Below are 53,681 nucleotides of genomic sequence, written 5' to 3'. Positions count from 1 at the left end.
GGCCTACAAGTTCTTCGGCCCGCATATGGGCACATTGTGGGGACGGCTAGATATCATCGATGGCCTGAAGGCCTACAAATGCCGTTGCTCGTCCAATGGCCTGCCGGAGCGGTTCGAACTCGGCACGCCGCAGATCGAGCTGATGGCTGGCCTCACAGCGGCGGTCGATTATTTTGCCGAACTGGGCGCGGCAGCTGGCCAGGGCGGTTCAAGAAGGCAGAAGATCGCGAAGGCGTTCGAAGTCTCCATTGCCTATGAAAACCCGCTGGCGCAGAGGCTGATCGATGGCCTGGCCGACATTTCAGGCCTGACCATCCACGGCATCACCGACCCGAAGCGGCTCGGAGATCGCGTACCGACGGTCTCCTTCACCGTTGACGGCATCGTTCCCGAAACCATCGTCCGGCAGATGAACGCCGAAAACATCTTCCTGTGGTCAGGCCACAACTATGCCTGGGAGATCGTCCATCAGCTGGGCATTCCGGCCGAGCAAGGCGTCGTTCGCATCGGCATCGCCCACTACAACACACGCAATGAGATCGACGAGACGCTGGAGAGCGTGCACCGGGTAATCGCGATGCTCAGGCAGCAGCGGTCCTGACGCCGGCCAGAATTGTCACCGCGCCTTGCCGCCGAAACCGGTGAGGAAGGCGGTGAGATTGTCGCCGAGTGCGTCGCAGAGATAGCCGCCTTCCTGGACGATGACGCTCGGCAGGCCGAGCCCGGCGATGGCCTCGCCAATGCGCGAGAAGCCGGGCGTGGTCACCGAGAGACCGCCGAACGGATCGCCCTCGAATGCGTCGAGACCGAGCGCCACGACAAGCGCATCCGGCGAAAAGGCTCGTATGCGCTGGGACGCGACCTCAAGCGCTTCGAGGAACGCCGCGTCGGCGGATTTGCGTGGCAGCGGCAAGTTGAAATTATAGCCGAGGCCCGGCCCTTCGCCTCGCTCGTCGGCATGACCCCAGAAGAACGGATAGAAACGCACCGGGTCGGCATGCAATGAGACGGTGAGCACATCGGGCCGTGCATAGAAGATGCCTTGCGTGCCGTTGCCGTGATGCAGGTCGACATCGAGGATCGCCACGCGGGCCGCGTTTCTGCGCAGAACCTGAGCCGCAACGGCCGAGTTGTTGATGAAGCAGAAACCGCCGGCGACATCGGCAAAGGCGTGATGGCCGGGCGGGCGGCACAGCGCATAGGCGGCCGGTGCGCCAGCCATCACCGTTTCGGCGGCTTCGACCGCGCTCCAGGCGCTCCACAGCGCGCTTTGCCAGGTCTCGCCGGAGATCGGGCAAGCCGTGTCGGCCATGTGATAGCCGGCCTGGCCGACCGCCGAGGCCGGATAGGAACCGTTGCGGGCGATCGGGTGGATGTTGGGGATCACCTCGGCGGATGCGCCATCGATGCGTTGCCAGCGCTCGAAGATGTGCTCGAGAAAGTCGAGATATTCGGGTGTGTGCACCGCCGAAACAGGGCCGAGCCCGTGATTGCGCGGCCGTTCGATCGTGCAGCCCGCAGATATCGCTCCGGCTAATAATCTCTCGACCCGTTCGGGTTTTTCCGGATTGGGCTGTGCGGCACCGCTGGAAAGAAAGGCCTTGGGGTCGTGGCGTTTCTGCTCCTGCGCATAAAAGGCTTTCATTCCTGCTCCCCATTTTCCGGCGCATCCGCGAAGGCGAAAAAGGCTTCGCCGATGATCTTCTGCGTCTGTTCGTAGCTCGACCAGGCAATGCCCAGCCTTTCATAGAAAGCCTTGGCGCCTTCATTGTCGGTGTCGACGGACAGTCTGAGATAGACCCCGCCTTCTTTTCGGCACTGCGCTGCGACGCGCCGCAACAGCCGCTCGCCGATCTTGCGGCCGCGGAACCGGTCCTCGACGTAGAGATCCTGCACGTAGACGCCAGGCCGCCCCATCCAGGTCGAAAAGATCGGGAAATACAGGCACAGCCCGGCGAACTCGCCGCCGACTTCGGCGATCAGGGTCGAGAAGGCGGGCTTTTCGCCGAAGCCCCAGGTTCTGAGATCGTCCGCCGTCGAGACGATTTCCTCGGGCGCGCCGATATGGGTGCCGAGTTTCAGGATTGCCGCGTGTATGGTTTCGACGTCTTCGATGCGGCCGGGGCGGAGGAGGACTTCGGAGCGGTTGCTCACGATAGGCAAGGCGCCCAGGCACCCCCCTCTGTCCTGCCGGACATCTCCCCCGCATGGGGGGAGATTGGCAGCTTTGGCCTTGCCGCCACTGTTTTGACGTTGGAGATTTGCGAAAACCGGAGTGACATCCGATCTCCCCCCTTGCGGGGGAGATGTCCGGCAGGACAGAGGGGGGTGTGACGGAACGCAAACATCTCAGTCAAGGGCATCTCAAAACGCCACCCTATCCCCACCCTTGAGCGCCAGCATGTGGCGTGCTTCGGCCGGTGTGGCAACTTCCAGCGACAGCCCGTCGAGAATACCACGGATGCGCCGCACCTGATCGGCATTGGATTTCGCCAGCTGGCGGCCATCATAGAGGCTGTCTTCCAGCCCGACACGGACATTGCCGCCCATCGCCGCGGCGATCGAGATCAGCGGCATCTGGTTGCGGCCGGCGGCCAGCACCGAAAACTGGTAGCTGTCGCCGAACAGTTTGTCGGCGATGCGCTTCATGTGGACGAGATTGTCCGGGTCGGCGCCGATGCCACCCAGGATGCCCAGCACGAACTGGATGAACAGCGGCCCCGACACCAGGCCGCGGTCGCGGAAATGCGCCAGCGAATAAAGGTGGCCGATGTCATAACACTCGAACTCGAAGCGCGTGCCGCAGCCTTTTCCGAGTCTTTCGAGCACGCCCTCCATGTCGGCGAAGGTGTTCTTGAAGATGGTGTCGCGGGTGGCTTCTAGCAGTTTCGGTTCCCATTCGTGCTGCCACTCCCGTGGTTTGTCCAACATCGGGAACAGCGCGAAGTTCATCGAGCCCATGTTGAGCGAGCACATTTCGGGCTCGGCGCGGAGCGGCGCAGCCAGCCGTTGGTCGAGCGTCATCAGCGACGAGCCGCCGGTGGTGATGTTGATCACCGCGTCGGTTGCCTGCTTGATGCGCGGCAGGAACTGCATGAAGACGTCCGGATCGGCGGTCGGGCGGCCATCCCTGGGGTCGCGGGCGTGAAGGTGCAGGACCGAGGCACCGGCTTCGGCCGCCGCAATGGCATCCGTCGCGATCTGGTCCGGCGTCACCGGCAAATAGGGCGACATCGACGGCGTATGCACCGAGCCGGTGACCGCGCAGGTGATGATGACTTTTCGCGGCGCCATTCCCTTACCCCCGGCCTTCGACCGGCAGGTCGAGCTCGGAAGCCAGAACCTCCAGCGCGTCACCGATGATGGAGACGATTTCGCCGACCTGTTCGCTGGTGATGATCATCGGCGGCGCGATCATGAAATTGTCGCCGTCGACGCCGCCCTTGACCCTGCGGCCATAGATGATCAGCCCGCGCGCATAGGCGAGGTCGAGCAGGCGCTGCGTCGCCTTCTTGCCCTGGTCGATCGGCCGCAGCGTCTCTGGATCGGCGACCATCTCGGCGCCGGTGAGCAGACCCTTGCCGCGCACGTCGGCAATGAACGGGAAGCGCTTGGCAAGTCCCTTCAATCCGTCCATCAGCACATCGCCCATCGCAGCCGCATTGGCGATCAGGTCGAGTCGGTCCATTTCACCCAGAACCGCAAGACCGGCGGCGCAAGCGAGCGGATTGCCGGCATAGGTGTGGCCGTGCTGGAAGCCGCCGGAGGCGAGCAACGGCTGCACCAGCCGCATCGGTGCGGCGAGCGCGCCGAGCGGCGCATAGCCAGAGCCCAGGCCCTTCGACAGCGCGACGATATCGGGCTTGCAGTTCCAGTGGTCGCCGCCGAGGAATTTGCCGGTGCGGCCGGCGCCGCTCATCACTTCGTCATGGATGAGCAGGATGCCGTAGCGGTCGCAGATCTCGCGGATGCGGGCATAGTAGCTGTCCGGCGCCACCAGGGCTGCTGTGGCGGCACCCCCGATCGGCTCCATGATGAAGGCGACCACGCTTTCCGGCCCCTCGGTGAGGATCTTCTCCTCCAGCATGTCGGCATAGCGAACGCCGCGCTGCTCCATCGAAAGATTGTCACGGTCGCGCCAGGCGGTCGGCGCCGGCACGGTCGGCATCGACCGCATCATCGGCGCAAAGGTTTCGGACAGCGCATCGTCGCCGGTGATCGAGAGCGAACCCAGCGTGCCGCCATGATAGGAGGGAAAGCGGGTGATCACCTTCCAGCGGCTGGCCTGTCCGGTGGCGACCGCCCATTGCCGCGCCAGCTTGATGCAGGATTCGGTCGCTTCCGAGCCGCCCGAGACGAAGAAGATGCGGTCCATGCCCTCCGGCAGTTTCCCCGCGAGTTCCCGCGCGAGTTCTTCCGCCGGCTCGTTCTCGAAATGCAGCCGGTAGGCGAAGGTGGCGCGGTCCATCTGCCGCTTCATGGCATCGAGCACGTTGCGGTTGGAATGGCCGATATTGGCGACCATCGGCCCGCTCGATCCATCGATGAAGCGGCGGCCGTCCTGCGTCCACATGTAGATGCCCTCGGCGCGGTCGATCAGCGGCCGGCGCAGGCTGGACAAATAGAACAGATGTGATTCTCGCCGGGCTTCGGTCTGTTGAGCGGCGATCTGGGTTTTCGACATGTCAGGGCTTTCCGAGATAACGATCGAGGACATTTTTTGTGACGCGTTCGACCATCGGGTCCTGTCTTAGCAGGCCGGCAACCCATTCGCAGCTTCCGGCGTGGAACACCTCGCCCTTGCCGCGCGGAAAATTGACGATCATGCCGTTGCCGCGTTTGACTTTCTCCAGATTGGCGTCGCTGCCCTCGCCGAACAGCGTTTCGGCGCTGAAGCGGCCATCCTCATCGGTGAGGAACTGGTCCTCGATCGGGATATCGGCGCTTTCCTCGACCTGGGAAGCCATGCCGACGGCGAGAACCTGCAATCCATCCGGCGCGCCGCTGTCTGACGTGGGGTAGGGCAGGCCGCCGCGGATCTCGAAGTCGAGCCCGTCCACCTCATAGCCATAGACGTGGCTGTCGGCGCCGAGCAGGTCGCCGTAGTAGATGCCGGTGCCGGCAAAGGCCCAATGCTCCGGTCGATAGACCGGGAAACCGCGCACGCCGCGCGGCGCGCAGCCGCCCCAGCCGGTATAGAGGCCACGGGTGGCGTTCAGCCCGAAGGTTGCCGAGCCCGGCCGGCCGATTTCGGGCGCTTCCCAGGAGTTGGTGGCGCGGGTCACGTCGCCGCCGCGATAGGCGGGATCCTCGGCGCGGGCACGGTATTTGTAGCAGACCTGGCGGCGTCCCTCATCCTCCAGCCGCGTCTGCCACATGAAGTTGCCGGCAAAGCGCGCCGCATGGCCACCGCGCTCCACATATTTGTCGACCGCGTCGCGCATTTCCCAGGTCCAGTACTCGTCATGGCCGACGAAGACGGCGCAGTCATAGCCGTCGAGGATGTCGGGCGAGAAATGCAGGTCGTGCTGGCTGGCGAGGTCGACACCGTAGCCGGCCCGCTCGGCGAAGCGGAAGAAATGGCTGTCGTAGCTGGCCCAGCCCGACGAGGCGTATTTCTTCGAATGGCCGGTGGCGAGCGCCCATTCCATATGCGGATAGCGCGGCACGGTCTTCGGCGGCACGGCGACTTCCAGCGGCACGCGCGGCGCATCCCCGGGCAGCACGACAAAGCCACGGCACCAGGGGCGCTGGGTCGATACGATGGGCGAATACTGGTTGCGGTCAGGCCCGGTGATGCCCTGATAGTGGTTGGAGCCGCCCCAGGTGTTGTAGGCGAGCCAGGTGCCCGTCGCCGCAACCTGCAGCACGCGGCCGGGCTTCTTGCCAGGTTGCGGGCTGACGATGAACAGATGGTGGCACTGGATCGGCTTGCCGTCGCGACCGCCGGCGGTCAGCGTCACGCGGTATGCACCGGACGGCCAGTCGCCGCCGAGGCGGAATTCGAACGAAGTCTCCCAGCCGCAGCCCTCGGCCGAGCATTGGTCCGGACTGTCCTGCCAGCGTGCCGCGATGCCCGATTTCTCGAACACTTTCGTTTCGGTGCCGCCGTCGCGGGTGATCGTCATGCTAAAGGACGGAGCCGTCGAACTGACATGCAGCGTCACCGTCTCGCCGGGACGATAGGAAAATCGGTCCGAGTAGCACCAGATCTCGCCGCGCTCGCCATCCATCCCAGGCCATTCGTAGTAGTGGCCGCGCACGGCGTGACGGCGCCGCTCTGGCGTCAGTCCGAAATCGGGGAATTCCGTGGGCAATCTGGTCATCATCGTACTCAGGCGGAAAGATATTTCTTGAGGAAGGTGCGGGTGCGTTGTTTCTGTGGGGCTCGAAACATGTCGCCCGGCGGTCCCTCTTCCACCACCACGCCACCGTCCATGAACAGCACACGGTCCGCCACTTCGCCGGCAAAGCGCATCTCGTGCGTTACGATGAGCATGGTCATGTGTTCCGCGGCAAGCTGTTTCATCACTGCGTTGACCTCGTCGACCAGTTCCGGGTCGAGCGCCGAAGTGGCTTCGTCGAACAGCATCACCTTGGGCTGCATGGCTAGCGCTCGGGCAATCGCCACGCGCTGCTTCTGGCCGCCCGAAAGACGCGACGGATAGGCGTCGATCTTGTCGGCGAGCCCGACCTTGGACAACAGCCCATGCGCCAAAGCCCGGGCATCCGCCTTCGGCATGCCTTTCAGGATCATCGGCCCCATGGTGATGTTCTCGATCACGGTCAGGTGCGGAAACAGATTGAAGTGCTGGAACACCATGCCCATCTGCTGGCGCACCTTGTTGATGTGCCGCTCGAAAGCCTGGCCGTGCAGTGGCTGGTTGACCTGCACGCCGTCCAGCCAGACGTCACCGCCGTTCAATGTCTCGAGATGGTTGATGGAGCGCAGCAACGTGCTCTTGCCGGAGCCGCTCGGCCCGATGATGGCGACGATCTGCCCACGCTCGACCGACAAATCTATGCCTTTCAGCACCTCGACGGCGCCGAAGGATTTGCGCGCACCGCGGACCTCGACCATTGGCCGCTGCGTACTCATCGGGAGACCTCCACATGTCTTTCAAACCGATGCAAGGCCGCTTCGAGCACGAGGTTCAAGATGTAATAGAGCGCCGCGGCCGTGATGTAGAACTCGAACGGGCGGAACGTTTCGCTGATCGCCAGTTGCGCCGAATGAACCAGTTCCGCGATGCCGATGACCGAGACGACGGAGGATTCCTTCAGCAGCGCGATCAGGTTGCTTCCGATTGGTGGCGCCGTGTTGCGGATGGCTTGCGGTATCACGACATAGCGCAGCGTCTGCCACTTGCCGAAGCCGATGCTGCGTGCGCCTTCGGTCTGGCCGATGTCGACAGCCACGACACCTGCCCGGATCACGTCTGCATTGTAGACGGCAAAGTGCAGGCCAAGCCCGACGATGCCGGCGGCAAGTGCCGGGATGTCGATACCGACCTGCACCAGTCCGAAATAGATCAGGAAGAGCTGCAGCAGCAGCGGCGTCCCCATGAACAGCCACATGAGCGCGCGCACGGGATAAGCGAGGATTGCCGGAGCATAGAGTACGGTGATGGCAAACAGGATGCCGAAGACGAAGCTTAAGGCTCCCGCCGAAATCGTCAGCACGGCGGTCCACCAGGCGCCTGTCACCAGAAGGTCCCAGTAAGGCGCGACGATGGTGAAATCCAGACCTTGCATCTCGTTCCCCGTCAGACGATTGCAAAGCGCTTGTCGAGCATGTCGACGATGCGGGCGAGGGCGTAGACCATGACCATGTAGAGCAGTGCCGCGACACCGAAGATCTCGAATGGCTTGTAGGTGGAGCCAATGAAGCGCTGGGCGGTGTAGGTCAGCTCCACCACCGAGATGGTGGACACCAATGCCGAGCCCTTCAAAAGAGCGACGGTGTTGACGCCGAGCGGGCGGATCATCAGCCTGGCGGCTTGCGGCAGCACCACTTTGCGCAAGGTCTGGAAGCGGCTGAAGCCGATGGTGCGGGCAGCTTCGGTTTGGCCCCGGTCGACCGCTATCACCGCGCCACGGATCGATTCCGCCATGTAGGCACCGATGTTGAGGCCAAGGCCGATGACGCCGGCCGCGAACGGATCCAGATTGATCCCGATCTGCGGGCCGCCGAAATAGAGCACGAACAGCTGGATCAGGCAGGGCGTGCCGCGAAACAGGCTGACATAAACAGCGCCGAGCGCATGCAGGATCGCGGATCTCGACATCTTGGCGGCCGCGGCCAGCGCTGCCGCCGCCAGCCCCAGAACCAGGGCCAGCGCTGTCAGTTCCAGCGTCACCAGCGCGGCCTCCACGAAGAAGGGGAAGACGCGGCTCATCAAGGAGAAATCCATGGGGCAGCCCAGCAGAAACGACAGGCGGCCTCAGGCGAACTTGCGTCGCCTGGGGCCTGGGAAATTAGCGGATGTCGCTGCCGACCCAGTGCTTGGAGATCTTCTCGTAGGTGCCGTCGGCCATCATCTCGTCCAGCGCTTTCTGCATGGCGGCCTTGAGTGCCGGGTTGTCCTTGCGGATGGCGATGCCGATGGCGACGCTGCCGCCTTCGATATCAGGCGTATCGAGTTTGCGGACCTTCTCGCCGGTTTCCTTGACGGCGACCATGACCGGAATGTTGTCGACGACGATGGCATCGACACGGCCGGCCTTCAGTTCCAGCAGCAGTTCCGGCAGTCCCTTGTAGGTGCGGATGTCCCAGCCACCCTGTTCGCGCGCCCATTTCTCGTGCGTCTCGCCGAGCGTTACGCCAAGGGTCTTTCCCTTGAGTTCGTCGAGGCTCTGCACCTTGGAATCCTGGTTCACGAAGACCGCGCGGCCGGCGTGGTAGTAGGGGCCGACGAAATCGACCACCTTCTCGCGCTCGGGGGTGATCGTCATCGAGCCGACGACGGTGTCGTATTTGTTGGCGAGCAGACCGGCAATGATGCCGTCCCAGGCGGTGGTGATGATCGTGCCCTTGACGCCGATGCGCTCTGCGATCGCCTTGCCGATATCGGCGTCAAAGCCGACGACCTCGTTCTGGTCGTTGACGAAGTTGAAGGGCGGGTACTGGCCGCTCATGGAGATTTTCAGTTCGCCCGCCGCCTTGATCTTTTCGAGGTCGTCGGCCTTGGCCGAAACGGCGGTGAAGGTCGACGCAAGCAGCAGCGCCGCGACCGCAATGCCGGAAAATACCCTGTTCATCTGGTTCCTGACCTCTGTATTGGAGCGCGAAGGCTTGTTGTTGGGAGGCGTTGGGGCGCGCTCCTGACGGCAATGATTGCTTTTTGCGGCAGCATTGCGCAAATAGATAATGCGAATAGGGAGCATAGATATCAGGAATGGCCTTGTCGCGCCCCGAACGTCTGGTCTGGGACTTGGACTGGAACCTTCTGCGGACCTTCGTCGTCATCGCGGAAGTGAAGAGCATCACCCGCGCCGCCGAGCGGCTCAACCTCAAGCAGCCCAGCGTCAGCAACGCGCTGCGGCGGCTTGAAGACCGGGTTGGCAGGCGGCTGGTCGAGCGTGACGCGACCCGCTTCGAACTGACTGAAGTCGGGCGGCTTCTCTACGAGCAGAGCGTCGAGGTGTTCGGCACGATATCGCAGCTGCCGCTGCTGATGCGCGGCATCAGCGACGATGTCACCGGCCACGTCGTGATTGCCACGGCAAGCCATGTCGTCTCGCCGCTCTTCGACCGGGCGCTGGCGGAGTTTCATCGCGATTATCCGCGTGCCAGCATCACCATCTCGGTCGCGGCAAGCACCGAAGTGGCCAAGCAGGTGCGGGAGCGGCGCGCCTCCTTCGGTATCTGCCTGGTCAGCCAGCGCGATCCGACGCTGGACTATGCGATGGTCTATCGCGAATTCTTTGGTTTCTTCTGTGGCCCCCAGCACAGGCTCTACGGGAAAACCGGACTGGCGCTGGCGGATCTGCGGGGCGAGCCTTCGGTATCCTTCCAGACCGACCATATTTCGGACGCGTTGCGACCGGTCGCGCTGTTGCGCAGCGAAGCCCGGCTGAGCGCCGATGTCGTTGGCGTGTCCTCAAGCCTGGAGGAGGTACGGCGCATGATCGTCGCCGGGCTCGGCATCGGCCCCTTGCCGTTGCATGTGGCGCGGCGCGACGTGGCCGACGGCACATTGTGGCGGCTGCCGCCCTACGATGCGCCGCCGGCCATCGACATCTTCCTGCTCACCAATCCCGACAAGGCGATGAACCGTGCCGAGAAGGCGTTGCTGTCGGGCCTGCAGGCGCTGATCACGGAGACGCCGCTCAACGAGCGCATCTACAATGGCTGAACGGCCAAGCCCGGTCTATTCGATCAGGAACGCTGCCGCACGATTGCGCATCGGCTCGTCCAGGGCCACCGAGGCCCTCGCGGCAAGGTCGAAGCGCACGCTGGTCGTCCGGCTCGATGCGTGGACGATGCCGTCGAGCGATCCCGACATCACCTGCTCGAAGGTGATGGAGGTGCGGCCGATCTTCACCACATGCGAGCGGATGGTGAGGAGCGAGCCGGCTTTCGTTTCATGGCGGTAGTCGATTTCGGTGCGCACGTCGGCCCACCCGGTTGGCGACGGCTGGTTGCCGTCCTGCCCAGCGATATGGCCGAGCAGCTGGAAACTGGCGTCGTCGAACATCGCCGCGTAGTGGCGCACATTCATGTGTCCCATCACGTCGCACATCCAGGGATGCGCGACGCCGACGAAGGTGACCAGGGGTTCGCTCATGGGAATTGCTTGCTCCGTGACCATCGACGACCGCGAAGACGCAATATCGAAACGTGCGATGACAGGCAAACGCTTCGCCGTATTCGTTGGCCGCGCCCTTGGCCCTCCGGGCCAAACCGACTATCTCAGCAGTGACGGCGGCGTTTTTCCGCTACGGGGGATCGGCATGCTCAGAGTGCAAAAGGTCAAGGTCGAGGACATCTACGTGCCGACGGCGCGCAAGAAGACATTGCACCCCGAGACCGTCCGCCATCTCGCCGAGGACATATTGGAGAACGGCATGAAGACACCGATCCAGGTTCGCCACGACGGCAAGCGTCATATATTGGTCGAAGGCCTGCATCGGCTCGAGGCCGCGAAGTGGCTCGGCGAAACCGAGATCGACGCCTATCTGGTGCAGGCCAAGCGCCACTGACGCGAGCTTCGTTCGCCGCCCAGCCTTCAGACCATACAAGCCGTCGCCAGATTTTCTCCAGTCGCCGGATTTTTTTACTGGCGGTGTCGGGTTGCGTTGCATCGGCTCGTCCTTGGGACGGAAGCCGGATCAACCCCAGATCAAACAGATCAAACCCGAGGAGACCACCGTGGCCACCAAGCTCGACATCGCCCCCGACAACGACCGCGAACTGGTTCTTGCCCGCATCATCGATGCGCCGCGCGAGAACGTCTATCGCTGCTGGACCGAGCCGAAGCTGGTCACGCAATGGTTCTCGCCAAAGCCGTGGACGACGCCGCGCGCCGAGATGGATGTGCGCACCGGCGGCTCGAGCCTTGTCGTCATGGCTAGCCCGGACGGCAATGAGTTTCCCAATCCCGGTGTCTTCCTGGAAGTCATTCCCGGCCGGAAGATCGTCCTCACCGATGCCTACACACAGGCGTGGAAGCCGTCGGAAAAGCCGTTCATGACCGTCGTGCTGACCTTCGAGGACGAAGGCGATGGCAAGACCCGCTACATCGCGCGCGTTCGGCACTGGAGCGTCGCCGGTCGCGAACAGCACGAGGCGATGGGTTTTCATCAGGGTTGGGGCCAGTGCGCCGACCAGCTTGAAGATCTCGCCAAGACGCTTTGACACCGACAAGACGCTTTGAACCGACAAGACGCTTTGACACCGGCAGGACTGGAGGAGACCGATATGTCCAGAACCCTGTTTTTCGCCATTCTTGCTTCGGCCGCGGCGCTTCTCGCCTGCCCGGGCACCACCAATGCAAAGGAACCTGCCATGACGACCGAAACGAGAACACCGCTGAAGCCGGAAAAGTCCGGCCTGCTGCCGATCAACGGCCTGAATTACTATTACGCCGTCTACGGCAAGGGCGAGCCGCTGCTTCTGTTGCATGGCGGTCTTGGCTCGACCGACATGTTCGCGCCGATCCTGCCCAAGTTTGCCGAAAATCGCACCGTCATCGGCGTCGACCTGCAAGGCCATGGCCGCACGGCGCTCGGCGACCGGCCATTCAGCGTGGAGGCGATTGGTGACGACATGGCCGATATCGTCAAGGCGCTCGGCTACGACAAGGTCGACGTCATGGGCTATTCGCTCGGCGGCGGTGTTGCTTTCCGCATGGCTGTCCGCCATCCCGAGATGGTGCGCCGCCTTGTGCTGGTCTCGACCGGCTATGCCACGGACGGTTTCTATGACGAGATGCGCCCGCAGCAGGCTCAGGTGAGCGCCGCCGCCGCGCCGTTCATGAAGGACACGCCGATGTACAAGTCCTACGTCGCCGTGGCGCCGCACCCTGAGGATTTTCCGAAACTGCTCGACGCGCTCGGCAATTTCATGCGCCAGAACAGGGACTACTCGGCCGATGTTCCCAAGCTGAAGATGCCGGTCATGCTGGCCTATGGCGACAGTGACATGTACAAACCCGAGCACGAGATCAAGTTCTACCAGATGCTCGGCGGCGGTCTGAAAGATGCGGGCTGGATGCGCGAGAACCTGTCGCGGAACCGCCTGGCGATCCTGCCCAACCGCACACATTACGACGTCTTCTTCGCCCCGGAACTGACGGCCGCCGCGCTGCCCTTCCTCAACGGCGAGACCAAGGTGAAGAGCTGGGACGAAGTGGTCGGCGAAACGGAGTAGCCTGTCATTTCCCCGCCGGCCGTCTCTGCGACGAGATGGCTGGCGTTGCCTATGAAGCCTTGGCGCGGCGCGGCTGCCTGAGATGCTTGATGCCGCTCATCTCGACGAAATTCGTCGCCGCTTCCCAGAGATAGTCGCCGTAGAGAAACGGCTCGAAGGGCTCGGCGCCTTTCAATGGCAGCGGCGCAATTTCCGCATCGACGCGGGGTTCGTAGAAGAACGGGATCGACAGCCGCACCGTCTTCGGCGCGATCACCCGGTGCCGCGTCGCACGGACGCGCCCGCCGGTCCAGCGCTCCAGCAACTGACCGAAATTGACCGCCAGCGTGCCGTTGGCCGGCGGCACGTCGATCCATTCGCCGGCGAGATTTTTGGCCTGCAGGCCTTCGACACCATCCTGCGCCAGCAAGGTGACGAAACCGGAATCGGCATGCTCGCGCCCGATGATGGTGCGTTTCTCGCCCTTGTGGATCACCGAAAACTCCGGGCCGCTGGTGTCGACGCCGGCGTTGGCATCGCGCAGGGGATAGCGGATCAGGCGCAGCGTCGAGATGCCGTCATCGAAATAGGCATCGAAGATCGTCTCCGGCAGGCCAAGCCCGCGCGCGATCGACCGCATCAGCGCGTTGCCGACGCTCTCCATCGACCGGTAGTAGTCCGCCGCCGCGGCGCGCCAGCCGGGCAGGGCACCTTCGGCCGGCAGCGGCGTTGGCTCGCACAGCGGATCGTCGGAGGCCGAAAAACCTCCGGCATCGGCGATATCCGGTCCGATGATATCCGGCCCGATGTCGATGCCTTCCTTGTAGGAAACGGCTGTCGGCTGCAGCGGGAACCAGCCGCGGTAGACGTTCTTCCTGGTCGGGTCGAAATTCCAGCGCAACAACTTCTGCTTCTCGGCTTCGGACAGCGCGAAGATGCGCAGCAATTGTGCTCGCCTGTCCGGCGTCAGCCAGTGATCGCCGGGAAAGTCGCGGACGGCCATGAAACCGATCCCCGAGGCGGCGGCCATGATCCTGGTGTCGGCACGGTCGCGAGCCGGCGAGGGCGGCTCGAACAGGTCGGCAATGCCGATGGTCTCGATTTCTTGCGCCACGACAAACTCCATCGCATTCCGATTATCGATGGCATCGTATCAAGGCTTTTCAATTGACCCTGTCGGCCGTGCGACTACCTTGCCGCTTATTTTCTCGATTTGCGGAACAAGACGATGGCTAAACATCAGGGCGGCTGCCTGTGCGGAGCGGTGCGCTACAGCACCGACGCGGCTCCTATCAACGAACGCATCTGCCACTGCAGGCTGTGCCAGAAGGCGATCGGCGCTGCCTTCAACGCGCGCGTGCTGTTTCGCATCGACGATGTGACGATCGAGGGACCGCTGGCGACGGTGAACAGCTCGCCGGATCTCGAGCGCGGTTTTTGCCCGGGCTGTGGCACGACAATGTTTTCCAGGCGCGCAACCGCCGGCATCATCGGCGTCACCACCGGTTCGCTCGACGACCCGTCGGCCTTCAGGCCGCAGATGCACATTTTCACCGCCTCGAAACAGCCTTGGGTGGTGCTCGATGATGGCTTGCCGCAATATGAAGGCGCTCCGCCACCAGCCTAGACTTTCCCTCGCCACGCGGCGGCGCCGGGACAGTAAGGCGATGACCAAAATTTAATCCAAAACATCACGCGATAGCCGGCAAAACGTCATTGGCGGGCCATGATTGTCTTCCTATCTATGCTGCGCGGGCCGGCATTCGAGGAGACGACGGATGAACGACAGCATCAGCACCCTGGACGAGCTTTTGAGCGATCCGATGGTCCTGCTTGTGATGGAGCGCGATCGTGTGCGCCCTGAACAGGTGCGCATGCTGCTCGAACGGGCTCGCCGGCCTTCCGTCGACGAGCCGGTCGTTCCGCCGCCGCATGTGATCGCCAGGACCTGCCAGAAACTCTGGCTGTGTCCGTAATCGCCTTGTCTTTTTCTCCTGCGGGAACACTCCCTGTGAGACCGTAGGCCGGCCCATTGGGGCCCCCCCCGACCGACGCGCGTTCAGTGCTGCGTCACCAGCTTACAAATCCGTAAATTGATTATCCCGTCCATGACGGTAAGGCTTGCCCGTGACAGGCCAAGGCGGGACAGGCCAAGGCTGGTCGATGCCGCGCAAATTCGATCTCTCACACACGGAATCCGACATGGCTGACATCTGCACCCAGGGCCTGGATACGGGCTTTGTCGGCCTGGGATATGCCAAGGTCGCCTTTCTCGGCCTAGTGCAGGGCATTACCGAACTGCTGCCGATCTCCTCGACCGCCCATATGCGCATCGTGCCGGCGGTGCTCGGCTGGCAGGATCCCGGGTCGGCCTTTTCCGCCGCCATGCAGCTTGCGGCCCTTGCCGCCGTGGTCAGCTATTTCTGGGGCGATGTCAGGGACCTGCTGTTCGGTTCCATCGACGCCCTCACACGCCGCGATTTTGCCGACCGGCATTTCCGGCTGGCTTCCTGGATCGTGTTGGCGACGGTCCCGATCGTCATTGCCGGCGTGGCGCTGTCGGGCATCCTCAACGCCTGCAATTCGCCGCTGCGCAGCCTGAGCGTGATCGGCTGGTCCTGCATCGCCATGGCGGTCCTGCTGGCGCTGGCCGAGATTTTCGCCCGCCACCGGCGCACCATGGGCGAAGCCTCGCTCGCCGATGCGCTGCTTGTCGGCGTCGCCCAGATCGGCGCGCTGATACCCGGCGTCTCGCGCTCGGGCTCGACCCTGACGGCAGCACTTGGGCTCGGCTTCAAGCGGGCCGAGGCAGCGCGGTTCTCGTTCCTGCTCGGGCTGCCGGCCATCGCTCTTGCCGGCCTCAAGGAGCTTTGGGAACTGCACAAGGTCCATCTCGATGCCCACGGATGGTCGGTTCTCGCCACCGGACTGGTCGTCGCCTCGATTTCCGCCTTCTTCGCCATCTGGGGACTGATGCGCGTGCTGGAACGGTTTTCCGCCTGGCCTTTCGTCATCTATCGTGGCCTGCTCGGCATCGTCTTGCTGCTAGGCGTTGCGATCGGGTGGCTTGCCTAGGCTCGTGGTCGGCTCTGTGTTGCGCGGGAGCAACCTTGAAACCTCCACGCTTCGGCCCGCAAAGATGTGATCAGCCGGCTTGATTGACTTCGGTAGGTAACAGCCTTTAACGTTCTGTTAACAAAACAGATGGGCGGGGCCGGATGGCATCCTCGAAGGGTTGGCGCCGAAAGGCGAAGGGGCTGGGGCTGGCGGTTGCTCTGACCGCGTTGTGTTCCGCAGCGAGTTTCGCCTACGCGGCTCCTGTTTCCATGGTTGTCGGCGGCTCGACCTCCCAGCCGATTGGCCACTATGATTTCTGCAAGATCCATGCCGCCGAATGTTCGGTCCGCTCACACGACAGCGTGCCGGAACAGATGACCGGCAAGCTGCTGCACGAGATGTCAGCCGTAAATCTCTCGGTCAACACGCGCGTCAAGCCGATGAGCGACGTGGACAATTACGGCAAGGACGAGTGGTGGGCCTATCCGGACAACGGCTTCGGCGACTGTGAGGATTACGCGCTGGAAAAGCGGCGTGAACTGAACAGGCTGGGCATTGCCATAGCCAATCTGCTGATGACGGTGGTTCGCAAGCCTGATGGTGAAGGTCATGCCGTGTTGACGGTGCGGACGGACAAGGGCGACTTTATCCTCGACAATCTGACCGACAAGGTCCGGCTCTGGAACCAGACCAGCTACCGCTATCTGAAGCGGCAGGCGAGCGACGACACTGGACACTGGGTCTCCATTCTTGGTGGCGACGAACAGCTGGTCAGTGCTGTCAAATAGTCTCGTCGGCTCCGCGGCCAGTGCCCTCGGGTCCGCGACATCCCATTGCCGATCCACGCCGTTCCAGGCCGAGCTTCCACAATGCCGGCCAGCGATGCTATCCACGGTAGCTCGTTGGAGCTGGGTGGGTGCATGGATTTTCTGACGCTTTTCAATTCCGCGCCGCGGCTGCTGGCCTTGATCAAGGCCACGTTGCCGCAGGCGGTCGCCACGACGGTGGCATTCGGCCAATGGTTCGCGACGGTGCCGCCGTGCCGCGACTTTACCTTCGAGGCGACCAGCTATCTGGTCTGCGAGGTCGACCCCAAGCAATATTCGGTCGAGCTGTTCTGGAAAGACCAGACAGGCAAGCCATTTCAATCGCTGCACAATCTCGACGCCGCCCAGCGCATGGCTGGCCGCACGATGCTGTTTGCCATCAATGCCGGCATGTACCATCCAGACCTCAGGCCGGTCGGCCTCTATGTCGAGCGTGGCCGGGAAATGGCGACGGTCAAGACGGGATCCGGCAGCGGCAATTTCTCGCTGCAGCCAAATGGCATCTTCTATGTCAGCGACGGCAAGGCCGCGGTCCGGGCGACCAGGGACTTCGTCAGCAAGCGGCCGGCCACCGACTATGCGACGCAATCGGGACCGATGCTGGTGATCGACGGCCAGCTTCATCCGAAATTTCAGGCCGACGGCACATCGCGCAAGACCCGCGACGGGGTAGGGGTGCGCAAGGACGGTGTCACGGTCTTTGCCATTTCGAACGGCACGGTGACGTTCCATGCATTCGCCCGGCTGTTCCGCGATGCGCTCGGCTGCGACAACGCGCTGTTTCTCGACGGTACGATATCGAGCCTGCTCGCCCCGGCCATCGGCCGCAACGACGACTACTGGAATCTGGGACCGATGATCGGCGTCTTCAGGAAAAGTGGCTAGGATATGGCCAGGTTCGCGCGGCCCGCCTGCCACGCAGCGTGATGACGACCACGGCGACGATCATCACTGCGATGGCGCCGGCGGCGAATGTCCGAAACCGGCCACAGGCATGGTAAAAAACTTGATTCAATCTTTATTGGTAATTTCTCGTTCATAACTGGTCCGGTTGTCCGTCGGCCGTTGCCCTCGGTCTGTTGTGTTTCGAGTACAGGTCCAGATGCGGTTACCAGGCGTCGTCAGTTTCATGATCGCATCGCTGTGCCTTGCCGGCTGCTCGTCGACATCGGGCATGGACGCGCTCGACGTGCAGAGGCCATCGAACGAAACGACCAGTTCGGTGGTGCGGCCAAGCGCGCCGATCGCATCCGTCCCGGTGGCGAAGGTCGGCAATGCGCGCAGAGTGGCCGAGGCCGCGCCTGCGGACGAAAATGTTCAGCCTTTCGGCCTGGCGGAGGAGGAGACGGTAGCGTTTCCAGCGCCCGAATTGCCCGACAGCGCCGATGCTCCGGTCGAGCCGGCAGCCCTGGTCTCGCCGCCGAAACTGCTGACGCGGGCAGCCCCTGCCATGCTCGCCGGTCCAGTCACGCGCTACGGCTTTCGCGACGCCAAGCCGATCAATTTCGGCCGCTCCTCGCCACGGCACCTTGCCGTGCATGGCGTCGACGTGTCGCGCTGGCAGGGCAACGTGAACTGGGAGAAGCTGCGCGCCCAGGGTGCCAATTTCGCCTACATCAAGGCAACCGACGGCGGCGACCATCTCGATCCGATGTTCATGAAAAACTGGCGCAACGCCGACGCCGCCGGGCTGAAGCGCGGCGCCTACCACTTCTTCTACTGGTGCCGCACCGCCGGCGAACAGGCCGATTGGTTCATCCGCAACGTGCCGAAGGTCGACGGCGCATTGCCGCCGGTGATCGATGTCGAGTGGAACGGCGACTCCAGCTGCAAGCGACGCCCGTCGCGCGAAAAGGTGCTGGAGAAGATGCAGGTGTTCATGGACAAGCTCGAGCGCCATTACGGCCAGCGGCCGATCATCTACACCGCGCCGGATTTTTACCGGGACAATCTCAGGGGCCAATTCCTCGACTATTCGTTCTGGCTGCGCGCGGTGGCGAGGCATCCGTCAAAGGTCTATCCCGACCGCAAATGGCTGTTCTGGCAATATTCCGGCTCCGGCCTGTCGCATGGCGTCACCGGCCGTATCGACCTCAACGTCTTCAATGGCGACGAGCGGCAATGGCGTGCCTGGGCCGGCGGCCGGCAGATGGTGGCCGACGCGGACTAGGGTTTTTTCGCGCGTTGCTGCTCGTTCCGGCTGCCTATTGGAGCTGGTTGCTCCGGTCGTTCCGCTCCTCGCTCAGCCGCAGGCTCCTCCTCAAGGCCATGATCTCGGCAATCGCGGCATCGATCATGGTGAGAAGCGTAAGCGTATCGTGCTGAGTGGGATCGGCCCTGACATAGGCGAGCTGGTTGACGATGTCGGTGTCGTCCTCGGTTTCGTCGCTCATGGCCGCGTTCCGGTTGTTGTCTCCGCGGATTTTTCATCCGATCGCATCGATCGTCAAATGACCCTTTTATCACGTCGTCGTGTCGATGGGCGCATGTCTGATCATTTCGTGCACCACATCGGCATGCTTGACGGACGCGTATTTGCCGGCACCATTCGCTGAAGAAGCTCTTTGGCCAGCATGGATGCAAGGGAGGGAAAGATGTTGTCGAAGGCTCTGGCCAAGAGCCGCCGGACGATCAGTGCCTATGAGGACTATGCGGAACGCTACGATGCCATCGTGCGCCATGTTCCCAACGAGAGAGAGCAGGCGTCGTTGAAGCGCCTTGTGGCGATTGCCGGCACATCCGGCCGGATTCTGGAAGTCGGGTCGGGTGCCGGCTACGACGCGGATTTTCTGGAGGGCCTGGGCGTGAAGGTTCGCCGCACCGACGCGACAAAACGGTTTCTCGAACTGCAGGCCGCGCGCGGCAAGCATGGTGAGCTTCTCGATCTCATCACCGATGATCTCGGCGGCCCCTATGACGCCGTCCTGGCCCTGGCCGTCCTGATCCATGTGCCGCGCGACCAGACCGACCAGGTGCTTGGCAAGATTGCCGGGGCACTGCGGCCAGGCGGCGCCTTCCTCGTATCGATGCGCAATGGCGATGGCGAGACATCAGGCAAATATCATACGGTCTACTGGCGCAGGGACGACTTCGCGGCCCGTCTCGAAAGCGCCGGGCTGGTCCTCCTCAGGGATGATTTCAACATCGGCCGCAACAACGAGGAATGGAACACGTTTCTGGCTGTGAGGCCGGCATGAAGGGATATTTTTCCCTTTTCCCTCGTCGAAGCGCGCCTCACGCCGCGTTGATCATCGCCTCGATGTTGTAACCATCGGGGTCGAGCACAAAGCAGGCGTAGTAATTCTCGGCATAGTCCGGACGCCGGCCGGGCGCCCCATTGTCTTTGGCTCCGGCCTCCAGCGCTGCCGCATGGAACGCATCGACCTCTGCCTTGCTGCCGACGCGGAAAGCGACGTGCAGATGGGATAGCGGTGGCGCTTCGCCGGTTCGCTGGATCTCGAACAGGCAGCCATTGCCGACATCGAAAGCCCAGAATATGCCTTCCTTGCCGAAGGACAGGCGATACTTCAGGGGCGCGAAAGCCCGTTCATAGAAAAGCTTGCTCTTCTCCAGATCACCCACTTCGATGGTTATGTGATCGATCATTTGGTGCTCCGTCTGGGATGTGATGGGTTGCCTTGCGATTTTGCGAATAAGCGAGACATTGCAGTCGCGGTGCTGTCTAGTGCCGGTTCCTGCACTCCGGGGGGATCAGGGTGGAACTCAAGATTCTGCTTGTCGGCTTTGTCTGCGCGGTCGCCGCCATGTTGTCGTTCATCACCGTCATGAAATGGCGGGAGGTGCGGGCGCTCAGCCACTGGTTGCCGACGCCGGGAAAGATCATCTCGTCGCGCGTCGAGGCGCGTGAAGTCAGAAGCTCGGGCGCTGGCTCGGACAGCAGCGATACCACCGAGATGCGCAATTTTCCGGCGATCACCTTCGAATACAAGGTGGGCGGCAAGAAATTTCAAGGCTCGCGCTACAGCGTGCAGGAAAATCTGGGGAATTTCGAGGTCACCGAGACCCTTGCGCAGTTTCCGCGCGGCGCCGACGTGACCGTGTTCTACAACCCGGCCGATCCGAGCAAAGCCGTGATCGAGCGCACCATGCCGGACGGCGCCTTCAAGTTCATGTTCCAGCTTTCGGCCGGGCTGGTGATCGGCGCGCTGGTTCTGGTGTTTTCCGTCGGCGGTCTGCTGGAGGCGATCCGGCCGTATCTGCCCAAGCCGCAAAACCTCGGCGCCGCGGCACTGCTGCTGTTCATGGGCCTGTTCGCGCTGCGTATGGGTTTCGCCCAGAAGTCGCTTGCCGGGCAGGCCGCGAAATGGCCGGTCGCCGCCGGCCGCATTGACACCTCGGGCCTGCAGGCGCTCCGCAACCATAGCAACTATCGACGCTGGCACACCGTCTTCAAATCCCGCATCGTCTACAGCTATGGCGTCGCCGGCCAGCGCTACACCTCCGACCGCGTCACCTTCGGCGCCACGGTCACCGCTTCACTGCCCGGCCTCGTCAGTGGCCAGGCACGGAGTTATGCCGAGGGCAGCCAGGTCGAAGTCCACTACGACCCCGCCAATCCCGCCTCTGCGGTGTTGGAATGCCGGGTGCGGGGGCTCTGGCTGCTGTGGGTCTGTTCGGTGGGCTTTCTCGGCGGCGCGGCCTTGCTGGTCGGGCTGGTTTGAGACGCTGATTGCTTCAGCAGCGCACGAGCGGTCCGCTGTCGAAGCCAGGCCAGGTGAACCGCAACATGGCGCCATGCCTCTCGATATGGACAACACGAGCGAACGGCTCCTCGAGTGTCGGATCGGAGCCGTAGCACTGGCTCGCATGCACCACCCAGCCCGTGGCTGTTTTGCGAAAGGCCGCATGCTCGCAACCGAATTCGGGAAGCGACAGGGCCGCCTTGTCCACCGTGAAAACCGTCTGGCGTTGAACGTCGGCGGCCGCGCTACAGTTCAGCCGGTCGTGGGACCAAGTCCCGACATAAGGTGGCGCGGCCAGCGCGGTGCCGCTCGCGCATGCGGACATTGCCATGGTCATTGCCAAACGCCGCATCACCTGTCTCCTCGATCCGCCATGCTCGATCGTATAGCAGTGGTGGGATTTGTGCGGAGTATTCGTCCAGCAGAAAATGCGGCCATTCCGGATTCCGCTTTTGGCCGGACGATGCGACTGTGGGCCAACGGTCCAAACAAATCGCCAAATCCTGGAGACTATCTCATGCGCCTTCAACGCTCTGAGGCCCGGCGATGAGCACTCGCATCCAAGACATGAGGAACCTCGGACCGGCCATGGCGCGGATGCTGGCGGAAATCGATATTCTCTGTGAGGAGGATCTGCGCGGTTTCGGCGTGGTTGAAGCTTACCGCCGGCTGAAGTTCCGTTTTGGACGGCATGTGTCGATCCTCGCACTCTATGCGATGGAGGCCGCACTTCGCGGTTGCGACTGGCGGGCGCTTGATACCGAAACCAAGGAGCATCTGCGTGAGCAGGCGCACCGGAACAGCCAACCGGCAGGGAGCGGATAAACGCAGCCGCGCCGGATTTCGCTTATGCTTTTGCGCGGATGATGCGACTGTGCGGGCCGGCACGCGGCCAGCAACGTTTTCCCAGGGACATTTGATGATCACCCGCAAATTGGCCTTCGTTTTCCTCGGCCTGCTCGGCCCGGTGCAGGCAGCGACCGCCAAGGAATGCCTGCTGAGCCATGCCACCTATCGCGAGCCGCGCTCGGGCGCGGTGATGCAATTCCGGCCGATCGACAACGAACCGGCGGCACTGACGGCGCAGGTGTTTTCGCTGACCGTTCCCAACACGGATAAAAACCTGCCGGCCGACATCACCTGGACCAACGGCAAGAATTCATTCCCGCTCGGCACCATCCGCCACGCCTGCACCGATGACGACCGCGAGGCGGGCCTGCAAGATGGCAGTGGGCTGTGCAGGCTATGGGACGGCCAGGTCTATGCCTTGACCGGAAGCGGCGCCGAGCAGTTGAACGCGCGCGAAGCGACACCGGCGCCGAAAGGGCTACTTCTGCCCGATTTCGGTGTGGCCTTCACCGAATGGGCCGATTTCGCCAACGCCAATCCGGATGGCTCGGCCTGGGATGCCTTTGCTCTGACAGGTTGCAGCGATGAATAGCGCCGTGAGATCGATCGCCTGCGCCTTGTCTGCGTCCGCGACGCTATCCGCCGTAACGCTGGCCGCCGTGGCGGACGAGCCGGCGCCATCGCGACCGCCGATCGAAAAATGCGTCTGGGAAAGGCTGGCCGACAAGACGATCGGACTGGCCGCCTGGGCACAGCGCTGCGATTTCGGTTTCCGCCAGATTCATTTCGAATTCGCCGGCAACGCACTCGCCATCAAATACAGCGATGGCGGCGCGGCCGATCCGCTGGTCGAACTGTTCGACATCAAACCGGGCGAAACCGCCGAGGCTGCCTTGCAGCGCCTGTTCCTGGAAAAGACCGACAAGGCCGTCAGCGATCGCTGTGTGCTGATGCCCTACACTGAGGTCGCCGTGCCCGCCGGCCTCAAGCGCTACACATTCAGCCCCAACGCCGCCTACGCGAAAGAGCTGGAAGCGCTCACCAATCCCGACGAGGTTCCCGAACCGCCCTGCGGCGACTGGGGCGAAATGCCTGACGGCATCCAGTATTTCGAGGTGCCGGCGGGTGAGGGGATGAAGGTGCTGTTCGTGCGTGCCGGCCAGGACGAGCCGTTGTTTGATGAGCAGACGCTAAGGATGCCGGCGGGCTAGATGCCGGGACTAGTTAGCACGACGCGAAATGTGGCCAGTGGCTTTCTTTTACCCGTGTGATGCCATTGACGGAAAATCCCTGACCTCAACGTTGTCGCTTTGAGCAATATCGATAGCTCTTTGATAAGCGATACGCTTCTCATCGTCAAAAATTTTGTTCCCGAAAACGCAAAGAGCCTCTTCTACGATCTTTACGAGTGCCAAAAATTCTTGGCGTTCTGAGTGATAGTTCCTTTTGAGATGACGAAGGTAAAAGTGTCTGAAGCCTTTAAGTTTAAATCCTATAGGCGAGCGATCTTCCATTGCTAATATCAGGGTCAGAAAGTCATCGACACGGCGGTAAACGCTTGGCGAGTCTACCCGCACATATTCAAGGCTGTCGGACTGCTCGTAGTAGATGGCACATGGCCGATAGCTGCCGATCGTACTTGTCCTATCTATGTTTCCCATAGCGTCTGTTCACCACATTTGTCGTCGGTAGCGCTCCGCAAAGTTTACGGGCAAGTTCGGCGAGTCACTGTCTGCTTCGACAAACTCCCAATGCGTGACAACACCGATTGCGCCACTGGCTACCTTCGAGCATTTTCCTACCGGACGGCCCTCAGGATAGTCGAGCCGTACGTATGTTACATGCACCACATCCTCTGGTACGTGTGACGGCTTGATCACACAACCGAGGCTTGGATCATATATGAAGAATATGGCGGGCTTTGATACGAAAGCGTAAAAATCAAACCCCTTGTCATCGTTCCCTGCAGGACGCTTGATACCACGAAAGCAGGCGTGTGCGCCAAGCAGAGACGAGAGTTTGTGCGCGTCCGCTGTTTTTCCCCATTTTGAGAACGCGTTATTCACAGGTGGTATCTCGCCTAACACAACACTCCATAGATCCAGAAGCGGCTGCTTCCTGCCAAGGTCCAATGCCTTGCGCGCGTCGTGTTGAGCAACTCGATAAACGACGTTGTCTGCATTTTCGAAAGGTGATCTGCCGATGACTGCAGAGGGAATATCAAGCCACCGGGCGGGCGCTTGCCCCCCCCCGTCGATTACACGAAAGTTGCGAGGAGGCTTGTCCATGGTCGAATTCCTCGTCGACCTGGACCTTTCTCAGCTGCACCCGCTCGTGGCGCCGCACGTATCGCACTTCTCGCAGGTCCCATTCCGCACCATGGTGAAATTCTGGCACTCGGAGCAAGAATTGCCGGTGTAGCCTTGGAGCAGGGACTTGGCGCGGCGGTCGGCGGCGAGTTTCTTCGCCTCGGCCGCTTCGTTCGCTGCGGCGTCGGTGAACAGGGCCGCGGTGGCATCCGCGGAAACGCTGGCCGCGTCGGCCGCTTCCTCGAAGGCGATGTCTTCCGCCAATTCCTTGGCCCGGTCCTCATAATCGCGCTTGTAGGCGACCGCCTCGTCGCTGGCCGGCTTCAGCGCCAGCACGTTGGAGCCGGAAAAGGCTGTCGGCGCCGAGCGGGCAGGGGTGCCGGTGGAACCGCCGGCAAAGCCCTTGGGATCGTTGCCGCTTGCCCGGGAAACCAGCTTCACCGGCGAACCGCGGGTCAGGCCCTTGGAGACGGCGTCGGTCTTGCCTTCGCTGATGTTGCGGCCAAGTGCGGTGTTGGAAAAGTCCGACTGGTCGACATGGGCGAGGTCGTTGCGGCCAAGATAGGAAATCGCCAGCTCCCGGAACACGTAGTCGAGGATCGACGTCGCGCTCTTGATCGCGTCATTGCCCTGCACCATGCCGGCCGGCTCGAACTTGGTGAAGGTGAAGGCGTGCACATATTCGTCGAGCGGCACGCCGTACTGCAGGCCGAGCGAGATGGCGATGGCGAAGTTGTTGAGAAGGCCACGCAGCGTGGCACCCTCCTTGTTCATGTCGATGAAGATCTCGCCGAGGCGGCCGTCATCATATTCGCCGGTGCGCAGGAAGATGGTGTTGCCACCGATCTTGGCCTTCTGGGTGTAGCCCTTGCGACGGCCGGGCAGCTTTTCCTGCTCGCGCGACACGCGCTCGATGATGCGTTCGACGATCCGCTCGGTGATCTGCGCGGCGCGGGCGGCGGCCGGTGCCTGGATCAGCTGATCGAGAGCTTCGTCCTCGTCGTCCTCGACATCGGCGAGCAACGAGGAGTTCAGCGGCTGCGACAGCTTCGAGCCGTCGCGGTAGAGGGCGTTCGCCTTCAGCGCCAGCTTCCACGACAGCATGTAGGCACCCTTGGCGTCTTCCACCGTCGCGTCGTTCGGCATGTTGATGGTCTTGGAGATGGCGCCCGAGATGAAGGGCTGCGCCGCCGCCATCATCCGGATGTGGCTGTTGATCGAAAGCGAGCGCTTGCCGATCTTGCCGCACGGGCTGGCGCAGTCGAACACCGGCAGGTGCTCGGCCTTGAGGAAGGGCGCGCCTTCCAGCGTCATGGCGCCGCAGACATGGATATTGGCGGCCTCGATGTCCTTCCTGGAGAAGCCAAGCGCCGGCAGCATCTCGAACGAGAAGTCGTTGAGCTGCTCGTCGGTGAAGCCAAAGGTCTCCTTCACCCAGTCGGCGCCGAGCGTCCACTGGTTGAAGACAAACTTGATGTCGAAGGCCGACTTCAGCGCGGCATTGAGCGCGGCAATCTTGTCATCGGTGAAACCCTTGGCCTTGAGCGAGCCGGGATTGATGCCGGGCGCCTGGTTGAGGTTGCCGTGGCCGACCGCATAGGCCTCGATCTCGGCGAGCTGCGCTTCGGAATAGCCGAGCGTGCGCAGCGCTTCCGGCACGGCGCGGTTGATGATCTTGAAGTAGCCGCCGCCGGCGAGCTTCTTGAACTTCACCAGGGCGAAATCAGGCTCGATGCCGGTGGTGTCGCAATCCATGACCAGGCCGATCGTGCCGGTCGGCGCGATCACGGTTGCCTGTGCGTTGCGGTAGCCATGCTCCTCGCCAAGCTCGATGGCGCGGTCCCAGGCGGCTTTCGCATGATCGGCCAGCGCCTGCTGCTTGAGGTCGGAGGCGACCAGAGGCACCGGATTGACGGCCAGCTTCTCATAGCCGTCCTTGTCGCCATAGGCGGCGCGGCGATGGTTGCGCATGACGCGCAGCATGTTCTGGGCGTTGCGGTCATAGTCCGCAAAGGCGCCGAGCTCGGAGGCCATTTCGGCCGAAGTGGCATAGGCGGTACCGGTCATGATCGCGGTGAGTGCGGCGCAGATCGCGCGGCCCTCGTCGGAATCATAGGGAATGCCAGAGGTCATCAGCAGGCCACCGATATTGGCGTAGCCGAGGCCGAGCGTACGGTATTCGTAAGAGAGCTTGGCGATCTCCTTCGACGGGAACTGCGCCATCATGACGGAGATTTCGAGCACGATGGTCCACAGCCGGACCGTATGCTCATAGGCGGCGATATCGATCGTGCCGTCGGCATTGCGGTAGGGCAAAAGGTTGATCGAGGCGAGGTTGCAGGCCGTGTCGTCGAGGAACATGTATTCCGAGCACGGGTTGGAGGCCCGGATCGCACCGGCCGACGCGCAGGTGTGCCAGTCGTTCATCGTCGTGTTGAAATGCAGGCCCGGATCGGCCGACGCCCAGGCGGCGTAGCCGATCTTTTCCCAGAGGTCCCTGGCCTTCAGCGTCTTCAAGACCTTGCCGTCCTTGCGGGCGGTCAGGTGCCAGTCGCCATCCTGCTCGACAGCGCGCAGGAAATCGTCCTTCAGCGACACCGAATTGTTGGAGTTCTGGCCCGAGACCGTCAGGTAGGCGTCCGAATCCCAGTCGGTGTCGTAGGTCTTGAACGACATCGAGGTGTAGCCCTGCTTGGCGAACTGGATGACGCGGTAGATGTAGTTCTCCGGCACGGCCGACTTCTTGGCTGCCTTGATCTCGCGCTTCAGCGCGGTGTTGATGGCAGGATCGAAGCAGTCGTCGTCATGGCCTTCGCAGTTGACGCAGGCCTTCATGATCGCTTCGAGATGCTTCTTGACGATCTTGGAGCCGGTGACCAGCGAGGCGACCTTCTGCTCTTCATTGACCTTCCAGTCGATGAATTCCTCGATATCGGGGTGGTCGGCGTCGACGATGACCATTTTCGCCGCGCGGCGCGTCGTGCCGCCCGACTTGATGGCGCCCGCCGCACGGTCGCCGATCTTGAGGAAGCTCATCAGGCCCGAGGAACGGCCGCCGCCAGACAGCTTTTCGCCTTCGCCGCGCAGAAACGAGAAGTTCGAGCCGGTGCCGGAGCCGTATTTGAACAGGCGCGCTTCACGCACCCACAGATCCATGATGCCGCCCTCGTTGACGAGGTCGTCCTGCACGCCCTGGATGAAGCAGGCATGCGGCTGCGGATGCTCGTAGGAGGACTTCGACTTGGTCAGCTTGCCGGTGAAGGGGTCGACATAGAAGTGGCCCTGGCTCGGACCGTCGATGCCATAGGCCCAGTGCAGGCCGGTGTTGAACCATTGCGGTGAATTCGGCGCCACGCGCTGCGTGGCCAGCATGTAGGCAAGCTCGTCGCGGAAGGCGAGCGCGTCGTCCTCCGACTTGAAGTAGCCGCCCTTGTAGCCCCAATAGGTCCAGGTGCCGGCCAGCCGGTCGAAGACCTGGCGGGCGTCGATCTCGGAACCGTAGCGCTCGGCTTCCGGCAGCTTGGCAAGCTCGGCCTCGTCGGCGACGGAGCGCCACAGGAAGGAAGGAACGTCGTTCTCTTCGACCTTCTTCAGCCGCGCGGGGACACCGGCCTTGCGGAAATACTTCTGCGCCAGGATGTCGGCGGCAACCTGGGAGAACTGCGCCGGCACATCGATGTTGTCGAGACGGAACACCACCGAGCCATCCGGATTCTTAATCTCGGAAAGCGCCTTGCGGAATTCGATCTCCGCGTAAGCAGATTGTCCCGGCTTGGTGAAACGACGCTCGATGCGCATTGGTCCTGTCCCTTTTGTCTATATATAGCGCTTTCGTCAGGGATTTCTGCCCCCAATGCGAAACACGCATGTCCGCCGTCTGCCGGCGTTTGAAAACGGCCGGCTCTCCATTTCGCGGTCTCCGTCGGTCCTTGCAGGTCAGGCTCCTTGCGAAGCACATGTCCAGCGGGCCGGCGGACCCTCGCGGGTCCCTCAAATCTGATTTTTTCGATTCCCTCACTCGAGGGAAATTCACACTATCTAGCGTCGAACCTACCTGCAAACACTAAATATAGTGTTAACAGACAATTTATTCCAGTCCGACAATTCTCCCTTTCGTCGCCCCGCCACCCACAATCCCAACGCTTCCGCCGGCCTCGTAAACAGGCGGAAATGCGGGCAAAACTCACATAATCCGGGAAAAAGACCGGGCTCAGAACTTTCCGGTCGCGCTCTCAACAGGAGCACATGGCCTATAAAAGGCGACTCGTTTTGCGCCGTCAAGGATTCGTTTGCGTAGCTTTTGTGACCCCAACATCTTGTGTGTCACATATGTGGATAACGGGGACAGATTGACCCGCCGCGATCACTATTTTCCGGCGACGGGATGCGCGCCGCCGATGGCCGGCGTGGCGGTCCGCGAAAACGCTTCAGCCGCCAGCAAAAGCGGCAGTTCCAAAAAATCAGCCGTAGTGCAACTTCGGCTTTGGCTCGATGCCGGTGAACTTCACGCCAATCCGGTCGTTGCGGCGCCAGCGGACCTCGCAGCGATAGGCGACGCCGTCGAGCGGCACATAGAGAAGAAAGCGATCGGGAACCCGGGACTCGAGCGGTACCTTCAACTCGGCGCCGCCCGCATGCTGATTGCGCACGGTAACGCCGACTTCCGAGTTTTGAATGCCGGTGATGATAGTTCCGCCCTTGAGCACGCGCGGACGATGCTCGCGCTGCGGCTCGCCGGGACCTTGCTGAAGGTTGTCTACGGGCTTCATCATCAATCAAACGCCAGATTGATCGATTTGTAGCGGAGAAAAATTAGCAAACCATTCATGGACACAACCATAAGGTTGTAAATCGGCCATGATGCACGCGTAAGGGGTGGGTTAGGAGAACCTGTGCGGGTCGGCGCAGAAATAGGCGATGATCTGGCAAAGGTCCGGTTCGTTGACCATGCGCACCGCTTCGCTGGAATTGACCCATTTGCGGGTGCGGGCGCGCTTTTCCTTCCAGCGGTCGGCGATCTTTTCGACGTGCAGCGGAAACACCAGCACCTCGCAGGGCACTTCTTCACCCGAAGCCAGCACCTTGGCATAGAAGTAGCGGCCGGCTTCGAGATGGGACACGGTTCCGCGCAATCCGGCTTCCTCGCCGGCCTCGCGCGCTGCCGCCTCGCAGAGCGGCTCCCTGGCCTCCGGCCAGCCCTTGGGCAGCACCCAGCGGCCGGTGTCGCGGCTGGTGATCAGCATGATCTCGACACCGTTCCCGGTATCGCGCCAGGGCAGGGCGGCAACCTGCAGACGGCACGGCGCAGTGCCGAAGAGTCGCCGGACCCTTTCGGCCAGATGGTTGTGCGTCGTTGGCCTCGTCAACATCGGAGAAGCTAGCCCCAGCCTCCAGAATCGTTTGCCGTCTCACGAATCTTACGGCGAATCGTAATCTATAAAAGTAAAAAACTTCATATAGGCCGGTAAAAAATGCACCATAACGCGCCGATTCCACAAAATATTGTACCTTCAGCTGCCTATTTGGCAGCAAAAGGCACTCGCCGAACTCGTACCGAGTAGAATGAGGGGTTGTTCTGCGAATCAGCCGGCGTGGTCGTCGGCGATCGGCTTCTGATAGGTGAAGCCCATATCCCAGGGGAAATAGATCCAGGTGTCCTGGCTGACCTCGGTGACGAAAGTATCGACCAGCGGCCGGCCCTTGGGCTTGGCGTAGACGGTGGCGAAGTGGGCCTTCGGCATCATTGCCCGCACGATGCCGGCGGTCTTGCCGGTGTCGGTCAGGTCGTCGATGATCAGCACACCGACGCCATCGTCGGCCAGCAGCGCAGGCGTGACCTCCTTGAGTACCTGCAACTGCCCCTGGCTGGTGTAGTCGTGATAGGAGGCCACGCAGACCGTCTCGATGACGCGGATGCCGAGCTCGCGCGAGATGATCGCCGCGGGCACCAGTCCGCCCCGCGTGATGCAGACGATAGCCTTCCATTGACCCTTGTTGGTACCGGCAAGCCGCCAGGCAAGCGCGCGGGCGTCGCGGTGGAACTGGTCCCAGGAGACCGGGAAAGCTTTTTCGGGAAGGGACATGTCTCGCGCACTCCGCAGCACGCGAGGACCGCGTGCGAGAAAACAGGGGAATGCGCGCGGAATTAACTGGAAAACCTTGGGCTTGGCAAGGGCGGTCGGCAGTGATCGCTGTGGACTTATCGCGACAGGAAGGCCGCCACCTGCGTTGTGCGCAGCACCGTGCGCGTCACGCCGCCGAACAGGAGCTGGCGCAGCCACGAGTGGCTGTAGGCGCCGAGAACCAGAAGATCGGCGCCGGTCTCGGCTATCCTGTTGTGGATCATGTCGTCGACCGAGGTGCCGCCCGATTTCTGCACCGAGACGCTGACCGTGGCACCGTGGCGTGACAGGGCCGACGCGATCTCGGCGCCGGCGGCTTCCGGGCTTTCGTCGAGCGTTTCGGGCGGATCGATGACCAGTATGTCGGTTTTCTCGGCCTCGATGATGAAGGGCAGGGCGTCGAAGGCGGCGCGCGCGGCCTCCTTGCTGCCGTTCCAGGCAAGCAGCACGTGCTTGAACGTGGTGACCAGCGGCCCTGCGTGCGGCACCACAAGCACAGGCCGGCCGGCATCATAGACCAGCGTGTCGACATCCGCGCCCGGATCGCCGCCGGTGTCGCGCTGGGCGGCGACAATAAGGTCGGCGGCGCGCACCGTCGAAATGCCGGTCAGCGCGCTGTCGCCGGAGAAGCTCTCCAGGCTGCGCCATTCGAAAGAGAGACCGGAATCCTCGATGCGCCTGAGGAAGACGGCCTGCAGCTTGTCGGCGCGCTCCCGGTTCATGTCGGCCGACACCTGCAGGAACTCGGTATCCGGAAAGCCGGTCGCCGATGTGTAGGGCACCGGAAGCGCCTCGGCATGGATGCCGATCAGGTGGCTCTGGAAACGGCTGGAGAGCGGAATGGCGCAATCAAGCACGCGCTCGGCGTCTTGCTCGTTCTGCAGAATGGCAACGATGGTCTTGAAGCGCATGGCGATCCCTCAATCTCGCGAGCGTTCGATCTCGCGTGCAGGGAAACGCCGCGTTGCCTTGCTTGGTTCCGGCTGGAGCCAATTCCCTGGGGAATTGCGTCAAACGGGAATTGCGTCAAAACAAGGAGATAGAGCGGATCAGCCCGCCTTGGCGGCGAAACCCGCGACCATCGCCTCGACATCAGCCCGCGCGGCGTCCAGCGCGTCCTGGCTGCGGGCGCGCACGACCAGTTCGGTCCAGAACTTGCCGTCGCCATATTTCGGATAGGAGCCGATGATGGTGTCCGGATGCGCTTTCTGGATATCGCCCAGCGGTCCGCCGACAAGGCCTTCGCCAAACGGACAGTGCACGGTCGCCGACAGCATCTTCGTACCGGCTCTCAGCGTCGGCACGACATTGTCGAGCATGGCCTGGAAGATCGAGGGCACGCCGGCCATGACATGGACGTTGCCGATGCGGAAGCCGGGTGCCACGGACACCGGGTTGTCGATATGGTCGGCGCCGCGCGGCATTCTTGACATGCGCTTGCGTGCCTCGGTGTATTCGATGCCGCGCTCGGCATAGCTCGCTTCCAGCAGCGCATAGGCCTTGGCATCGTATTCGCAGGGCACGCCGAACGCCTTGGCAATCGAATCGGCGGTGATGTCGTCATGGGTCGGGCCGATGCCGCCGGTGGTGAACACATAGGTGTAGCGTGAGCGCACGGCATTCACCGCCGCGACGATCTCGTCTTCCTCGTCGGGAACGATGCGCACTTCCTTCAGGTCGATGCCGATAGCCGTCATGATGTCGGCGAGGTGGCCGATGTTCTTGTCCTTGGTGCGGCCGGACAGAATCTCATCGCCGATGACAAGCATGGCGGCGGTCACGATTTCAGGCATGGAAGGCTCCGGCAGGACGGGTCGCCTGAAATAGCGCGACGCGCGGCTGTCGGCAATGCCGGCCGAGCGGTAGTATCCGGCAACATCCGGTCCGCTTCGATGCGAGATTGCGGCGCGACCGGATGCAACTAAGCTGACCTCGTCTGATCCGGGTGAACGATGCTCCTGTCGATACTGTCGTGGCTGCTGGCCGTTCTGCTCCTGCTGGCGGTCCTCGCCATCGGCTGCCTTATGCTGGCGACATTGTGGATCGCGGCCAAGGCCGAAAGGCTGGTGCCGCCGGTCGGAAAATTCATCGAGGTCGACGGCAACCGCATTCACTATGTCGATGTCGGCCATGGACAGCCGATCGTCTTCCTGCACGGGCTTGGCGCTCAACTCCACCACTTCCGCCACACGCTGTTCGCACATTTCGGCCCGGGCTACCGGCTGATCGCGCTCGATCGTCCGGGATCGGGCTATTCGGTTCGGGCGCGCGGCGCGACGGGCCGGTTGCCCGAACAGGCCGAGCTCGTGCGGCGTTTCATCGAAACGCTGGGCTTGGAGAAGCCGCTGGTGGTGGGCCATTCGCTGGGCGGCGCCATCACGCTGACCCTGGCCGTGGAACATCCCGAGGCGATTTCGGGCATCGCCTTGCTGGCGCCGTTGACCCATATGCAAGCCGGCATGCGCGAGAAGTCCGGCTTGCTCAATATTCCATCACCACTCCGGCGCTGGATCATGGCCTACACGGTCGCGATACCGACGAGCCTGCGGTATGCGCGGCCGACCATGGAATTCATCTTCGCACCGCAGGCTTTTCCAGCAGACTACATGGTCGACGGCGGCGGCTGGCTCGGGCTGCGGCCAGCCCATTTCCAGGCAACATCCGCCGATGTCGTGGCCATCGAACGCGATCTCGGCCGTATCGAGCAACGCTATAGCGAGATCGCCATGCCCGCCGGCATCCTTTTCGGCACCTCCGACCAGGTCATCGACATCGGCATCCATGGCGAGCCGATGCAAGAAAAGATCAAAGGGCTCGGCTTCGAACCCGTCGACGGCGTCGGCCACATGCCGCAGTTCGTCGAACCGGAACGGGTCGCGGCCTTCATCCAGCGCATGGCCGCTCACGCATTTTGTGATGCGACTTCACCGCCGCTTCACAAGGAATTCAAGGAACCATTCGGCGGATGACCGGTTTGCCTCGTGTCGCACCCAAGGCGACAAAGACGAAACGGAGTAATCCAATGTACAAGAAACTTCTCGCAGCGTCCGTTCTGACGATCGGTCTCGCCACATCTGCCATGGCGCAGTCGTCGGACGGCACCTATTCCAACGATCAAGATTGGCTTCACCACAACTGGCTCTGGGGCAACGAGGATTCCTCGAGCGTTGACCGTACCACGACCGGAAGCATCAATGCGGACGGTTCCGGGCTGAACACCTACGGCAACACTGGACCCTGCGCCTTCAATACCCCTGGTCCAGATGCCAATGCCCAGGGCAACGTCAACGACCAGTACTGCGGCAAATAGCCAGCCGGGCCCCGTGCTGGCCGCGGGACGTCTTTCTCTCCTGACGTCCGCGGCCGGCGCGCGACGATCAGGCGATCAGGCGATCAGGCTTAAGGTTGCATATCATTAGGCTGCGAAATCAGTCGGAGACCTCGGTCTGCGGCCGATCGCGGCCATCAGCCAGTTCCTCATGCCACTTGCCTTCGGCATCCTCATACTGGATGCCGTCAGTGGAGCCCGCCACCTGTTGCTCGGCTGAAGCGATTTCGGCTGCGCGCAGCGCGTCCTGGTGCGTGGGAAACGTCTCCGAGAAAGTGGCGCCGACCTTGTAGGCCCAGCCGCCGTCATGTTCGACGATCTTGTAAGTCAGCTTCGCCATGAAAACCTCCGGTTGAAAGGTCCGCCTGCTCAATGCAGCCGGTCGTCGGACAGTCTATCGTCTGGCACCAGCACTTCCGATTCCCTTGCGGCCTCGATCAGTGCTCGACGCGCATCCGCTGTCGAACGATAACCTTCCAGCACTTTGAGGCAAGTGTCGAGGGCATCACGATGGCGCGGGCCGCGATTGAGTGGCCACACCGTCATCAGGCATTCCGCCGCCTCCTGGGCGCTGCGGATTTGCCGATATTTGCCGACATGGCCAAGCTCGACCACGACGGGCGTTTCAAAAGGTTTGTTGTCCATCATGGCCGCAACGCAAAGCAGCCAATTTGGTTGCAAAAATGGCCTTCAGCCTGCGCCCAAAAGTCGCTTGCGACGCGCTTCAGTCTTTGTCTGATGCCTGTCCCAAAATCACGTGTCCCAAAACCGGATCCAGTTTTGGGCGACATGCGCGGCCAGCTCAGTAGCCGCAATTGTTGCGCAGCCAGCGCGCGTTCGCCCAGCCGGTCGTGCCGCCGATTTCGATCTGGTACCAGTTGCCGCGCCGGTCGAAGATCTCGGTGTGATCGCCATTGAACAGCTGCCCGATCATCCGCGACGACGAGTTTGGCCGTGTCCGCACGGCGAGAAAACCGCTGCCGGTCGCCAGATTGTAGCGGCCGGAAAGGCCGTGCACCGTACCTTCGCAATATTGCGCGACGCTCGCCGTTGACGCGCCAAGCCAAAACCCGGCAGCAGCCACGAACGCTGCCGCCGGCAAGAATGCCCTCATTGACATGATGTCCTCCCAAGCCCGGCCGCGCCCGCCGCAGCCTCACCCAACGTAGCAGTTCACGGCCGGAATTGAAGCGGGCGAACTGTCCGGGACCGCTGGCAGGGGCGTGCCGGTTTCAGGAAAACGGGCCGATCAGCCCGCCGCCTTCATCCAGTGCTCCATCGTCGTCACCGAGCGGGCGAGCTGCGGCGCCGGATGGATCTTTTCGCTGAACGTGGCGGCCGCGCGCCATCCCCAGCGCGGGTCGGCGAGGAAGGCACGCGCCAGCGCCACCATGTCGGCGCGGCCCTCGGCGACAATTGTCTCGGCCTGCTTCGGATCGTCGATCAGGCCGACCGCGCGGGTCGGGATGCCGGCGCCCTTGCGCACGGCTTCCGCCAGGTGCACCTGGTAGCCGGGGCCGCTGGGCAATTTCTGCAATGGCGAATTGCCGCCGCTGGAGCAGCAGAGATAAGCGACACCCTCGGCCTTCAGGGCTTTCGCCACCTCGATCGCGTCCTCGACGTCGAAGCCGCCATCGACCCAGTCCTTCACCGACAGCCGTGTGCCGAGCATCAGCTTCGGTACCGCTCGCCTCACCGCCCTGGCGATTTCGACGACAAGACGCATCCGGTTTTCCAGCGAGCCGCCCCAGCGGTCCGTGCGCTGGTTGGACAGCGGCGACAGGAACTGGAAGATCAGGTAGCCATGCGCGGCATGCAGTTCGATGAAGTCGAAGCCGGCACGTTCGGCCCGCCTCGCGGCCTCGGCGAACCGCTCGATGAGTTGCAGGATCTCCTCGTCCTCCAGAGCGTGCGGCACGTTCCAGCCGGTGTCGTAGGCAATGGCCGAGGCCGAGACGGTCTGCCACGGATCTTCGTTTGGCTGCAGCGGGCCGCCGCCCTCCCAAGGCTTGCGGTTCGAGGCCTTGCGGCCGGCATGGGCAAGCTGCGTGCCGAATTTCGTGCCGGGCGCGGCCACTCGCCTGGCGGCGTCCAGCGTCCGCCGCGCGGCGGCTTCATTGTCTTCGGAATAGAGGCCAAGGCAGCCATGGGTGATGCGCCCGCGCCGCTCGACATCGGTCATCTCCACCGTAACCATGCCGGCGCCGGACATGGCAAGGTTCATCCAGTGGTAGAGGTGCCAGTCGCTGGCCGATCCGTCCTCGGCGGAATACTGGCACATCGGCGCCACGGCGATGCGGTTGGGGAAGGTCAGCCCGTCGAGCGTGATCGGCTGGAAAAGCGATGTCGTCATGAGGAAACTCCGGGGAGGGGAACGCGCTATTTAGGGAGCGGACCTCTTCCATACCACACACGAGAGAGTGAAGCGCACTGGACCAATCGCTGGTCCGATTGCGCCGGAGCTGGTTCGCGGCTACGCCTGCATCCGCCAGCAAGCACCGAGGTATCCCATGGAAGATCGCGTTCGCATCCGCTCGGAAGAGGTTCTCTCCGACGACTGGGCGGTCCTAAAGAAGACCGTGCTCGACTATCGCCGGCGTGACGGCCAGTGGGAAACGCAGATCCGCCAGACCTATGATCGCGGCGACGGCGCGGTGATCCTGCCCTATGATCCCCAGCGTTCGACCGTGCTCCTGGTGCGCCAGTTCCGCTACCCGGCCTACGTCACCGGCCACCGCGAACCGCTGATCGAGGCCTGCGCCGGCCTGCTCGACGAAAACGATCCCGAGACCGCCATCCGCAAGGAGGCCGAGGAAGAGCTCGGTTACCGGTTGAAGGACATCGAGCGGCTGTTTTCGCCGTATATGAGCCCCGGCAGCGTCACCGAGCGGCTCTGGTTCTTCGTCGCCCGCTATTCACCCGCCGACCGCATCTCGGCCGGCGGCGGCGCGGCCGAAGAAGGCGAGGACATCGAAGTCCTGGAAATGCCGCTCGACGAAGCGCTGGCCGGCATTGCCGATGGCCGCATCATCGATGCCAAGACGATTATTCTGATCCAGCATTTGAAGCTGAACCCGATGAGGGCTTGAGCCGAGCGGGCCTTTCGGCGGTCTATCAGCGTCGGGAGGAAGAATGGGTGTCATCAATGCGGCCGGTGAGATAGAGAGCGCCGCCGCGGTTGTGGTGCTGATCGCTGCTTAGCGCTTTGGTGGCGGAAATGGCACTATGCTCCCTGCAGCAAACAGTATGCCGGGCGGCGGTGGAGGCCCGACGACTACAACCTCGACGCCGGCGAGATTGACTGTCATCGAGCCGGAGACCGAGCTTGGTGCAGCGACCGATGCTGGACCGACCAACCACGGAGTATGAGCGACCTGAATGCGGATGTCCGCACCTTCGGCGCGTCTGATCAGTGCATTATGCTCCGTGTTCGCAAAGAATTCGATCTTCGGAAGAGCCCCAACATTATTCGGGTTCGGGATGCTGACTGTCAGGACATTGGCGCCAACCGACCGGTTAGTCGATGCGACCTCCCGAATCGACTCGACGAGAATGCGCTCGGCATCTGCCAAACTTAGTTTGCTACTCGTTTTCCTGTGCTCGTCGAGCTTGGCCGAAAGTACGTTCAATCCTTCCGTTTCGGCACCGATGGCGCTGAGAACGATCTTCTTGGGAGGGCCAAGCCACGGCTTCGGAGTACTGACGGACCGTGTGGTTCGGAAACGATTCCATACGAGCTCTCGGACGAATGGAAAATATTGAGATCGCGTTATCCGCCACCCGGCTACTTGGATGTGCAGGCCGTGCTTTGGCTCGGAGCGCTCATCGAGCGCAGCCTTTAGCGCATGAATGATTTGATTCAGGCTTCGCTTCTGCGGTCTGCCACCTGCGGCGGTCAGAACGCCGGCCTCTGCCGAGAGCTTTGAAATGGTTCGCGCGATCCATTCGTCAGTCTGAAGGCCGTCTATGTAAGCGATTCCGGAGAAGCTGATTGCTGCCAGCCCATCCCGTGCTCTGACGACCACGGTCTTGTTGGCCATTGCATTGTGGATGACGGCAGTACCTTGGAAGGTGACCAGCCTGTCGCTCGCCTGTATGATATAAGCAGGCGTGGAGATGGTGAGGATCAAGGTCATTTTCGGATCAACAGAAGTCGGGCCAGGGATCGGACGCACCTTTCCACGCCACCGTATCTGGTGAGTCGGCAGACGCCGTTACAAGTACGGTACTATTAAGTTTTTCTAATACCTAAACCGGCTCCGACGCCTCTTGGCAAACGGCCGGCCTTAGGGATTCAGCCGCCGATCGACAGGCTCGGGTCTGGCCATGGCTCAATGCATCAGGATCGCGTCGGGCTGTTGGCGGACTAGCTATGCCTCCCCGAGTCGTGATAACGAAAGCCATTGCCAGGGGGCTGGGGCGTGACAATAGCAACTTGCTACATTTCGCCAGAGGGCATCGTGCTCGGGGCAGATAGCACCACGACCTACAGCCTGGACGAAGGCAATCACTACTTCAACCATGCGCAGAAGCTCTTCGAAATTGGAGAAGAAAGTACGCTCGGGATTGTAACTTGGGGATTGGGCAGCCTCGTCGATCAAAGCTATCGAACCCTCGTCGCCAATTTGGCCGATCAATTCATTAAGGCTCTACCTGCGACTGTCGAGGCGGCCGCTAATGCTTGGATTGATCTTTTCTGGGATGCATATCGAAACTCGGCTGTGGTTGGCCCGGCTCTGCAAGAAGTCCAACTGCTCGACAAAAAAGCTTCCCACGATCCGGCGAATCCGGGGGCTATTGGAATGCGTAGCGAGGCAGAGGAGAAGCAATACAATGTACTCCGAAGCACTCTCGTTGTAGGCTTTTGCATTGCGGGATATGTGCCCACTGATCGAACGCCCCATGCATTCGAGATCATCTTTGATCCGCTGGGTACCAAGCCAGCGCCAGTAGCGATCGTGGGGACACAAAGGTTTTGGGGTGCCCCCAATATGATCAATCGTTTGTTGATTGGCATGGATGACCCCCTTTTCGACAGCATAATGAACTCGGGGCACTGGAACGGAACGAACACCGATTTGCTCGCCATCGTGCAACAGCACGCCATCTCTCACCCGATCCTGCCGATCAGAGATGCGATAGATTTCACTCACGCGTGCATAACGAGTACGATTAAGGCCCTCAAGTTCTCGAATTTTTCACAAATTTGTGGCGGTCCTGTTGAGATCGCCCTAATTACGACCGATCGAAAGTTTCGGTGGGTCCGACATAAGCCGTGGGATACGGCGATCACCGAAGGAGCAATCTAGTGGCCAAGACAGCAACGAGCGTGATCACCAAAAAACCATCGCAGATCGCCAACGCCGACTTGACGAAGAAAGGGGCCGGCTCACGACATGAGTCTGCTTCAGAGATTGCGCGCCGTATCCTTGGCGATCAGCGCCAAGGGGTGCAAGTCTTGGCGCAGAACGTGTTCGTACACCGAGCACTTTCCAAATAATTACTCCCATCAAAGGATTGGCAACGTCGGTTGGCACTTGGACGCAAAGGGCGCCGAGTAGTCGCATTGTGACGCACTTTACGGTCCGGCTAACCAACGGCTACCCAAACACAGTTCCACCACGGTATCCCCGATATTCATAAAAGCCGGACTGTAGTTCGATTTCAATATGGTGCGGACGACGGGAATCGAACCCGTACGATCAGAGATCGAGGGATTTTAAGTCCCTTGCGTCTACCAATTCCGCCACGTCCGCAGGCCAGCCCTTTTCAGACGCCAGACACAGGCCGTCAAGTCGTGTTCTTGGGCTGTCTGAACGCGCAACCCAGAGGAGGGCGCTTGGCGATACTGGTGCGATCGCGGAATTATCCTCGCCGGAGGCTGTGGTAACATTGGCGCGGCGGATTTAATCCGCCATGGCCGGCGCCTCTCAGGCCCAACCCATTCCCCCGCCCCCTGCGGGCGTCGGCCGCCCCCCGCATCAGCAGGATCGATCCACAAGCCAAGGCCTTGTCGGCAGTGTGACGCCGTTGGCGATGTTCAGAACTTGTAGCTCAGATTGACGCCGACGGTGTTCAGCTTCGTATCTTGATCGCGGTCGGTGAAGCCGTTGGATCCATCAAAGTGCTCCGAGCCGAAATCGTAGTAGCGATACTGCGCGCCGACGACGAATTTGTCCGTCAACGCATAGTCGACGCCGGCGCCCACGGTCCAGCCGACATTCGTACGTGTTTCGGAGAAGGCGGCGCCCGCGGCTTGCGAGGTTTCGATGCCGGCGAAGGCGACGCCGCCTATGCCATAGACAAGCACGCGGTCCATGGCATAGCCGGCCTTTGCATTGACCGACCCGAACCACTTGACGTCGGTACCGAACGTGTTTCCCGCGCCTAGGTCGGCCGTCCCGTCGACGGAGGAATAGTTGAGGTCGGCCTCGGCGCCGATCACCGCCTGGTCGAATTGCCACAGCCCGGCGACGTGGCCGCCGACGAAGCCGCCGTCGATGTCGGGCGAGACGGAAAACGGTCCGCCGCCGGTTCCGGAGATATCGGATTGGCCCAAGCCATAACCCGCCTGCATACCGGCATAGTAGCCGGTCCAGTCGAAGCCGGGCTCGGTCATCGGCACATCGACCGTCGGGTCGGCTGCCAAAGCCGGCACGGACAGGGCTGCAAGAAGACCGGCACTTGCGACGATCAGGCGGTGCATCGAACTCCCCGGACCAAGAGCCAGAAAAATCCTTGCGGGCAACGTAACCTGATTTGCCGCAAAACGGAATCAGATTTCCGATAGCGGCCTATGCCGCTGCCGCGCCGGTGCGGTGGCAAGCCTGGCGGCGTTGCCGTCACAGCGTCGGTAAAGGCCGAATAGGCTTTGCGAGGGCTGGGCAGGCCTCACCCTATCCGCTGTTTGGCGCTGGTCAAAACCAGGCGGGCTTGGCACAGTCGCACAAACAGGAGTTCCTTCATGGCAAAGAAGCCGGCGGCGCAAGCGACGAAACCCAAGCCCTGGACCGAGATGGCGACGCATCTCGTCGACGTCGCCATGGGCCGCAAGCCCGCCGATCTCGTCATCCGCAACGGCCGCTGGGTGAATGTTCATTCCGGCGAGATCATCGCCGGCACCGACATCGCTATTGCCGGCGGCCGCTTCGCCTATTGCGGACCGAATGCCAGCCACGCGATCGGCCAGGGCACCAAGGTGGTCGACGCCGGCGGGCGCTATCTGGTGCCCGGCCTCTGCGATGCGCATATGCATGTCGAGAGCGGCATGGTGACGGTGACCGAGTTCTGCCGCGCCGTCATCCCGCACGGCACCACCTCGATGTTCATCGACCCGCACGAGATCGCCAATGTGCTGGGCCTGCCCGGCGTGCGGCTGATGCATGACGAGGCGGTGGCCATGCCGATCAACGTGCATGTCCAGATGCCGTCCTGCGTACCTTCGGCGCCAGGGCTCGAACATGCCGGCGCCGAGCTGACGGTCGCCGATGTGGCGGAGGCGATGAGCTGGGAAAACATCATCGGGCTCGGCGAAGTGATGAATTTTCCCGGCGTCATCGCCAACGATCCGGTGATGTCGGGCGAGATCGCTGCGACCGTGAAGGCGGGCAAGACGGTCGGCGGGCACTATGCCTCGCGCGATCTCGGCCTGCCGTTCCACGGCTATGTCGCCGGCGGCCCGGAGGACGACCATGAGGGCACGCGCGCCGAGGACGCCATCGCCCGCGTGCGCCAGGGCATGAAGGCGATGCTGCGGCTGGGCTCGGCCTGGTACGATGTCGCCTCGCAGATCAAGGCGGTGACGGAAGGCGGCATCGACCCGCGCAATTTCATCCTGTGCACCGACGACAGCCATTCCGGCACACTGGTCCACGAAGGCCACATGGACCGGGTGGTGCGCCACGCCATCAGCCAAGGCCTGAAGCCGGTGACGGCGATCCAGATGGCGACGATCAACACCGCCCAGCATTTCAGGCTGGAGCGTGAGATCGGTTCGATCGCGCCGGGGCGGTTGGCCGACCTGCTGATCGTCTCCGATCTCGCCGCGATGACCATCGACGAGGTCTATGCGCGCGGCGTCAGGCTGGCCAAGGGCGGCAAGCTGGACATCGACATTCCGGCCTATGACTATCCGAAGACGGCGAAGAACACCGTCAAGTTGGGCAAGAAGCTGAAGGCCGGCGATTTCGACATTACGGCGCCCAAGGGCGCCAACGAGGTGCGGGTGCGGGTCATCGGCGTCATCGAGAACCAGGCGCCGACGCGGGCGCTGGAGGCGGATCTTGCCGTGGAGGACGGGCTGGTCGCCATGGATCGCCGCAACGACATCTGCCAGATCGCGCTGGTCGAGCGGCACAGGGGCACCGGCGGCGTCACCAACGCCTTCGTCTCCGGTTTCGGCTATATGGGTGACTGCGCCATGGCTTCCAGCGTGGCGCATGACGCCCACCACATCATCTGCGTCGGCACCAACAAGCAGGACATGGCGCTGGCGGTCAACCGGCTGGGCGAGGTCGGAGGCGGGGTCGTGCTGTTCTCCAAGGGCAAGGAACTGGCGCTGGTCGAAATGCCGATTGCCGGCCTGATGTCGGACGAGCGGGCCGAGATCGTCGCCGCCAAGGCGGACAAGCTGACCGAGGCGATGCGCAAGATGGGCTGTTCCCTGAACAACGCCTACATGCAGCACTCGCTGCTGGCGCTGGTCGTCATTCCGGAGCTCAGGATCTCCGACGTCGGCCTGATCGACGTCACGACGTTCCAGAAGGTCGATCTGTTCGTTTAATGCTGACGATACTCAGGTGACGTAGGCCTATCAGGGGTTGCTCAGCCACCGGTAGCGATCGTCAGCACCTTGAACGGCGTGGTGATGACGATCTCGGCGACCGAGCCGACGGCCTTGCCGAGGCCCTGGCCGAGATTGTTGAGCTGCGTCGGGTCGGGTTCGTCCGACGCCAGGCCGGCCGGCGCCCGCAACCGGTCTCCGAGCAACTGCACCAGGATCGGATTGTCGGCGAATTTCGCATGGTTGAGGCCACCGTCGCCGCCCTTGGTCTTGGTCAGGTCGGCCACTAACACGCCATAGCTGGCGAGATCGGCCGCATCGCCATAATCGCCGACACGCGGTTTGTCGCCGGAGATAAGGGAGGACAATTTGAGTGCCCGGTCATCGCCTGAAAGCAGCACGGCGAACGGCTTGTCGGGCTTGCCATAGCGGATCATCTGCTTCTTGAACACGTCGACATCGATGTCCGGGGAGGCGAGGATGACGTAACCGAGCTTGCCACCGAGATCGCGGTCGCCGGTGATGGCGAGCTGGCGCAGCGCCTCCATCGTCAACCAGGTGCCCATCGAATGCGCGATGATGTCGATACTCTTTACCCGCGTCTTGGCGAGCATCCTGAGCGTCGCCTCGAGATCGTCACGGGCGGCGGTGGAACTGTCCTTGTCGTAGATATAGCCCGTGGTCTTGGCGCTCGACGCCCAGGAAAACAGCACCGGCGTGCCCGGATAGTTCGTGTCATGGGCGATTTGCGTCAGCCGGTAGATGCCGTCGTCGAAGCCATTGTTGAAGCCGTGCACGAAGACCAGCGCACGGTCGCCGCGCATCGCGATGTCGGCGCCGACCGCCTTGGCGAATTGCGGTGCGCCTTCATAGTAGGTGACGTCCTTGGCGGTGAAATCCTTCGCCGGATTGCTGTTGGCGGATCCCTTGGCCCGCTCGATGGCGCCGACCTGATGACTCCTGGGAACGGTAACGTCCACGCGGGCGTAGCTGGTGGTCAGGGAACGGTCGCCGTCGAACACCTGCCGCGGATCCTTCGTTGCCCTCTGGCGCGTCGTCGCAACGAAAATCTCATGTGTAGCCGCGATGTCCGAAGCTGGCGCGGCGACGGTGGTCTTGTTGAGGAGGTCATGCGTAGGGCCGGCGCAGCCGCCGATGGCGAGCACAAATGCGACGAGCAAACCCTTCAAACGCACAGTCACACGTTGGCTCCCGCAGCGGGGGACGTCAAACGCATGACGTCGCTGACTATTCCGATAAGGCCAGTGACCGGCGCGGTCCAGTTCAAAGTGGATTGACGGCTCGGCAATGGTGAGCGGGCACGGCGCAATCCGCTGCGCCCGCATCTATTGTCCGAGCAGGCTGATGCGGTCGGTCACGTCGCGGTCGCTGGCAAAGCCGTCATCCTCGCGCAGCCGCTGGCCGATCATCTTCACCAGGGCCGGATTGTCGGCGAACTTTGTATGGTTGAAGCTGTCGCTGCCCTTGACCTTGGAGAGATCGACCACCGTCACGCCATAGGTGGCAAGATCGGCGGCATCCTTGTAGTCGCCGACGCGCGGCCGCGAACCGGCGATCAGGCCAGAGAGCCTGAGCGCCCGGTCGTCGTCCGATAACAGCAGGATGAACGGCTTGTCCGGCTTGCCGTAGCGGCGCATCTGGCTCTTGAACACGTCGACGTCGATGTCGGGCGAGGCAAGCACAACGTCGCCGAGCTTGCCGCCGAGGTCGCGGTCGCCGCTGATGGCCATCTGGCGCAGCGTTTCCATGGTCACCCAGGTTCCCATCGAATGCGCGACAATGTCGATACGCCGTGCGCCGGACTGCTGCAGCATGCGCAAGGTCACTTCCAGCTGGTCGCGGGCGGCACTGGCACTTTCCTTGTCGTAGACATAGTCGGTGGTCTTGGCGCCCGAGGCCCAGGAGAACAGCACGGGCGTGCCGGGATAGCCGGAATCGTGGACGATCTGGGTCAGGCGGTAGACGGCATCGTCGAAGCCGGTGTTGTAGCCATGGACGAAGACCATGACGCGGCCGCCGCGCGCGGCGATGTCGGCGTTGAGCGCACTGGAGAATTTCGGCTGGGTGTCGTAGCCGACGACCTCGGAGGCCATGAAATACTTGGCCGGATCGTTCGATTTGCCACGCGAGCGCCGCTCGATCTGGCCGGTTTGGTGGACGCCTGGCACGGTGACGTTGACACGTGCGTAGTTCAGCGTCGCCGAGCGTTCGCCATCGAAGACCTTGTTTGGATCGTCGGAATGCTTGCGCGTCGTGGCGATGAAGATCGAATGGTTGCCGGCGATTTCCGTCACCGGTACGGCCATGACCGCGCTGCCGAGCAGTTCCTCGGTTTGGCGGCCGCCGCAGCCCGCAACCAGCAAGGCAAGCGCAAGAATGCAAATCGTCTTCAAATGCACGTCAAAATTCCACGTCAAATTCCACCCGGGCCCAAACAAGGGCCGTCCACCCTCCGCGATATCTCCCCAGCAGGCCAAAGTGCGGCGGAAGTAAGTCGTGTCCAGCCGAAATCTCATCGGCGCCCGGCGATGGCCATCCTACTGTTGCGCGAAAGCCAAACGACGGCAGGAGGGCTGGAACGCCGCGGAAGGCCAGCACCCCAGGGCTCGGCCGGATGCCGCGAGCGGCACCGACGATGCGCGCTCACACCGTTTGCAGAGGACATCAACAAACGCTTTCAAGTGACTGTAATTATGACAGGAATATGTTGCAGTTGGCGCGACGCCAATCTGACAATGGTCTTGCCCCGCCGGATGTGCAATAGGGTTGGGTCTAACTCGCCTGCGGGCGGTCCGGGATGATCTTGCCATGACCAGCTTTTCCTCGCGCGTCGCCACCGCTGCTGCCGCGATCCGTCAGATTTTTCCGGAGACGCCGCTGCAGGAGAATGACTATCTGTCGAAAAAGACCGGGGCGCGGGTGCTGCTGAAGCGCGAGGATCTGAGCCCCGTTCGGTCCTACAAGATCCGTGGCGCTTTCAACTTCTTCCGCAAGGCGCTTGCCGCCGGCAACCAGGCCGAACTGTTCGTCTGCGCTTCCGCGGGCAACCATGCGCAGGGCTTCGCGTTCGTCTGCCGCCATTTCGGCAGGAAGGGCGTGGTGTTCATGCCGGTGACCACGCCGCAGCAGAAGATCGACAAGACCAGGCTGTTCGGCGGCGACTTCGTCGAGATCAGGCTGGTCGGCGACTTCTTCGACGACTGCTACCGCGCCGCCTTCGAATTCACCGAAAGTTCCGGCGCCCACATGGTGCCGCCCTTCGATCACAAGGACATCATTGAAGGACAGGCGACGGTCGCCTATGAGATCGCGGACCAGATGCCGGGCGCGCGCATGCCCGACATCGTCATGCTGCCGGTCGGCGGCGGGGGCCTCGCTGCCGGGGTGACGCACTACTTCGCCGATCAGGGCCGGGAGGCGCGTTTCGTCTTCTGCGAACCGGCCGGGGCGCCGAGCCTGCGCGAAAGCCTTGCGGCGGGAAAAAGGCTGAAGCTCGCCAAGGTCGACAATTTCGTCGACGGTGCCGCGGTCGCCGAGATCGGCCGCGAACCGCTGCGGCATCTCAAGGAGTTCGCTGCCGACACGGTGCGGCTCATCCCGGAAAACCGGCTCTGCGCCACCATGATCGAGATGCTGAATGTCGAAGGCGTCGTGCTGGAGCCGGCCGGCGCGCTGGCGATCGATGCGCTGAAGGATTTTTCCAGGAAGGAGATCCGGGGCAAGACCATTGTCGCCGTGGTCTCGGGCGGCAATTTCGATTTCGAGCGGCTGCCGGACGTCAAGGAGCGGGCGCTGCGCTTCGAGGGACTGAAGAAATACTTCATCATCCGCTTTCCGCAGCGGCCGGGCGCGCTGCGTGACTTCCTCGAACTGCTCGGTCCGGACGACGACATCGCGCGCTTTGAATATCTGAAGAAGTCGGCGCGCAATTTCGGCTCGGTTCTGATCGGCATCGAAACCAAGGATCGCCGCAATTTCGATCTGCTGAAGGCGAATTTCGAGGCCGAGGGCGTCCAGTATCAGGACATCACCGACAATGAGACATTGGCCGGGTTCATCATATGAGCGCAAAAACCTTCGTCGCCCTGTTTTCCGGGATCAATGTCGGCGGCAACCGCATCGTCAAGATGGCGGAGTTGCGGACGTTTTTCGCGGATCTCGGCTTTTCCGACGTCGCCACCTATGTGCAGAGCGGCAATGCCGTGTTCCGGGCCACGAAGGGCGATGCCGCCGCGCTTACCAAACAGATCGAGGCGGCCTTCGAAAAGAAATGGGGTTTTCATTCGCGCATCATGGTGCGCGATCTCTCATGGTTCGAACGGCTGGTGAACGAAAATCCCTATCCGGAAGCGGCCGCCGACCACACCAAGCTCCATGCCTATGCGCTGGAGCGCGAGCCGACCGCCGAAGAGGTGGCGCGGCTCGCCGAAAAGTGCACCGGCCCCGAGCGCTTCGAAGTCAAGGGAGACGTGCTCTATCTCAGCGCGCCGGACGGGCTCGGCAAATCGGTATTTGCCAACCTCATTCCGCGCGTTCTGAAGGTGCCTTGCACGGCGCGCAACTGGCGCTCGGTGCTGGCGTTGCTGGAAATGGCCGGTAAGGCCGGCAAGAACTAGGACTACGCCGCCGGAGCCCGCTTCCAGTCGAAACTCAACTCTTCGCGGAAGGCAAAGCGCTTGATATGATCGGCAACAACGCTTTCCAGGCGCTCGAGCGAGCCTGCTTCGTCAGTCGATACCGCGATGTGCAGCGCACTTGCATCGGCCTCCATTGTGGTGCGGCCGAGCGAGAGATCGATCGTGCCATGGGTGGGATCGAACTCGACCGGGAATTTGTGCGCCCAGTGCTTGCACAATTGCTGCAAATAGCGGCTGGCATGTTCGGTGGCGACGTCGGCATGGCTGGACGGCATGACTGAATTCTCCGCGGGCGGACGCCCATTGGCATGACAAGGCGCCGGCGGTTCAAAGCCGGCGCGACATCGGACAGATAGGCGCTGTGTTGCCGAACGCCAAAGGCCGCCGGGCAATATTCGCCCGGCATGGATGGAAGCTTACCAGCTTCCGGTGTTCGCCATCGAAGCCCAGGGCTCGGCCTTGGCCTTGGCCGGACCTTTCTGCAAAAGCTCGATGGAGATGCCGTCGGGTGACCTGACGAAGGCCATGTTGCCGTCACGCGGCGGCCGGTTGATGGTGACGCCGCTGTCCATCAGCCGCTGGCAGGTGGCATAGATGTCGTCGACCTCATAGGCGAGGTGGCCAAAATTGCGCCCGCCCTTGTAGTCTTCCGAATCCCAATTGTAGGTGAGTTCGACCAGCGGTGCCTTCTCGTTGATGCCGCTTTGCTCGTCTTCCGGCGCGGCGAGGAAGATCAGCGTGTAGCGGCCCTGCTCGTTTTCATAGCGGCGCACTTCCTTCAGGCCGAGCTTGTTGCAATAGAAATCGAGCGAGGCATCGACATCGGCGATGCGGACCATGGTGTGCAGATAGCGCATGTGTTTTCCTCGATTTGTTGGGTTGCGGCGCAACATAGGGTCGGGTCGCTCAAAGGGCAATCGTCGGGCCGCGGGGATGCCGGCAAAGAACAAATACGGTGTTCCCGCAATGAACCGTGAAAAAAGGCACGTCAGGTCTTGCACACACGGGAAGCGCCGGTGTTAATCTGGTATCAAGAATCAGTTGCGGTGTTCTTGAAAAGAGGGGGCATTCTTATGGGGGAAAAGGCCTCTTTGACGGGGCGGGCCGATACCCTTGGCGACGCCTTGACGCGCGACGAAGGCGGCGATGCTGCCGATCTCGTCGAAATAGCCGGCGCCATCAAGTGGTTCGATGTGGCCAAGGGGTACGGGTTCATCCTTCCGGATGACGGTATTTCGGGCGATATCCTCCTCCATGTGACATGTCTTCGACGGGACGGCTTCCAGACAGCCCTGGAAGGCGCGCGCGTGGTCTGCCTTGTCAAACAGGGCGAGCGCGGCCTGCAGGCCTTCCGCGTGCTGTCCATGGATGTCACCACCGCCGTCCATCCCGCGGAAATGCAGGAGCAGCGCACCCATGTCTCGGTGACGCCGGAGAGCGGGCTCGAACGTGCCTTGGTCAAATGGTTCAACCGCACCAAGGGATTTGGCTTCCTGACGCGCGGCGAGGGTACCGAGGACATTTTCGTCCATATGGAGACCTTGCGCCGCTACGGCATCACCGAGCTTCGGCCTGGACAGGTCGTGCTGGTCCGTTTCGGGCGCGGTGACAAAGGCCTTATGGCCGCCGAAATTCACCCCGATATGGGTACCTTGCCGGTCTCGCATTAGGGCGACCCGGCCGAGGATTTCGTATGGCTCACAGGAACTGGCTGACGGCGGGCGTGGTCTGCGCCGTTGCTGCCGTCATCGTCGCCGCAGGCGCTTTCTTCTATTTCCAGGTGCCCAGCGCGGCCGATGGCCGGGCGATGGTCCTTCCTGTCGATCCGGCGCCACTGGTCGCGGTGACGAAAAGCGGCGAACGCTCCTTTTCGATCGAAGTCGCCGATAACGAGGCAGAGCGGGAGGCCGGCCTGATGTTCCGCGAGGACATGGCCGACGATCGTGGCATGCTGTTCGTCTTCGACGAGACCCGTGAGGTCAATTTCTGGATGAAGAACACGCCGATGCCGCTCGATCTGATCTTTGTCGGCCAGGACGGCAGGATCCGGGCGATCAAGCAAGGTGAGCCGCAATCCGAGGCGATCGTGTCGCCAGGCGAGCCGGTCCGCTTCGTGCTCGAACTCAAGGCCGGCACGGCCGCCCGGGACGGTATCGCGGACGGCGATCTGTTGCGCCATCCGGCGATCGGCACCGCATCGGGGCCTGGCGTGCCGCCGGCCGACAAGGGCGATGCGCCCAACGGCGGCGGTTGAGTACGCAGGCGGGTCGCTGATGCAGTATTTTTCACACGACGGTTTCGATCTTGCCTTCCTCGACCGCCAGCCGGCATCGGGCGAGGGCGATCCGGTGCTGATGATCCACGGCTTCGCTTCGAGCCACTATGTCAACTGGGTGTCGCCCGGCTGGTTCAAGACGCTCAACGATGCCGGTTACCGCGCCATCGCCTTCGACAATCGCGGCCACGGCTCGTCGTCCAAGAGCTATGACGAGGCCGACTACACGCCCGACGCCATGGCCTCCGACGCGGCCGCCCTGCTGGATCATCTCGGCATCGAACGTGCGCACGTGATGGGTTATTCGATGGGCGCGCGTATCGCGGCGTTCCTGGCGCTGTCAGATCCCGACAAGGTGGCGACGCTGGTCTTCGGCGGCCTCGGCATCGGCATGATCGACGGTGTCGGCAACTGGGATCCGATCGCCGCGGCCCTTCTTGCCGACGATCCGGCCACGACCACCCATCCGCGCGGCCGCTCGTTTCGTGCCTTCGCCGACCAGACCCGCAGCGACCGCCGGGCGCTTGCCGCCTGCATCGCCAAATCGCGGGAGCTGTTGAGCGAGGAAGATATCGCCCGCATCGCCCAACCGACGCTGATCGCCGTCGGCACCACCGACGACATTGGCGGTTCGCCGGACGAGCTAGCCGCCCTGATGCCGAACGCCAGGGCTTTTCACATCGAGGGCAGGGACCATATGCTGGCGGTCGGGGACAAGACCTTCAAGCAGCGCGTGCTGGAGTTCTACGCCGAACATCCGCTTTGAAGCTGCGCGCCAGTGCCGGGCTCAGTCTCGGCCCCTTGCGCCTTGAACCGACTTTGCGAGCGTTTGTCGGAGCCCTGTTCGATACGATCCCGGTGGCACGAACTACTTAAGGTGACCTACACAAGGGCGTCACGGGGACCGATCACGCAGGCTTTTGCAGCGCCTCCAGCGACCGCGCCATGTTCAGCCTGGCCTGCGGCTCGAAACGTTGGCGAAATTCCTCCGTGTGGAAGATGTGCGGACGGGCAAGGAAATTCGTCAGCACCGCGCCGCGGCCGGCACGCCACATCGGCTCCTCGACCCAGTCATATTCGCGGCGGACCGCGCGCTCATAGGCGTCGAAAGCATCCGGCCCGGCACCCAGGATCGACAGATCCATGTCGAGGAACAGGCTGGCGTCCCGCGTGGCCGTTGCGTCGTCGAACCGGGGCAGTTCATGCGTTGCGGTGGCCAGGATCATCGCGCTGATACGGCTCAGGCGCCCGGCATCGATGCGGCCTGCGAGCCATTTCTCGGCAAGAGCCGCACTTTTGGCCTCATTGTCCTTGGCCTTGCTGTCGTAGATGGCGTCGTGGAACCAGATTGCCGCCTCGACGGCCTGGGGGTCGCCGAGCAGCCGCCGATAGTCGCCAGCCAGCGCCAGCATCGCCTCGATATGGGCAAGGTTGTGGTAGTGGCGGCCCTTTGCCTGGTAGAGCGCCGAAAGCTCGGTTTTCACTGCATTGTCGATCAAGGGTTCGTTTTCCATGGCTGCTTGAATTCCTGCGAACCAAATCCATTTGACAGAGCACTAAGGAAAATTGAGTTCAATCGTGCTATGATCTGGCCTATATGTGCGGCCAGATAGCAGGCAGCACCACAGGCAAGCTAGCAGGACGCAGGACAAGACGTCGATGAACAGCATCAGCATTTCCCGCCACAGCGTGTTGCAGCCGGTCGATCCGATCTGGCGTTCGATCCGTGACGAAGCGATGGAAGCGGTCAACCGCGATCCGCTGCTTGCCGCCTTCCTCTATTCGACGATCCTCAATCAGGAGAGCCTGGAAGAGGCCGTGATCCACCGGATTGCCGAGCGGCTCGCCCATCAGGACATCGGCTCCGACCTCATCCGCCAGACCTTCAAATCGATGCTGGCCGACGACAAGGGCTGGCCGACCACGGTGCGCGTCGACATCCAGGCCTATTATGATCGCGACCCGGCCTGCGACCGGTTCATCATGCCGGTTCTCTATTTCAAGGGCTTTCATGCGATCCAGACCCATCGGTTGGCGCATTGGCTGTGGAACCAGGGCCGCAAGGATTTCGCGCTCTACCTGCAGAGCCGCTCGTCGTCGGTCTTCCAGACCGACATCAACCCAGCCGCGCGCATCGGCATGGGCATCTTCATCGATCACGCCACCGGCCTCGTCGTCGGCGAGACCGCGGTCATCGAGGACGACGTATCGATTCTGCACGGCGTGACGCTGGGCGGCACCGGCAAGGCCGGCGGCGACCGCCACCCCAAGATCCGCCGTGGTGTGCTGATCGGCGCCGGCGCCAAGATCCTCGGCAACATCGAGATAGGCCACTGCTCCAAGATCGCCGCGGGCTCGGTGGTGCTGTCACCGGTGCCGCACAACAAGACGGTTGCCGGCGTGCCGGCCCGTGTCGTTGGCGAGACCGGCTGCGATCAGCCTTCGCGCCAGATGGATCAGTTGCTGCCGTCGCAGACGATGGACCAGGTGGTCAGCTTCGATATCTGATTTTCCTCGCCGGCGCGCCGCCTTGGCGTGATCGCGATTTGCCCGGCGGCGCTGCGGCTTCCGGTGCAATACAGCGGGCTTGCCTTTACATCGCCATTGTCGACGTGCCAGAAGCGCCCTTCAAACCAGCAAGCCCGATGATCGGAGAAGACTGTTGAAGCCGGACGAAATCAGAAAGCTGGACGCCTATTTCAAGCGCGTCTTCCAGAACCCCAAGCTTGTGGTCAAGGCACGGCCGCGCAAAGAGGATTCGGCCGAAGTCTATGTCGGTGAAGAGTTCCTCGGCATCGTCTTCAAGGATGAGGACGACGGCGACTACAATTTCTCGATGGCGATCCTCGACATCGATCTGGCCTGAGCCAGCTATTTTCATGGCGGGCCGCGTCGAGCGCGGCCGGCCTCGGCACCTGTCCGTCAGTGCCCGGTTTTCAGGATTCGCGCGGCCTCGTTCGTCATTGCCGCGTCGAGCGCCTGCCAATCATCGAGAAACTCTTTCGGAAAACGATAGGTGAGGCTGAGATCCTCGCCGACATGGATATCCCGCTCGCAGGGCGCCAGCGATTCGCCGGCGCTCGGCCCGCTCAGGCATCGCGCCACGAAAGGGGCCTTGCCCTCCCCCTTGCCGACAACCAGCACCTCGTTCAGGTAGCCTGACTTCTCGTTGAAGCCGTAGACCGTCGTGCCGCCAGGCCCGGGAATGCCGGGCTGGACGATCAGAGCACTGTAGATCGGCGCGAACCGGCCGCTCATGTCGCGCGACATCATCTGCTGTTCGAAGGACAGGAAGATGATGTTCTTGGCTGTCCCGGTGTGATTGAAGTCGTCGCTCGCCGCCGCACTGTAGCCGTCCATCTGGGGGTAGCGCAGATAAAGGTCGAGACGCGAGGCGATGCCGTCGCGCCGGGCCTGGGCGAACCGGATGGTGTTGGCTGGAACGGCAATGACATTGTTGCCGATCACCACCTGATGGATGGTCGGATCGTCCGTATAGCCGGCCATGGCGATGGAGTGGCCGAACCATTTGCCGCCAAGGCTGATGGCGATCGACAGCAAGGCCAGCGCCGCGAAGGCGTAGAACACCCGCTTCATCAGCACGGAATCGACCACGGTGAGCTCGGGGCCGTCGGCGATCGTTGCCTGTTTCATCTCGGTCCTCGAATCCAGCTTGCCATGCGCCTTGGGTGTCCCTCGGCGGCACACATCGCTCGGCACGGCTCTTGCAGCCTTGCTGAAACGACTGTGCGATTTCATGGTAAATGGAAGGTTAAGATGACTGATATGGAGCCCTTCCTGTTCGCTTTTGTCGTCGGGCTGACTGTCTGCGGGCTGATCGGCTCGACGATGGAACTGGTGTCAGGCCGCAAGGTCGCCTTCGCGGAACCCTATGTATCGGCCTCGCATGTGCTGCGC

General features: G+C 62.3%; 64 protein-coding genes and 1 tRNA gene (2 of these 65 only partly in view). 30 read left to right on the top strand and 35 right to left on the bottom strand.

Annotated features, from left to right (window positions below; all coding sequences use genetic code 11):
• Positions 1-601, top strand: partial view of a cysteine desulfurase-like protein gene (locus LB568_RS12975; protein ID WP_224730337.1) — the final stretch only. 668 nt of this gene lie to the left of the window's left edge; only the last 601 of its 1,269 coding nucleotides appear in the window; its start codon lies off the left edge, out of view; it ends in the stop codon at positions 599-601.
• 15 nt (positions 602-616) lie between these two features.
• Here the strand turns inward: LB568_RS12975 and LB568_RS12970 are convergent, their stop codons facing one another.
• The 9 genes from LB568_RS12970 to LB568_RS12930 form a co-directional block, all read right to left on the bottom strand.
• On the bottom strand, positions 617-1,645 hold the full coding sequence (locus tag LB568_RS12970) for a histone deacetylase family protein (protein WP_224730336.1): 1,029 nt from the start codon (positions 1,643-1,645) through the stop codon (positions 617-619).
• Entirely contained in the window at positions 1,642-2,154 is a 513-nt protein-coding gene (locus LB568_RS12965) for a GNAT family N-acetyltransferase (RefSeq protein ID WP_013895839.1), read from the bottom strand. Before LB568_RS12965 ends, LB568_RS12970 begins: the two co-directional genes overlap by 4 nt.
• A gap of 210 nt (positions 2,155-2,364) precedes the next feature.
• Positions 2,365-3,294: a 3-keto-5-aminohexanoate cleavage protein gene (locus tag LB568_RS12960; protein ID WP_013895838.1), complete on the bottom strand. Its 930-nt coding sequence runs from the start codon at positions 3,292-3,294 to the stop codon at positions 2,365-2,367.
• A 4-nt stretch (positions 3,295-3,298) separates the two neighbouring features.
• Entirely contained in the window at positions 3,299-4,684 is a 1,386-nt protein-coding gene (locus LB568_RS12955; RefSeq protein WP_224730335.1) for an aspartate aminotransferase family protein, read from the bottom strand.
• A 1-nt stretch (position 4,685) separates the two neighbouring features.
• Positions 4,686-6,326: a N,N-dimethylformamidase beta subunit family domain-containing protein gene (locus LB568_RS12950; RefSeq protein ID WP_013895836.1), complete on the bottom strand. Its 1,641-nt coding sequence runs from the start codon at positions 6,324-6,326 to the stop codon at positions 4,686-4,688.
• An 8-nt stretch (positions 6,327-6,334) separates the two neighbouring features.
• Positions 6,335-7,099, bottom strand: coding sequence for an amino acid ABC transporter ATP-binding protein (locus tag LB568_RS12945; RefSeq protein ID WP_013895835.1), 765 nt, complete (start codon positions 7,097-7,099; stop codon positions 6,335-6,337).
• Positions 7,096-7,755: an amino acid ABC transporter permease gene (locus LB568_RS12940; RefSeq protein ID WP_013895834.1), complete on the bottom strand. Its 660-nt coding sequence runs from the start codon at positions 7,753-7,755 to the stop codon at positions 7,096-7,098. Before LB568_RS12940 ends, LB568_RS12945 begins: the two co-directional genes overlap by 4 nt.
• 11 nt (positions 7,756-7,766) lie before the next feature.
• A complete protein-coding gene (locus LB568_RS12935; RefSeq protein ID WP_224730334.1) occupies positions 7,767-8,414 on the bottom strand; it encodes an amino acid ABC transporter permease in 648 nt (215 codons plus the stop codon).
• A 64-nt stretch (positions 8,415-8,478) separates the two neighbouring features.
• A complete protein-coding gene (locus LB568_RS12930; RefSeq protein ID WP_013895832.1) occupies positions 8,479-9,261 on the bottom strand; it encodes an ABC transporter substrate-binding protein in 783 nt (260 codons plus the stop codon).
• Between the two features lie 137 nt (positions 9,262-9,398).
• Here LB568_RS12930 and LB568_RS12925 point away from each other — a divergent pair, with 137 nt between their 5' ends.
• Positions 9,399-10,358 carry a LysR family transcriptional regulator gene (locus tag LB568_RS12925; RefSeq protein WP_224730333.1) on the top strand — a complete coding sequence of 320 codons (960 nt, stop codon included), beginning with the start codon at positions 9,399-9,401 and terminating at the stop codon, positions 10,356-10,358.
• Between the two features lie 15 nt (positions 10,359-10,373).
• Here LB568_RS12925 and LB568_RS12920 read toward each other — a convergent pair whose 3' ends face one another.
• The gene (locus LB568_RS12920) at positions 10,374-10,790 is read right to left on the bottom strand and encodes an acyl-CoA thioesterase (protein WP_224730332.1); all 417 of its coding nucleotides are present in this window, start codon (positions 10,788-10,790) and stop codon (positions 10,374-10,376) included.
• A gap of 166 nt (positions 10,791-10,956) precedes the next feature.
• On the opposite strand from LB568_RS12920, the gene LB568_RS12915 reads away from it, so the two are divergent.
• The 3 genes from LB568_RS12915 (at position 10,957) to LB568_RS12905 (ending at position 12,874) form a co-directional block, all read left to right on the top strand.
• Positions 10,957-11,205, top strand: a complete 249-nt coding sequence (locus LB568_RS12915; protein WP_318013266.1) for a ParB N-terminal domain-containing protein — start codon at positions 10,957-10,959, stop codon at positions 11,203-11,205.
• Between the two features lie 169 nt (positions 11,206-11,374).
• Positions 11,375-11,860, top strand: a complete 486-nt coding sequence (locus LB568_RS12910; protein WP_224730330.1) for an SRPBCC family protein — start codon at positions 11,375-11,377, stop codon at positions 11,858-11,860.
• 63 nt (positions 11,861-11,923) lie between these two features.
• Positions 11,924-12,874 (top strand): alpha/beta fold hydrolase, encoded by a 951-nt coding sequence (locus LB568_RS12905; protein WP_224730329.1) that lies wholly within the window; start codon positions 11,924-11,926, stop codon positions 12,872-12,874.
• Between the two features lie 49 nt (positions 12,875-12,923).
• Here LB568_RS12905 and LB568_RS12900 read toward each other — a convergent pair whose 3' ends face one another.
• Positions 12,924-13,967 (bottom strand): isopenicillin N synthase family dioxygenase, encoded by a 1,044-nt coding sequence (locus LB568_RS12900; RefSeq protein ID WP_224730328.1) that lies wholly within the window; start codon positions 13,965-13,967, stop codon positions 12,924-12,926.
• A 114-nt stretch (positions 13,968-14,081) separates the two neighbouring features.
• Between LB568_RS12900 and LB568_RS12895 the strand changes: the two genes are divergently transcribed.
• The 6 genes from LB568_RS12895 (at position 14,082) to LB568_RS12870 (ending at position 18,907) form a co-directional block, all read left to right on the top strand.
• Positions 14,082-14,480: a GFA family protein gene (locus LB568_RS12895; protein WP_013895825.1), complete on the top strand. Its 399-nt coding sequence runs from the start codon at positions 14,082-14,084 to the stop codon at positions 14,478-14,480.
• Positions 14,481-14,631: 151 nt separating this feature from the next.
• Complete coding sequence (locus LB568_RS12890; RefSeq protein WP_224730327.1) at positions 14,632-14,829, top strand: hypothetical protein; 198 nt, start codon at positions 14,632-14,634, stop codon at positions 14,827-14,829.
• A gap of 226 nt (positions 14,830-15,055) precedes the next feature.
• Positions 15,056-15,928, top strand: coding sequence for an undecaprenyl-diphosphate phosphatase (locus LB568_RS12885; protein WP_224730326.1), 873 nt, complete (start codon positions 15,056-15,058; stop codon positions 15,926-15,928).
• Positions 15,929-16,071: 143 nt separating this feature from the next.
• Positions 16,072-16,698: a transglutaminase-like cysteine peptidase gene (locus tag LB568_RS12880; protein WP_224730325.1), complete on the top strand. Its 627-nt coding sequence runs from the start codon at positions 16,072-16,074 to the stop codon at positions 16,696-16,698.
• A 132-nt stretch (positions 16,699-16,830) separates the two neighbouring features.
• Positions 16,831-17,622 (top strand): phosphodiester glycosidase family protein, encoded by a 792-nt coding sequence (locus LB568_RS12875; RefSeq protein WP_224730324.1) that lies wholly within the window; start codon positions 16,831-16,833, stop codon positions 17,620-17,622.
• A gap of 217 nt (positions 17,623-17,839) precedes the next feature.
• Positions 17,840-18,907, top strand: coding sequence for a GH25 family lysozyme (locus LB568_RS12870; protein WP_224730323.1), 1,068 nt, complete (start codon positions 17,840-17,842; stop codon positions 18,905-18,907).
• 34 nt (positions 18,908-18,941) lie between these two features.
• Here the strand turns inward: LB568_RS12870 and LB568_RS12865 are convergent, their stop codons facing one another.
• Positions 18,942-19,130, bottom strand: a complete 189-nt coding sequence (locus LB568_RS12865; protein ID WP_224730322.1) for a hypothetical protein — start codon at positions 19,128-19,130, stop codon at positions 18,942-18,944.
• Between the two features lie 180 nt (positions 19,131-19,310).
• Here LB568_RS12865 and LB568_RS12860 point away from each other — a divergent pair, with 180 nt between their 5' ends.
• Entirely contained in the window at positions 19,311-19,934 is a 624-nt protein-coding gene (locus tag LB568_RS12860; RefSeq protein ID WP_224730321.1) for a class I SAM-dependent DNA methyltransferase, read from the top strand.
• A gap of 37 nt (positions 19,935-19,971) precedes the next feature.
• On the opposite strand, the gene LB568_RS12855 is transcribed toward LB568_RS12860, so the two are convergent.
• Positions 19,972-20,343: a VOC family protein gene (locus LB568_RS12855; RefSeq protein ID WP_224730320.1), complete on the bottom strand. Its 372-nt coding sequence runs from the start codon at positions 20,341-20,343 to the stop codon at positions 19,972-19,974.
• Between the two features lie 110 nt (positions 20,344-20,453).
• Here LB568_RS12855 and LB568_RS12850 point away from each other — a divergent pair, with 110 nt between their 5' ends.
• Positions 20,454-21,419, top strand: coding sequence for a DUF3592 domain-containing protein (locus LB568_RS12850; protein WP_224730319.1), 966 nt, complete (start codon positions 20,454-20,456; stop codon positions 21,417-21,419).
• Positions 21,420-21,432: 13 nt separating this feature from the next.
• On the opposite strand, the gene LB568_RS12845 is transcribed toward LB568_RS12850, so the two are convergent.
• Positions 21,433-21,792 carry a hypothetical protein gene (locus LB568_RS12845; RefSeq protein WP_013895815.1) on the bottom strand — a complete coding sequence of 120 codons (360 nt, stop codon included), beginning with the start codon at positions 21,790-21,792 and terminating at the stop codon, positions 21,433-21,435.
• 194 nt (positions 21,793-21,986) lie between these two features.
• Between LB568_RS12845 and LB568_RS12840 the strand changes: the two genes are divergently transcribed.
• From LB568_RS12840 to LB568_RS12830, 3 genes are all read left to right on the top strand, one after another.
• Positions 21,987-22,265 (top strand): TfoX/Sxy family protein, encoded by a 279-nt coding sequence (locus LB568_RS12840; protein WP_224730318.1) that lies wholly within the window; start codon positions 21,987-21,989, stop codon positions 22,263-22,265.
• Positions 22,266-22,359: 94 nt separating this feature from the next.
• Positions 22,360-22,881 (top strand): hypothetical protein, encoded by a 522-nt coding sequence (locus tag LB568_RS12835; RefSeq protein WP_224730317.1) that lies wholly within the window; start codon positions 22,360-22,362, stop codon positions 22,879-22,881.
• Positions 22,874-23,500 (top strand): hypothetical protein, encoded by a 627-nt coding sequence (locus tag LB568_RS12830; protein WP_224730316.1) that lies wholly within the window; start codon positions 22,874-22,876, stop codon positions 23,498-23,500. Before LB568_RS12835 ends, LB568_RS12830 begins: the two co-directional genes overlap by 8 nt.
• 48 nt (positions 23,501-23,548) lie before the next feature.
• Here LB568_RS12830 and LB568_RS12825 read toward each other — a convergent pair whose 3' ends face one another.
• The 8 genes from LB568_RS12825 to LB568_RS12790 form a co-directional block, all read right to left on the bottom strand.
• Positions 23,549-23,950, bottom strand: coding sequence for a hypothetical protein (locus LB568_RS12825; protein ID WP_224730315.1), 402 nt, complete (start codon positions 23,948-23,950; stop codon positions 23,549-23,551).
• A gap of 9 nt (positions 23,951-23,959) precedes the next feature.
• Complete coding sequence (locus tag LB568_RS12820; protein WP_224730314.1) at positions 23,960-24,577, bottom strand: hypothetical protein; 618 nt, start codon at positions 24,575-24,577, stop codon at positions 23,960-23,962.
• 30 nt (positions 24,578-24,607) lie between these two features.
• A complete protein-coding gene (locus LB568_RS12815) occupies positions 24,608-28,396 on the bottom strand; it encodes a vitamin B12-dependent ribonucleotide reductase (RefSeq protein WP_224730313.1) in 3,789 nt (1,262 codons plus the stop codon).
• A 662-nt stretch (positions 28,397-29,058) separates the two neighbouring features.
• Positions 29,059-29,370: a PilZ domain-containing protein gene (locus LB568_RS12810; protein ID WP_023764226.1), complete on the bottom strand. Its 312-nt coding sequence runs from the start codon at positions 29,368-29,370 to the stop codon at positions 29,059-29,061.
• 108 nt (positions 29,371-29,478) lie between these two features.
• Positions 29,479-29,967, bottom strand: a complete 489-nt coding sequence (locus tag LB568_RS12805; RefSeq protein ID WP_023776232.1) for an NUDIX hydrolase — start codon at positions 29,965-29,967, stop codon at positions 29,479-29,481.
• Positions 29,968-30,180: 213 nt separating this feature from the next.
• Positions 30,181-30,681 (bottom strand): xanthine phosphoribosyltransferase, encoded by a 501-nt coding sequence (gpt, locus tag LB568_RS12800; protein ID WP_013895807.1) that lies wholly within the window; start codon positions 30,679-30,681, stop codon positions 30,181-30,183.
• A gap of 116 nt (positions 30,682-30,797) precedes the next feature.
• Entirely contained in the window at positions 30,798-31,631 is an 834-nt protein-coding gene (locus LB568_RS12795) for a universal stress protein (RefSeq protein ID WP_224730312.1), read from the bottom strand.
• 138 nt (positions 31,632-31,769) lie between these two features.
• Complete coding sequence (locus tag LB568_RS12790) at positions 31,770-32,513, bottom strand: competence/damage-inducible protein A (RefSeq protein ID WP_140573498.1); 744 nt, start codon at positions 32,511-32,513, stop codon at positions 31,770-31,772.
• Positions 32,514-32,672: 159 nt separating this feature from the next.
• Here LB568_RS12790 and LB568_RS12785 point away from each other — a divergent pair, with 159 nt between their 5' ends.
• The gene (locus tag LB568_RS12785; protein WP_140573500.1) at positions 32,673-33,689 is read left to right on the top strand and encodes an alpha/beta fold hydrolase; all 1,017 of its coding nucleotides are present in this window, start codon (positions 32,673-32,675) and stop codon (positions 33,687-33,689) included.
• Positions 33,690-33,742: 53 nt separating this feature from the next.
• Positions 33,743-34,030, top strand: a complete 288-nt coding sequence (locus LB568_RS12780; RefSeq protein ID WP_140573502.1) for a hypothetical protein — start codon at positions 33,743-33,745, stop codon at positions 34,028-34,030.
• A gap of 118 nt (positions 34,031-34,148) precedes the next feature.
• On the opposite strand, the gene LB568_RS12775 is transcribed toward LB568_RS12780, so the two are convergent.
• The 4 genes from LB568_RS12775 to LB568_RS12760 all read right to left on the bottom strand — a co-directional run bounded on the left by LB568_RS12775 (position 34,149) and on the right by LB568_RS12760 (position 36,401).
• Entirely contained in the window at positions 34,149-34,388 is a 240-nt protein-coding gene (locus LB568_RS12775) for a DUF2188 domain-containing protein (RefSeq protein WP_013895802.1), read from the bottom strand.
• Positions 34,389-34,417: 29 nt separating this feature from the next.
• Positions 34,418-34,696, bottom strand: coding sequence for a DUF982 domain-containing protein (locus LB568_RS12770; RefSeq protein ID WP_013895801.1), 279 nt, complete (start codon positions 34,694-34,696; stop codon positions 34,418-34,420).
• Between the two features lie 154 nt (positions 34,697-34,850).
• Positions 34,851-35,168, bottom strand: coding sequence for an SH3 domain-containing protein (locus LB568_RS12765; RefSeq protein WP_224730311.1), 318 nt, complete (start codon positions 35,166-35,168; stop codon positions 34,851-34,853).
• Between the two features lie 129 nt (positions 35,169-35,297).
• Positions 35,298-36,401, bottom strand: coding sequence for an NADH:flavin oxidoreductase/NADH oxidase (locus tag LB568_RS12760; protein WP_224730310.1), 1,104 nt, complete (start codon positions 36,399-36,401; stop codon positions 35,298-35,300).
• Between the two features lie 157 nt (positions 36,402-36,558).
• On the opposite strand from LB568_RS12760, the gene LB568_RS12755 reads away from it, so the two are divergent.
• Positions 36,559-37,137 (top strand): NUDIX domain-containing protein, encoded by a 579-nt coding sequence (locus LB568_RS12755; protein ID WP_224730309.1) that lies wholly within the window; start codon positions 36,559-36,561, stop codon positions 37,135-37,137.
• A gap of 108 nt (positions 37,138-37,245) precedes the next feature.
• On the opposite strand, the gene LB568_RS12750 is transcribed toward LB568_RS12755, so the two are convergent.
• Complete coding sequence (locus tag LB568_RS12750) at positions 37,246-38,184, bottom strand: hypothetical protein (protein WP_224730308.1); 939 nt, start codon at positions 38,182-38,184, stop codon at positions 37,246-37,248.
• A gap of 285 nt (positions 38,185-38,469) precedes the next feature.
• Here LB568_RS12750 and LB568_RS12745 point away from each other — a divergent pair, with 285 nt between their 5' ends.
• Both LB568_RS12745 and LB568_RS12740 read left to right on the top strand, forming a co-directional pair.
• Complete coding sequence (locus LB568_RS12745) at positions 38,470-39,357, top strand: hypothetical protein (protein WP_224730307.1); 888 nt, start codon at positions 38,470-38,472, stop codon at positions 39,355-39,357.
• Positions 39,357-39,548: a hypothetical protein gene (locus LB568_RS12740; protein WP_224730306.1), complete on the top strand. Its 192-nt coding sequence runs from the start codon at positions 39,357-39,359 to the stop codon at positions 39,546-39,548. Before LB568_RS12745 ends, LB568_RS12740 begins: the two co-directional genes overlap by 1 nt.
• Positions 39,549-39,718: 170 nt before the next feature.
• Here LB568_RS12740 and LB568_RS12735 read toward each other — a convergent pair.
• Both LB568_RS12735 and LB568_RS12730 read right to left on the bottom strand, forming a co-directional pair.
• Positions 39,719-39,804: transfer RNA gene (locus LB568_RS12735), tRNA-Leu, on the bottom strand.
• Positions 39,805-40,088: 284 nt separating this feature from the next.
• On the bottom strand, positions 40,089-40,754 hold the full coding sequence (locus LB568_RS12730) for an outer membrane protein (RefSeq protein ID WP_224730305.1): 666 nt from the start codon (positions 40,752-40,754) through the stop codon (positions 40,089-40,091).
• Between the two features lie 258 nt (positions 40,755-41,012).
• On the opposite strand from LB568_RS12730, the gene ade reads away from it, so the two are divergent.
• Positions 41,013-42,830, top strand: a complete 1,818-nt coding sequence (gene ade / locus LB568_RS12725; protein WP_224730304.1) for an adenine deaminase — start codon at positions 41,013-41,015, stop codon at positions 42,828-42,830.
• A gap of 41 nt (positions 42,831-42,871) precedes the next feature.
• Here ade and LB568_RS12720 read toward each other — a convergent pair whose 3' ends face one another.
• Positions 42,872-44,032 (bottom strand): alpha/beta hydrolase, encoded by a 1,161-nt coding sequence (locus tag LB568_RS12720; protein WP_224730303.1) that lies wholly within the window; start codon positions 44,030-44,032, stop codon positions 42,872-42,874.
• A gap of 144 nt (positions 44,033-44,176) precedes the next feature.
• Positions 44,177-45,250 (bottom strand): alpha/beta hydrolase, encoded by a 1,074-nt coding sequence (locus tag LB568_RS12715; RefSeq protein ID WP_083833288.1) that lies wholly within the window; start codon positions 45,248-45,250, stop codon positions 44,177-44,179.
• A 409-nt stretch (positions 45,251-45,659) separates the two neighbouring features.
• Between LB568_RS12715 and ilvA the strand changes: the two genes are divergently transcribed.
• On the top strand, positions 45,660-46,916 hold the full coding sequence (gene ilvA / locus LB568_RS12710; protein ID WP_140780359.1) for a threonine ammonia-lyase IlvA: 1,257 nt from the start codon (positions 45,660-45,662) through the stop codon (positions 46,914-46,916).
• The gene (locus LB568_RS12705) at positions 46,913-47,467 is read left to right on the top strand and encodes a DUF1697 domain-containing protein (RefSeq protein ID WP_224730302.1); all 555 of its coding nucleotides are present in this window, start codon (positions 46,913-46,915) and stop codon (positions 47,465-47,467) included. The genes ilvA and LB568_RS12705 overlap by 4 nt, the downstream gene beginning before the upstream one ends.
• 2 nt (positions 47,468-47,469) lie before the next feature.
• Here the strand turns inward: LB568_RS12705 and LB568_RS12700 are convergent, their stop codons facing one another.
• A complete protein-coding gene (locus LB568_RS12700) occupies positions 47,470-47,763 on the bottom strand; it encodes a DUF2218 domain-containing protein (RefSeq protein ID WP_224730301.1) in 294 nt (97 codons plus the stop codon).
• Between the two features lie 141 nt (positions 47,764-47,904).
• Positions 47,905-48,345, bottom strand: coding sequence for a lactoylglutathione lyase (gene gloA / locus LB568_RS12695; protein ID WP_013895788.1), 441 nt, complete (start codon positions 48,343-48,345; stop codon positions 47,905-47,907).
• 216 nt (positions 48,346-48,561) lie between these two features.
• Between gloA and LB568_RS12690 the strand changes: the two genes are divergently transcribed.
• From LB568_RS12690 to LB568_RS12680, 3 genes are read left to right on the top strand one after another with little or no spacing between them, the layout of a single operon-like run.
• The gene (locus tag LB568_RS12690; RefSeq protein WP_013895787.1) at positions 48,562-49,158 is read left to right on the top strand and encodes a cold-shock protein; all 597 of its coding nucleotides are present in this window, start codon (positions 48,562-48,564) and stop codon (positions 49,156-49,158) included.
• Positions 49,159-49,181: 23 nt separating this feature from the next.
• Positions 49,182-49,742 carry a DUF192 domain-containing protein gene (locus LB568_RS12685; RefSeq protein WP_224730300.1) on the top strand — a complete coding sequence of 187 codons (561 nt, stop codon included), beginning with the start codon at positions 49,182-49,184 and terminating at the stop codon, positions 49,740-49,742.
• A 19-nt stretch (positions 49,743-49,761) separates the two neighbouring features.
• Complete coding sequence (locus tag LB568_RS12680) at positions 49,762-50,529, top strand: alpha/beta fold hydrolase (RefSeq protein ID WP_224730299.1); 768 nt, start codon at positions 49,762-49,764, stop codon at positions 50,527-50,529.
• 142 nt (positions 50,530-50,671) lie between these two features.
• On the opposite strand, the gene LB568_RS12675 is transcribed toward LB568_RS12680, so the two are convergent.
• Positions 50,672-51,277 (bottom strand): hypothetical protein, encoded by a 606-nt coding sequence (locus LB568_RS12675; protein WP_224730298.1) that lies wholly within the window; start codon positions 51,275-51,277, stop codon positions 50,672-50,674.
• A gap of 145 nt (positions 51,278-51,422) precedes the next feature.
• Between LB568_RS12675 and cysE the strand changes: the two genes are divergently transcribed.
• Both cysE and LB568_RS12665 read left to right on the top strand, forming a co-directional pair.
• Entirely contained in the window at positions 51,423-52,271 is an 849-nt protein-coding gene (gene cysE, locus LB568_RS12670) for a serine O-acetyltransferase (RefSeq protein ID WP_224730297.1), read from the top strand.
• Positions 52,272-52,425: 154 nt separating this feature from the next.
• On the top strand, positions 52,426-52,629 hold the full coding sequence (locus LB568_RS12665) for a DUF3126 family protein (protein ID WP_023764279.1): 204 nt from the start codon (positions 52,426-52,428) through the stop codon (positions 52,627-52,629).
• 56 nt (positions 52,630-52,685) lie between these two features.
• Here the strand turns inward: LB568_RS12665 and LB568_RS12660 are convergent, their stop codons facing one another.
• Positions 52,686-53,417, bottom strand: coding sequence for a hypothetical protein (locus tag LB568_RS12660; protein WP_224730296.1), 732 nt, complete (start codon positions 53,415-53,417; stop codon positions 52,686-52,688).
• A gap of 123 nt (positions 53,418-53,540) precedes the next feature.
• Here LB568_RS12660 and LB568_RS12655 point away from each other — a divergent pair, with 123 nt between their 5' ends.
• A protein-coding gene (locus LB568_RS12655; protein ID WP_013895780.1) for a DUF6949 family protein crosses the window boundary here: on the top strand, positions 53,541-53,681 show its 5' end (the start). Its footprint extends 201 nt past the window's final position; 141 of the gene's 342 nt are visible here — the first part of the coding sequence; it begins with the start codon at positions 53,541-53,543; the stop codon falls past the right edge of the window.

This window comes from Mesorhizobium sp. B263B2A, assembly GCF_020165775.1.
Taxonomy (GTDB): domain Bacteria; phylum Pseudomonadota; class Alphaproteobacteria; order Rhizobiales; family Rhizobiaceae; genus Mesorhizobium; species Mesorhizobium opportunistum.
This window is presented reverse-complemented; position numbering and strand designations above follow the sequence as displayed.

Excerpts from the sequence above, each read along its gene's own strand:
- LB568_RS12970 (WP_224730336.1), bottom strand. The coding sequence starts at position 1,645 with ATGAAAGCCTTTTATGCGCAGGAGCAGAAACGCCACGACCCCAAGGCC.
- LB568_RS12960 (WP_013895838.1), bottom strand. The coding sequence starts at position 3,294 with ATGGCGCCGCGAAAAGTCATCATCACCTGCGCGGTCACCGGCTCGGTG.
- LB568_RS12955 (WP_224730335.1), bottom strand. The coding sequence starts at position 4,684 with ATGTCGAAAACCCAGATCGCCGCTCAACAGACCGAAGCCCGGCGAGAA.
- LB568_RS12950 (WP_013895836.1), bottom strand. The coding sequence starts at position 6,326 with ATGACCAGATTGCCCACGGAATTCCCCGATTTCGGACTGACGCCAGAG.
- LB568_RS12945 (WP_013895835.1), bottom strand. The coding sequence starts at position 7,099 with ATGAGTACGCAGCGGCCAATGGTCGAGGTCCGCGGTGCGCGCAAATCC.
- LB568_RS12940 (WP_013895834.1), bottom strand. The coding sequence starts at position 7,755 with ATGCAAGGTCTGGATTTCACCATCGTCGCGCCTTACTGGGACCTTCTG.
- LB568_RS12935 (WP_224730334.1), bottom strand. The coding sequence starts at position 8,414 with ATGGATTTCTCCTTGATGAGCCGCGTCTTCCCCTTCTTCGTGGAGGCC.
- LB568_RS12930 (WP_013895832.1), bottom strand. The coding sequence starts at position 9,261 with ATGAACAGGGTATTTTCCGGCATTGCGGTCGCGGCGCTGCTGCTTGCG.
- LB568_RS12925 (WP_224730333.1), top strand. The coding sequence starts at position 9,399 with ATGGCCTTGTCGCGCCCCGAACGTCTGGTCTGGGACTTGGACTGGAAC.
- LB568_RS12920 (WP_224730332.1), bottom strand. The coding sequence starts at position 10,790 with ATGAGCGAACCCCTGGTCACCTTCGTCGGCGTCGCGCATCCCTGGATG.
- LB568_RS12915 (WP_318013266.1), top strand. The coding sequence starts at position 10,957 with ATGCTCAGAGTGCAAAAGGTCAAGGTCGAGGACATCTACGTGCCGACG.
- LB568_RS12905 (WP_224730329.1), top strand. The coding sequence starts at position 11,924 with ATGTCCAGAACCCTGTTTTTCGCCATTCTTGCTTCGGCCGCGGCGCTT.
- LB568_RS12895 (WP_013895825.1), top strand. The coding sequence starts at position 14,082 with ATGGCTAAACATCAGGGCGGCTGCCTGTGCGGAGCGGTGCGCTACAGC.
- LB568_RS12890 (WP_224730327.1), top strand. The coding sequence starts at position 14,632 with ATGAACGACAGCATCAGCACCCTGGACGAGCTTTTGAGCGATCCGATG.
- LB568_RS12885 (WP_224730326.1), top strand. The coding sequence starts at position 15,056 with ATGGCTGACATCTGCACCCAGGGCCTGGATACGGGCTTTGTCGGCCTG.
- LB568_RS12880 (WP_224730325.1), top strand. The coding sequence starts at position 16,072 with ATGGCATCCTCGAAGGGTTGGCGCCGAAAGGCGAAGGGGCTGGGGCTG.
- LB568_RS12875 (WP_224730324.1), top strand. The coding sequence starts at position 16,831 with ATGGATTTTCTGACGCTTTTCAATTCCGCGCCGCGGCTGCTGGCCTTG.
- LB568_RS12870 (WP_224730323.1), top strand. The coding sequence starts at position 17,840 with ATGCGGTTACCAGGCGTCGTCAGTTTCATGATCGCATCGCTGTGCCTT.
- LB568_RS12865 (WP_224730322.1), bottom strand. The coding sequence starts at position 19,130 with ATGAGCGACGAAACCGAGGACGACACCGACATCGTCAACCAGCTCGCC.
- LB568_RS12860 (WP_224730321.1), top strand. The coding sequence starts at position 19,311 with ATGGATGCAAGGGAGGGAAAGATGTTGTCGAAGGCTCTGGCCAAGAGC.
- LB568_RS12855 (WP_224730320.1), bottom strand. The coding sequence starts at position 20,343 with ATGATCGATCACATAACCATCGAAGTGGGTGATCTGGAGAAGAGCAAG.
- LB568_RS12845 (WP_013895815.1), bottom strand. The coding sequence starts at position 21,792 with ATGCGGCGTTTGGCAATGACCATGGCAATGTCCGCATGCGCGAGCGGC.
- LB568_RS12840 (WP_224730318.1), top strand. The coding sequence starts at position 21,987 with ATGAGCACTCGCATCCAAGACATGAGGAACCTCGGACCGGCCATGGCG.
- LB568_RS12835 (WP_224730317.1), top strand. The coding sequence starts at position 22,360 with ATGATCACCCGCAAATTGGCCTTCGTTTTCCTCGGCCTGCTCGGCCCG.
- LB568_RS12830 (WP_224730316.1), top strand. The coding sequence starts at position 22,874 with ATGAATAGCGCCGTGAGATCGATCGCCTGCGCCTTGTCTGCGTCCGCG.
- LB568_RS12825 (WP_224730315.1), bottom strand. The coding sequence starts at position 23,950 with ATGGGAAACATAGATAGGACAAGTACGATCGGCAGCTATCGGCCATGT.
- LB568_RS12820 (WP_224730314.1), bottom strand. The coding sequence starts at position 24,577 with ATGGACAAGCCTCCTCGCAACTTTCGTGTAATCGACGGGGGGGGGCAA.
- LB568_RS12815 (WP_224730313.1), bottom strand. The coding sequence starts at position 28,396 with ATGCGCATCGAGCGTCGTTTCACCAAGCCGGGACAATCTGCTTACGCG.
- LB568_RS12810 (WP_023764226.1), bottom strand. The coding sequence starts at position 29,370 with ATGATGAAGCCCGTAGACAACCTTCAGCAAGGTCCCGGCGAGCCGCAG.
- LB568_RS12805 (WP_023776232.1), bottom strand. The coding sequence starts at position 29,967 with ATGTTGACGAGGCCAACGACGCACAACCATCTGGCCGAAAGGGTCCGG.
- gpt (WP_013895807.1), bottom strand. The coding sequence starts at position 30,681 with ATGTCCCTTCCCGAAAAAGCTTTCCCGGTCTCCTGGGACCAGTTCCAC.
- LB568_RS12795 (WP_224730312.1), bottom strand. The coding sequence starts at position 31,631 with ATGCGCTTCAAGACCATCGTTGCCATTCTGCAGAACGAGCAAGACGCC.
- LB568_RS12790 (WP_140573498.1), bottom strand. The coding sequence starts at position 32,513 with ATGCCTGAAATCGTGACCGCCGCCATGCTTGTCATCGGCGATGAGATT.
- LB568_RS12785 (WP_140573500.1), top strand. The coding sequence starts at position 32,673 with ATGCTCCTGTCGATACTGTCGTGGCTGCTGGCCGTTCTGCTCCTGCTG.
- LB568_RS12780 (WP_140573502.1), top strand. The coding sequence starts at position 33,743 with ATGTACAAGAAACTTCTCGCAGCGTCCGTTCTGACGATCGGTCTCGCC.
- LB568_RS12775 (WP_013895802.1), bottom strand. The coding sequence starts at position 34,388 with ATGGCGAAGCTGACTTACAAGATCGTCGAACATGACGGCGGCTGGGCC.
- LB568_RS12770 (WP_013895801.1), bottom strand. The coding sequence starts at position 34,696 with ATGATGGACAACAAACCTTTTGAAACGCCCGTCGTGGTCGAGCTTGGC.
- LB568_RS12765 (WP_224730311.1), bottom strand. The coding sequence starts at position 35,168 with ATGTCAATGAGGGCATTCTTGCCGGCGGCAGCGTTCGTGGCTGCTGCC.
- LB568_RS12760 (WP_224730310.1), bottom strand. The coding sequence starts at position 36,401 with ATGACGACATCGCTTTTCCAGCCGATCACGCTCGACGGGCTGACCTTC.
- LB568_RS12755 (WP_224730309.1), top strand. The coding sequence starts at position 36,559 with ATGGAAGATCGCGTTCGCATCCGCTCGGAAGAGGTTCTCTCCGACGAC.
- LB568_RS12750 (WP_224730308.1), bottom strand. The coding sequence starts at position 38,184 with ATGACCTTGATCCTCACCATCTCCACGCCTGCTTATATCATACAGGCG.
- LB568_RS12730 (WP_224730305.1), bottom strand. The coding sequence starts at position 40,754 with ATGCACCGCCTGATCGTCGCAAGTGCCGGTCTTCTTGCAGCCCTGTCC.
- ade (WP_224730304.1), top strand. The coding sequence starts at position 41,013 with ATGGCAAAGAAGCCGGCGGCGCAAGCGACGAAACCCAAGCCCTGGACC.
- ilvA (WP_140780359.1), top strand. The coding sequence starts at position 45,660 with ATGACCAGCTTTTCCTCGCGCGTCGCCACCGCTGCTGCCGCGATCCGT.
- LB568_RS12705 (WP_224730302.1), top strand. The coding sequence starts at position 46,913 with ATGAGCGCAAAAACCTTCGTCGCCCTGTTTTCCGGGATCAATGTCGGC.
- LB568_RS12700 (WP_224730301.1), bottom strand. The coding sequence starts at position 47,763 with ATGCCGTCCAGCCATGCCGACGTCGCCACCGAACATGCCAGCCGCTAT.
- gloA (WP_013895788.1), bottom strand. The coding sequence starts at position 48,345 with ATGCGCTATCTGCACACCATGGTCCGCATCGCCGATGTCGATGCCTCG.
- LB568_RS12690 (WP_013895787.1), top strand. The coding sequence starts at position 48,562 with ATGGGGGAAAAGGCCTCTTTGACGGGGCGGGCCGATACCCTTGGCGAC.
- LB568_RS12685 (WP_224730300.1), top strand. The coding sequence starts at position 49,182 with ATGGCTCACAGGAACTGGCTGACGGCGGGCGTGGTCTGCGCCGTTGCT.
- LB568_RS12680 (WP_224730299.1), top strand. The coding sequence starts at position 49,762 with ATGCAGTATTTTTCACACGACGGTTTCGATCTTGCCTTCCTCGACCGC.
- LB568_RS12675 (WP_224730298.1), bottom strand. The coding sequence starts at position 51,277 with ATGGAAAACGAACCCTTGATCGACAATGCAGTGAAAACCGAGCTTTCG.
- cysE (WP_224730297.1), top strand. The coding sequence starts at position 51,423 with ATGAACAGCATCAGCATTTCCCGCCACAGCGTGTTGCAGCCGGTCGAT.
- LB568_RS12660 (WP_224730296.1), bottom strand. The coding sequence starts at position 53,417 with ATGAAACAGGCAACGATCGCCGACGGCCCCGAGCTCACCGTGGTCGAT.